The 57,671-nt window shown below is 57.8% G+C and carries 38 protein-coding genes, 18 pseudogenes, 1 riboswitch and 1 other annotated feature (2 of these 58 cut by a window edge); of the genes and pseudogenes, 23 read left to right on the top strand and 33 right to left on the bottom strand.

Annotation, left to right across the window (positions count from 1 at the left end; genetic code table 11):
• Positions 1–1,144: the 5' portion of an ornithine decarboxylase gene (locus AC6I8M_RS04585; protein ID WP_058948723.1), read on the bottom strand. 1,004 nt of this gene lie to the left of the window's left edge; 1,144 of the gene's 2,148 nt are visible here — the first part of the coding sequence; it begins with the start codon at positions 1,142–1,144; its stop codon lies beyond the left edge, outside the window.
• Between the two features lie 560 nt (positions 1,145–1,704).
• On the opposite strand from AC6I8M_RS04585, the gene acuI reads away from it, so the two are divergent.
• Positions 1,705–2,697 carry an acrylyl-CoA reductase (NADPH) gene (acuI, locus tag AC6I8M_RS04580; protein ID WP_010617011.1) on the top strand — a complete coding sequence of 331 codons (993 nt, stop codon included), beginning with the start codon at positions 1,705–1,707 and terminating at the stop codon, positions 2,695–2,697.
• Between the two features lie 17 nt (positions 2,698–2,714).
• Here the strand turns inward: acuI and AC6I8M_RS04575 are convergent.
• The 4 genes and pseudogenes from AC6I8M_RS04575 to AC6I8M_RS04560 form a co-directional block, all read right to left on the bottom strand.
• Positions 2,715–3,050 (bottom strand): annotated as a pseudogene (locus AC6I8M_RS04575) (ATP-binding cassette domain-containing protein); the annotation flags it as partial.
• Positions 3,051–3,207: 157 nt separating this feature from the next.
• Positions 3,208–3,974: pseudogene (locus AC6I8M_RS04570) on the bottom strand (heme/hemin ABC transporter substrate-binding protein).
• A pseudogene (locus AC6I8M_RS04565) lies at positions 3,957–4,410 on the bottom strand (ChuX/HutX family heme-like substrate-binding protein); the annotation flags it as partial. The pseudogenes AC6I8M_RS04565 and AC6I8M_RS04570, both read right to left, overlap by 18 nt.
• Before the next feature lie 50 nt (positions 4,411–4,460).
• Positions 4,461–6,827: a TonB-dependent receptor domain-containing protein gene (locus tag AC6I8M_RS04560; protein ID WP_010617006.1), complete on the bottom strand. Its 2,367-nt coding sequence runs from the start codon at positions 6,825–6,827 to the stop codon at positions 4,461–4,463.
• Positions 6,828–7,162: 335 nt separating this feature from the next.
• On the opposite strand from AC6I8M_RS04560, the gene AC6I8M_RS04555 reads away from it, so the two are divergent.
• Complete coding sequence (locus AC6I8M_RS04555) at positions 7,163–7,456, top strand: Rdx family protein (protein WP_010617005.1); 294 nt, start codon at positions 7,163–7,165, stop codon at positions 7,454–7,456.
• 11 nt (positions 7,457–7,467) lie between these two features.
• Here AC6I8M_RS04555 and AC6I8M_RS04550 read toward each other — a convergent pair whose 3' ends face one another.
• The 4 genes from AC6I8M_RS04550 to dnaK all read right to left on the bottom strand — a co-directional run bounded on the left by AC6I8M_RS04550 (position 7,468) and on the right by dnaK (position 12,318).
• The gene (locus tag AC6I8M_RS04550) at positions 7,468–8,007 is read right to left on the bottom strand and encodes a PadR family transcriptional regulator (RefSeq protein WP_498013682.1); all 540 of its coding nucleotides are present in this window, start codon (positions 8,005–8,007) and stop codon (positions 7,468–7,470) included.
• An 85-nt stretch (positions 8,008–8,092) separates the two neighbouring features.
• Positions 8,093–8,866, bottom strand: coding sequence for a siderophore-interacting protein (locus AC6I8M_RS04545; RefSeq protein ID WP_041387290.1), 774 nt, complete (start codon positions 8,864–8,866; stop codon positions 8,093–8,095).
• Positions 8,867–9,167: 301 nt separating this feature from the next.
• On the bottom strand, positions 9,168–10,304 hold the full coding sequence (dnaJ, locus tag AC6I8M_RS04540) for a molecular chaperone DnaJ (RefSeq protein WP_010617002.1): 1,137 nt from the start codon (positions 10,302–10,304) through the stop codon (positions 9,168–9,170).
• Between the two features lie 103 nt (positions 10,305–10,407).
• On the bottom strand, positions 10,408–12,318 hold the full coding sequence (gene dnaK / locus AC6I8M_RS04535) for a molecular chaperone DnaK (RefSeq protein WP_010617001.1): 1,911 nt from the start codon (positions 12,316–12,318) through the stop codon (positions 10,408–10,410).
• Positions 12,319–12,615: 297 nt separating this feature from the next.
• Between dnaK and satP the strand changes: the two genes are divergently transcribed.
• Positions 12,616–13,176 carry an acetate uptake transporter gene (gene satP, locus AC6I8M_RS04530; RefSeq protein ID WP_010617000.1) on the top strand — a complete coding sequence of 187 codons (561 nt, stop codon included), beginning with the start codon at positions 12,616–12,618 and terminating at the stop codon, positions 13,174–13,176.
• Between the two features lie 78 nt (positions 13,177–13,254).
• Here satP and AC6I8M_RS04525 read toward each other — a convergent pair whose 3' ends face one another.
• From AC6I8M_RS04525 to tal, 3 genes are all read right to left on the bottom strand, one after another.
• On the bottom strand, positions 13,255–14,487 hold the full coding sequence (locus tag AC6I8M_RS04525; protein ID WP_010616999.1) for an MFS transporter: 1,233 nt from the start codon (positions 14,485–14,487) through the stop codon (positions 13,255–13,257).
• A 113-nt stretch (positions 14,488–14,600) separates the two neighbouring features.
• Complete coding sequence (gene mog / locus AC6I8M_RS04520) at positions 14,601–15,188, bottom strand: molybdopterin adenylyltransferase (RefSeq protein ID WP_498013681.1); 588 nt, start codon at positions 15,186–15,188, stop codon at positions 14,601–14,603.
• Positions 15,189–15,312: 124 nt separating this feature from the next.
• Positions 15,313–16,266, bottom strand: coding sequence for a transaldolase (gene tal, locus AC6I8M_RS04515; RefSeq protein ID WP_010616997.1), 954 nt, complete (start codon positions 16,264–16,266; stop codon positions 15,313–15,315).
• Between the two features lie 212 nt (positions 16,267–16,478).
• Between tal and yaaA the strand changes: the two are divergent.
• Positions 16,479–17,253 (top strand): annotated as a pseudogene (gene yaaA / locus AC6I8M_RS04510) (peroxide stress protein YaaA).
• A gap of 115 nt (positions 17,254–17,368) precedes the next feature.
• Here the strand turns inward: yaaA and thrC are convergent.
• The 5 genes from thrC to AC6I8M_RS04485 form a co-directional block, all read right to left on the bottom strand.
• Positions 17,369–18,652 carry a threonine synthase gene (gene thrC, locus AC6I8M_RS04505; protein WP_010616996.1) on the bottom strand — a complete coding sequence of 428 codons (1,284 nt, stop codon included), beginning with the start codon at positions 18,650–18,652 and terminating at the stop codon, positions 17,369–17,371.
• 3 nt (positions 18,653–18,655) lie between these two features.
• Positions 18,656–19,585, bottom strand: a complete 930-nt coding sequence (gene thrB, locus AC6I8M_RS04500; protein WP_010616995.1) for a homoserine kinase — start codon at positions 19,583–19,585, stop codon at positions 18,656–18,658.
• A gap of 2 nt (positions 19,586–19,587) precedes the next feature.
• Complete coding sequence (gene thrA / locus AC6I8M_RS04495) at positions 19,588–22,050, bottom strand: bifunctional aspartate kinase/homoserine dehydrogenase I (protein WP_010616994.1); 2,463 nt, start codon at positions 22,048–22,050, stop codon at positions 19,588–19,590.
• 26 nt (positions 22,051–22,076) lie between these two features.
• Positions 22,077–22,197: a sequence feature (Thr leader region), on the bottom strand.
• On the bottom strand, positions 22,136–22,204 hold the full coding sequence (gene thrL, locus AC6I8M_RS04490) for a thr operon leader peptide (RefSeq protein WP_498013792.1): 69 nt from the start codon (positions 22,202–22,204) through the stop codon (positions 22,136–22,138). It overlaps the preceding feature by 62 nt.
• Positions 22,205–22,409: 205 nt before the next feature.
• Positions 22,410–23,096: a tRNA/rRNA methyltransferase gene (locus tag AC6I8M_RS04485; RefSeq protein ID WP_010616993.1), complete on the bottom strand. Its 687-nt coding sequence runs from the start codon at positions 23,094–23,096 to the stop codon at positions 22,410–22,412.
• Positions 23,097–23,705: 609 nt separating this feature from the next.
• Between AC6I8M_RS04485 and arcA the strand changes: the two genes are divergently transcribed.
• A complete protein-coding gene (gene arcA, locus AC6I8M_RS04480; RefSeq protein WP_010616992.1) occupies positions 23,706–24,422 on the top strand; it encodes a two-component system response regulator ArcA in 717 nt (238 codons plus the stop codon).
• Positions 24,423–24,472: 50 nt separating this feature from the next.
• On the opposite strand, the gene creA is transcribed toward arcA, so the two are convergent.
• Complete coding sequence (gene creA / locus AC6I8M_RS04475) at positions 24,473–24,946, bottom strand: protein CreA (RefSeq protein ID WP_022548913.1); 474 nt, start codon at positions 24,944–24,946, stop codon at positions 24,473–24,475.
• 193 nt (positions 24,947–25,139) lie between these two features.
• Here creA and robA point away from each other — a divergent pair, with 193 nt between their 5' ends.
• On the top strand, positions 25,140–26,015 hold the full coding sequence (robA, locus tag AC6I8M_RS04470; RefSeq protein WP_010616990.1) for an MDR efflux pump AcrAB transcriptional activator RobA: 876 nt from the start codon (positions 25,140–25,142) through the stop codon (positions 26,013–26,015).
• 24 nt (positions 26,016–26,039) lie between these two features.
• The gene (locus tag AC6I8M_RS04465; protein WP_051588494.1) at positions 26,040–26,309 is read left to right on the top strand and encodes an IS110 family transposase; all 270 of its coding nucleotides are present in this window, start codon (positions 26,040–26,042) and stop codon (positions 26,307–26,309) included.
• Between the two features lie 244 nt (positions 26,310–26,553).
• Here the strand turns inward: AC6I8M_RS04465 and AC6I8M_RS04460 are convergent, their stop codons facing one another.
• Entirely contained in the window at positions 26,554–27,402 is an 849-nt protein-coding gene (locus AC6I8M_RS04460; RefSeq protein ID WP_010615745.1) for a YqhA family protein, read from the bottom strand.
• Between the two features lie 436 nt (positions 27,403–27,838).
• On the opposite strand from AC6I8M_RS04460, the pseudogene AC6I8M_RS04455 reads away from it, so the two are divergent.
• Positions 27,839–28,753 (top strand): annotated as a pseudogene (locus AC6I8M_RS04455) (sugar ABC transporter substrate-binding protein).
• Positions 28,754–28,831: 78 nt separating this feature from the next.
• Here the strand turns inward: AC6I8M_RS04455 and AC6I8M_RS04450 are convergent.
• Positions 28,832–29,326: pseudogene (locus tag AC6I8M_RS04450) on the bottom strand (GNAT family N-acetyltransferase).
• Between the two features lie 63 nt (positions 29,327–29,389).
• On the opposite strand from AC6I8M_RS04450, the pseudogene AC6I8M_RS04445 reads away from it, so the two are divergent.
• Positions 29,390–31,213 (top strand): annotated as a pseudogene (locus AC6I8M_RS04445) (ABC transporter ATP-binding protein).
• Here AC6I8M_RS04445 and AC6I8M_RS04440 read toward each other — a convergent pair.
• A pseudogene (locus tag AC6I8M_RS04440) lies at positions 31,210–32,210 on the bottom strand (GNAT family N-acetyltransferase). The pseudogenes AC6I8M_RS04445 and AC6I8M_RS04440 sit on opposite strands and share 4 nt — an antisense overlap.
• 185 nt (positions 32,211–32,395) lie before the next feature.
• Between AC6I8M_RS04440 and AC6I8M_RS04435 the strand changes: the two are divergent.
• The 3 genes and pseudogenes from AC6I8M_RS04435 (at position 32,396) to AC6I8M_RS04425 (ending at position 34,953) form a co-directional block, all read left to right on the top strand.
• Positions 32,396–33,295: a LysR family transcriptional regulator gene (locus AC6I8M_RS04435; protein WP_058948721.1), complete on the top strand. Its 900-nt coding sequence runs from the start codon at positions 32,396–32,398 to the stop codon at positions 33,293–33,295.
• A gap of 98 nt (positions 33,296–33,393) precedes the next feature.
• A pseudogene (locus AC6I8M_RS04430) lies at positions 33,394–34,328 on the top strand (glutathione S-transferase family protein); the annotation flags it as partial.
• Positions 34,329–34,344: 16 nt separating this feature from the next.
• Positions 34,345–34,953, top strand: a complete 609-nt coding sequence (locus AC6I8M_RS04425) for a prolyl oligopeptidase family serine peptidase (RefSeq protein ID WP_058948720.1) — start codon at positions 34,345–34,347, stop codon at positions 34,951–34,953.
• On the opposite strand, the gene AC6I8M_RS04420 is transcribed toward AC6I8M_RS04425, so the two are convergent.
• Positions 34,950–35,747, bottom strand: coding sequence for a sugar phosphate isomerase/epimerase family protein (locus AC6I8M_RS04420; protein ID WP_022548924.1), 798 nt, complete (start codon positions 35,745–35,747; stop codon positions 34,950–34,952). The two genes, AC6I8M_RS04425 and AC6I8M_RS04420, sit on opposite strands and share 4 nt — an antisense overlap.
• A 106-nt stretch (positions 35,748–35,853) precedes the next feature.
• Complete coding sequence (gene crcB / locus AC6I8M_RS04415; RefSeq protein WP_010615740.1) at positions 35,854–36,171, bottom strand: fluoride efflux transporter CrcB; 318 nt, start codon at positions 36,169–36,171, stop codon at positions 35,854–35,856.
• Positions 36,172–36,262: 91 nt separating this feature from the next.
• Positions 36,263–36,337: riboswitch (Fluoride riboswitch) on the bottom strand.
• Between the two features lie 107 nt (positions 36,338–36,444).
• Here crcB and AC6I8M_RS04410 point away from each other — a divergent pair.
• The 3 genes and pseudogenes from AC6I8M_RS04410 to AC6I8M_RS04400 form a co-directional block, all read left to right on the top strand.
• A pseudogene (locus AC6I8M_RS04410) lies at positions 36,445–36,708 on the top strand (nucleoside hydrolase); the annotation flags it as partial.
• A complete protein-coding gene (locus AC6I8M_RS04405; RefSeq protein ID WP_195910860.1) occupies positions 36,698–37,219 on the top strand; it encodes a hypothetical protein in 522 nt (173 codons plus the stop codon). The pseudogene AC6I8M_RS04410 and the gene AC6I8M_RS04405, both read left to right, overlap by 11 nt.
• 48 nt (positions 37,220–37,267) lie before the next feature.
• The gene (locus AC6I8M_RS04400) at positions 37,268–38,053 is read left to right on the top strand and encodes a hypothetical protein (RefSeq protein ID WP_010615737.1); all 786 of its coding nucleotides are present in this window, start codon (positions 37,268–37,270) and stop codon (positions 38,051–38,053) included.
• 52 nt (positions 38,054–38,105) lie between these two features.
• On the opposite strand, the pseudogene treC reads toward AC6I8M_RS04400, so the two are convergent.
• The 5 genes and pseudogenes from treC to mntP all read right to left on the bottom strand — a co-directional run bounded on the left by treC (position 38,106) and on the right by mntP (position 43,261).
• A pseudogene (gene treC, locus AC6I8M_RS04395) lies at positions 38,106–39,769 on the bottom strand (alpha,alpha-phosphotrehalase).
• A 13-nt stretch (positions 39,770–39,782) separates the two neighbouring features.
• Positions 39,783–41,194 (bottom strand): annotated as a pseudogene (treB, locus tag AC6I8M_RS04390) (PTS trehalose transporter subunit IIBC).
• Positions 41,195–41,464: 270 nt separating this feature from the next.
• Positions 41,465–42,301: a fumarylacetoacetate hydrolase family protein gene (locus AC6I8M_RS04385; protein WP_498013680.1), complete on the bottom strand. Its 837-nt coding sequence runs from the start codon at positions 42,299–42,301 to the stop codon at positions 41,465–41,467.
• 190 nt (positions 42,302–42,491) lie between these two features.
• Complete coding sequence (azuC, locus tag AC6I8M_RS04380; protein ID WP_498013791.1) at positions 42,492–42,569, bottom strand: stress response protein AzuC; 78 nt, start codon at positions 42,567–42,569, stop codon at positions 42,492–42,494.
• A gap of 119 nt (positions 42,570–42,688) precedes the next feature.
• A complete protein-coding gene (gene mntP, locus AC6I8M_RS04375; protein ID WP_010615730.1) occupies positions 42,689–43,261 on the bottom strand; it encodes a manganese efflux pump MntP in 573 nt (190 codons plus the stop codon).
• Between the two features lie 285 nt (positions 43,262–43,546).
• Between mntP and AC6I8M_RS04370 the strand changes: the two genes are divergently transcribed.
• Together AC6I8M_RS04370 and mqo are read left to right on the top strand one after the other, a co-directional pair.
• Positions 43,547–43,792, top strand: a complete 246-nt coding sequence (locus AC6I8M_RS04370; RefSeq protein ID WP_010615729.1) for a DUF1158 domain-containing protein — start codon at positions 43,547–43,549, stop codon at positions 43,790–43,792.
• Positions 43,793–44,317: 525 nt separating this feature from the next.
• Positions 44,318–45,929 (top strand): annotated as a pseudogene (mqo, locus tag AC6I8M_RS04365) (malate dehydrogenase (quinone)).
• 272 nt (positions 45,930–46,201) lie between these two features.
• On the opposite strand, the gene AC6I8M_RS04360 reads toward mqo, so the two are convergent.
• A complete protein-coding gene (locus AC6I8M_RS04360; RefSeq protein ID WP_010615728.1) occupies positions 46,202–46,783 on the bottom strand; it encodes a LysE family translocator in 582 nt (193 codons plus the stop codon).
• Positions 46,784–46,919: 136 nt separating this feature from the next.
• Between AC6I8M_RS04360 and AC6I8M_RS04355 the strand changes: the two are divergent.
• Positions 46,920–48,410, top strand: a pseudogene (locus AC6I8M_RS04355) (aminotransferase-like domain-containing protein).
• On the opposite strand, the pseudogene AC6I8M_RS04350 reads toward AC6I8M_RS04355, so the two are convergent.
• A pseudogene (locus tag AC6I8M_RS04350) lies at positions 48,377–48,998 on the bottom strand (glutathione S-transferase family protein). The pseudogenes AC6I8M_RS04355 and AC6I8M_RS04350 sit on opposite strands and share 34 nt — an antisense overlap.
• A 114-nt stretch (positions 48,999–49,112) precedes the next feature.
• Here AC6I8M_RS04350 and AC6I8M_RS04345 point away from each other — a divergent pair.
• Positions 49,113–49,961 (top strand): PhzF family phenazine biosynthesis protein, encoded by an 849-nt coding sequence (locus AC6I8M_RS04345; RefSeq protein ID WP_010615727.1) that lies wholly within the window; start codon positions 49,113–49,115, stop codon positions 49,959–49,961.
• Positions 49,962–50,011: 50 nt separating this feature from the next.
• Here the strand turns inward: AC6I8M_RS04345 and AC6I8M_RS04340 are convergent.
• A pseudogene (locus AC6I8M_RS04340) lies at positions 50,012–50,770 on the bottom strand (SDR family NAD(P)-dependent oxidoreductase).
• Between the two features lie 133 nt (positions 50,771–50,903).
• Here AC6I8M_RS04340 and AC6I8M_RS04335 point away from each other — a divergent pair.
• From AC6I8M_RS04335 to AC6I8M_RS04325, 3 genes and pseudogenes are all read left to right on the top strand, one after another.
• A pseudogene (locus AC6I8M_RS04335) lies at positions 50,904–51,785 on the top strand (LysR family transcriptional regulator).
• Between the two features lie 50 nt (positions 51,786–51,835).
• A complete protein-coding gene (gene yhjD, locus AC6I8M_RS04330; protein WP_010615726.1) occupies positions 51,836–52,837 on the top strand; it encodes an inner membrane protein YhjD in 1,002 nt (333 codons plus the stop codon).
• 289 nt (positions 52,838–53,126) lie between these two features.
• A pseudogene (locus tag AC6I8M_RS04325) lies at positions 53,127–54,460 on the top strand (MFS transporter).
• A gap of 298 nt (positions 54,461–54,758) precedes the next feature.
• Here the strand turns inward: AC6I8M_RS04325 and ilvC are convergent.
• Positions 54,759–56,234 carry a ketol-acid reductoisomerase gene (ilvC, locus tag AC6I8M_RS04320; protein WP_010615725.1) on the bottom strand — a complete coding sequence of 492 codons (1,476 nt, stop codon included), beginning with the start codon at positions 56,232–56,234 and terminating at the stop codon, positions 54,759–54,761.
• 162 nt (positions 56,235–56,396) lie between these two features.
• On the opposite strand from ilvC, the gene ilvY reads away from it, so the two are divergent.
• A complete protein-coding gene (ilvY, locus tag AC6I8M_RS04315; protein WP_010615724.1) occupies positions 56,397–57,278 on the top strand; it encodes an HTH-type transcriptional activator IlvY in 882 nt (293 codons plus the stop codon).
• Between the two features lies 1 nt (position 57,279).
• On the opposite strand, the gene ilvA is transcribed toward ilvY, so the two are convergent.
• A protein-coding gene (gene ilvA, locus AC6I8M_RS04310; RefSeq protein WP_010615723.1) for a threonine ammonia-lyase, biosynthetic crosses the window boundary here: on the bottom strand, positions 57,280–57,671 show its final stretch. The gene runs 1,153 nt beyond the window's last position; only the last 392 of its 1,545 coding nucleotides appear in the window; its start codon lies beyond the right edge, outside the window — the gene reads right to left on this strand; the stop codon is at positions 57,280–57,282.

Here is a 57,671-nt window from a genome sequence, read left to right as displayed (position 1 = left end):
TCAGGCGCTTGTGTGGGCAGAAGCGTTTCTGGCCGCGAATATGGTTATCTTTCTTGTGAATCTGCGAAGTCTGCGAGAAGCCCGCCAGCTGCTTATGCACCGACTGGGTGACAAAAATCCCCGGATCGTTCTCGTTGAGCTCCAGCGTCAGCGGCGAGCAACCGGCCATCAGCGGAATAAACTGCTCATAACCCAGCCATGCCGAATCAAACAGGATGTAGTCACACAGATGCCCGATGCGATCCACCACCTGGCGCGCGTTGTATACCGTGCCATCGTAGGTGCCAAGCTGGATGATCGCCAGCCGGAACGGACGCGGCTGATCCGCGCGCTGCGGCGCGACCTGGCGCACCTGCTCGCGCAGATACGTCTCGTCGAAACAGTGCGCATCAATGCCGCCAATAAAGCCAAACGGATTACGCGCCGCTTCAAGATAAACCGGCGTGGCGCCCGCCTGGATCAGCGCACCGTGGTGGTTAGATTTATGGTTATTGCGGTCAAACAGCACCAAATCGCCGCGCGTCAGCAGCGCATTGGTCACCACTTTGTTAGCGCTGGAGGTGCCGTTCAGCACGAAGTAGGTTTTATCGGCGTTGAACACGCGCGCGGCATATTTCTGCGCATCCTTGGCCGAGCCTTCGTGGATCAGTAAATCGCCCAGCTTGACGTCCGCATTACACATATCGGAGCGAAAGACGTTCTCGCCGTAGAACTCATAAAACTGGCGTCCGGCCGGATGGCGGCGGAAAAACGCACCGCCCTGATGGCCCGGACAGGCAAAGGTGCTGTTCTGCATATCGACATAGCGCGTCAGGGTGTCGAAAAACGGCGGCAGCAGTTCCGCCTCGTATGCCTGCGCCGCCTGCTCCAGCGCCTGCCACTCTTCCGCTGCGCCGTTGATCTCTCCGGTCACGCCCGGCAGCGTCAGCACCGCGTCATCAAAGGCGTTCGCGACAAACACCGGCAGATTGAAGCCAGTCTGGCGCAGCAGCGTCAGCACGCCGCTGCGTGTGTCGGCCTGCGAGACCACTACCGCGGCCACGTCGGTGAAATCGGTATTATCCAGCGTCACCACGTCGCGCGCGGTATTGAGACTCAGGCTTGGCGCTACCGCTACGCTGGCAGCAATTTTCAATGGGTTCATAACACAAATCCCCGTAATGAAGGATGAGTGGGTGCCAGTGGCACAGCAATGAGGAAATTTCCCCGGCGAATAACGTCCGGCGGCCGCAACCGATAGACATCAGTAAAACCAGATCGCGTCTGTCTTTACTCATATCCAACAGCGAACGGGGAGTAGCCTCACCGCATGGTGAGCGGGAAATGCGAACAACAGATGACGGAGGCGCGCTTGTCATGAAGCGCACGGCGACAAGTGCAGATGTGCATTGTACCGGACATGGCGGCATCCTCAGCGATGAAGATGGGGAATAAATTCGGGCGACATGATGGCATCTTTTTTTATCGGGAACAACCAATCAGGGCGGAATTTTGATGCAGAACGCTAACGATATACCTCATTGATTTACATGAATAATAGTTAAAGCGCGTATTTTTAACTGCCTGAATAGTCGAAGGTTATGCAAAGTTATCCAGAATGTAACGCCGGTGCAATAGCGACCGCCTGCCGCGCCCATCTGCCTGGCACTCCCTGAGGCAGAAGCGTACTATGGAGCGCACTTCTCCCAACCAGCCGGAGGCTGCATGTTCAAGGCACTGGTCATTGAAAATGATGAACAGGGATACCGCACATCCCTGCAGGATCTGTCAGAACAACAATTGCCCGAGCAGGATGTTACCCTCGAAGTAAGCTACTCCACCCTCAACTACAAAGACGCGCTGGCCATCTGCAATAAAGAGCCGATTGTGCGCCAGTTTCCCATGGTGCCGGGCATCGATTTTGTTGGCCGGGTGATCCACAGCCGTCATCCGGAGTGGCAGCAGGACGATGTTGCGCTGCTCACCGGCTGGGGCGTGGGTGAAAAACACTGGGGCGGGCTGGCGCAGAAAGCCAGCGTCTCCGGCGACTGGCTGGTCAACGTCCCGGCGGCGCTCAGCCCACTGCAAACCATGGCGATTGGCACTGCCGGCTTTACCGCGATGCTGTGCGTACTGGCGCTGGAAAAACAGGGCATCACACCGCAGCACGGTCCGGTACTGGTTACCGGTGCCAGCGGCGGCGTGGGCAGCTTCAGCGTGTGCCTGCTGGCGCGTCTCGGCTATGAGGTCGTGGCATCCAGCGGCCGCGCCAGCGACAGCGCCTACCTGCTCGATACGCTCGGCGCCTCCGCTATTATCGACCGTAACGAACTGAGCGCGCCCGGCAAACCGCTGGCGAAAGAGCGCTGGGCCGCAGCGATCGATAGCGTCGGCAGCCACACGCTGGCCAATGTGTTAGCCGGGATCCAGCGCGACGGCGTGGTCGCCGCCTGCGGCATGGCACAGGGCCTCGATCTGCCCACCAGCGTCGCGCCGTTTATTCTGCGCGGCGTTACGCTGGCCGGCGTGGACAGCGTGATGTGCGCCAAACCGTTGCGTCAGCAGGCGTGGCAGCGTCTGGCGGAGCTGGTTGACGGCGCGCTGCTGGAGCAGATGACCAAAGTGATTCCACTGAGCGAGGCGCGCGCAGGCGCAGAACAGCTGCTGGCGGGCCAGGTGCGTGGGCGACTGATTGTCGATTGCCGTCAGGCACCATGACCCGGTGTAGGGTGCAGTTATGGCCGCAGCTGTATCTGCGGTCGCTCCTGCGCTGGCGGCGTAACGACCTGCAGGTCGGCCTGATACCAGCGCGTCAGGATCGGTTCGGTCATCACCGCGTGCGGTGCGCCCTGCGCCACCAGCTGGCCGTGGTGTAACAACAACACCCGATCCGACCACAGAGAGGCCAGATTCAAATCGTGCAGCACCGCGCAGACGCTGAAGCGGCCATTGCGCGTCAGCCGGTGCAGCAGGCGCAGAGTGGACTGCTGCCAGTAGAGATCGAGCGCGGAGGTGGGTTCATCCAGCAACAGCCAGCCGCGCGGGCCGTGGTCATGCCACAGCTGCGCCAGCAATACGCGCGGCAGGCGAATCGTGAGCCAGATTTGCCAGGCCAGATCGCTGAGCGGCGCCTGCCACAGCGTGCGCAGCGACAGCGGCATAGCGCCGAGGTTGGCCGCTAGCAGCATGCTGATACTCATTAACATCAGCCAGCGCATCATCAGGCGGTTAATCATGCTGCGCGGCTTCCGCCGCATGGCGCAGGCGCAAAATCGCGCCCGGCGTATCGAGGCCGAAACTCAGCAGCGCCATCTCATCAATCACCAGCAGCGCGTGAGCTTCAAGCCCAGCAGCGCCCACACCGCCTGTTCGCCTCCCAGCGTGCGCAGCCCCTCTTCTCCGACCACCACCAAATCCGGTGCTGCCGCCACAACGCCCTCCTGCGACAGCTGCTGATAGTGCGGCACCGCGCTTATGGCATTGACCAGGCCGGCAGCGCGAATTGCGCCGTCAGCGCCGGTCTGCGCGCCAGCCGCCTGGGTGCGTAAACCGCCGTGCGCCATGATAAACAGCACTTTCACCGGCAGCGGCTGCTGCGGTAGCTGCGCACGCTGTTTGTTTACCTTGTCGATCAACGCGCGGGCCGCCTGTTCACGCTGCAGCGCTTTGCCAATGGTGGCGATTTTGTCTGTGATGGCATAGAGGCGGTTATCACCACTGACCTCCACCACCGTTACCCCGGCGTCCGCCACCTGCTGCAACACCAGCGAGGGTTTAGCCAGCGCGCTGGCCAGTACCAGCGTCGGTTTCAGTGCCAGAATGCCTTCAGCGTTGAGCTGGCGCATATAGCCGATATCCGGCAGCCTGGTGGCCGCCGCCGGATGCTGGCTGGTGCTGTCGCGCGCCACCAGCTGCGCCTGCGCATCCAGCGCGTAGACGATCTGCGTCACGTCACCACCGATAGTAATGATGCGCTGCGCCGCCCACGCCGGCATGTCCGTTTGCGCGGTGGTGTAAATTTTCAGCACCGCATCGGCGTGACGATCGAAAATCTGTATGCTCTGCCGTTCGCCGTGCGCGGTCTGCTCGCGCAGGAAGAAAGCACTGTGCCACTGCGCGGGAAACAGACGCTGGTCGAGCTGCACGCGGATTAAGCACCAGCCCGCCATGTTCGCCGAGATGCAGGTTGCTGTAGGTTCCCACCTGTTCGTGCACCGCCCAGGCATTGCGCGTAATACTTTTGGTCTCACCCACTGCTGCCAGCGCCGTCAGCAGCGCCGGAAAATCGGCGCGCAGCGGCAGCGCGTCGTGGCCCACGCGCGCTTCGCACAGCTGTGCTTCACCCATGCCCATCAGCGCGGCTAAATCACGCGCGTACTTTTTTGTATGCTGGCCTTTCAGCGCCAGATAGTGTTGATAGCGTTGATGCATTGCGCTTGCTCGCGTGAAAATGCCCTGCGCCACCGCAGGGCGAAAAGTGATTAGAAGTCGACGTTCACGCCCAGTTGCCAGGTGCGTCCCGGCATCACGGCCAGATTGATGTCGTTGCGCTCCTGCGCGCTGGCGCTGGTCAGCGTGCGGCTGCTGAGGTAATCCCAGTATTTACGATCGGTAATGTTGTAGACACCGCCGCTCAGCTTGACGTTTTTCGTCAACTGCCAGTACGCGGTGGCATCGATCAGGCCGTAGCCCGGCACGCGCATGTATTCGCTGCTGGCGTCGCTGATGGCCGCCCCGCTGTTGCTGTAGCTCTCACGGTTGGTAGCGCTGGCCTGTTTGCCTTTGACGAAGGTGGCGGTGAGCGCCGCGCCGTAACCGCGCGCTTTGTCGTCCCACGCGACGCCGACAATCGCTTTCAGCGGCGCGACGCTGTCGAGATCGATATATTTGTCACCCAGATAGCGGGATTTCGCTTTACCCTCGCTGTAGCCGAGCGCGAACGTGCTGCTCAGGCCATCTACCGTCGAGAACCAGCTGCCGTAGTTGACGCGGGTGCTGATCTCCGCCCCATAAATGTAGGCTTTGTCGCGATTCTCAGCCTGATAGCTGGTGTAGATGTTGGCCGGAACATTGACGAACATCTCCGGGTTGGTGGCGCGACGATAGCGGGTGTAGGCAATAAAGTTTTTGTAGGTGTTGTAGAACACCGAGGTATTGAGGGTGATGCCGTCGGTCGGCTGTCCTTTCAGACCCCACTCAAAATTGTTGCTGGTCTCGGTTTTCAGATCGGCATTACCAATTAACGCGTACTGCGCGCTGCCGGCGTAGCTTGAACCAAGGTTCCACGAGCCGTACAGCTGGCTGGTAGTCAGGAACTCCACGCCACGCTTATATTGCAGCCAGGTGGTGAGCGCCGGATTGAGATCGTACTGGAAGGTCAGTGACGGCAGCACTTCGGTGTCTGAATTGGTCTTGCCGTACAGTTTTTCCACCTGCTCTTCGGTCAGCACCGTGCTGCCGTTGGTCAGATCGCCGAGGTTCTTCGGTTTGGTGCTTTGATGAATGACGCGCACGCCGGGAATAACCGCGAAATTGTGGCTATCGAGATCGAAATTGATTTTATCCTGCAGATAGCCGGCCACGGTCCAGGCGCGGCTGTCTGACTGCGGCTGGGTGATGGTGCCGAAGGTGCCCGGGTTCGGCTCCTGGCGGAACGGACGCTCGCTGTTCTCCAGACGCGCGTTGACGCCGGCGCTCAGTTCGTGGCGGCCGAGGGTTTTGCTGGCGCGCGTGTCAAACCCGTAGGTATCGACGTTGTAGTCAGAGTAGACGAAGCCGTACTGACTGGCGCTGGTCGGTAACCAAGTGGTGTCGTGCGCTTGGGTTTGCTGCCAGTAAACCCGCGTGGTCAGCGTATCGATCACCTCGTTGTACGGCGTCCACTCGTCGGCAAGGTTAATGCCCCAGCGGCGCGAATCGCTCTGCTGTTGGGCGGTGCCCCAAAGGGTATTGCCGCTGCTGCTGTCCCTAGTATCGTAGTGGGTGTGATTGGTTTTGTGGTAGTAGTCGAAGGTGGTGCTCAGCTTGTGCTGATCGTTTGGCTGCCAGATGCCCGACGTCATAAAGGCATCCGAGTGCCAGTTGGCCGGATAGGCGTCTTTTACGCCGCTGTTGTTGCGCGTCTGCTGGCCGTCGCGGCGGCTGTAGACAAACAGGCCGCGCAGTTCATCATCCCCTGCCGCCGCGGTGATGCCGTTGTGCCAACTGCGATCTTCCGAACTGTAGTTGCTCTGATAACCGAAATAGTGGGTTTTATCGCTGCTGAGATAGTCGTCCGGCGACTTGTTATGAAACGATATGTTACCGCCGATCGCGGTGTTAGGTTGCTCCATCGACGTAGCGCCCTTCTCAATTTCGACGCTGCTAAACATATACGGGTCGATGTAGTCGCGACCAATACCGAAGGTATTGTTACCGGCGCGACTGACGTACGGACGACCGGTGGCGTCCGGCAGCGGAATGCCATCAATATCCAGACCGACACGGTTACTTTCCAGACCGCGAATGTTGTAGCCGGTGTAGCCTGCACGGTCAAAGCCGCTTTTACCGGCTGACGAACCGCCCGCCGCGCCAGTGGCGCTGACCAGCGGCTCATAACGCATAATCGAACCGAAGTCATTGGCGCCGCGTTTTTGCAGATCGCTGGCGGTGAGCGTGGTTGTGCTGCCGGCCTGCTGCTTAGGCGCGGTAACGGTCATTACCGGTTCACTGCTGCTGTTGTTCTCTGCGGAACGCGCCAGCGTACTGCTGTCGCTGGCGGCATAGCTGCAGGCTGCGTGGATAGCAGAGGCAAGGACAGCGACGTTAAACAGACGCTGCCGGAAATTTCCCTGAAGGTGTAAAGACATGCGCGAAATACCTGGTTAATTGTTAGTATTCGCTCACTTGTTTGCTGCCAGAAAACCACGGCTTTATGCTAAAAACCGTGAAACAGCGCGTCACGCTGGCCAGATAATGTTATCGATCCCGGCACCTGTGGCACAGTGTCATGCGCGCTTCAGTGCACAGCTGCCGTGTGTAACTGGCAGCGGCGTCGAAGGGATGCCTGTGGGATTTATAGAGAGTAAAATGATGGCGAAAATAATTTAATACAATTGGTAATCAATATCATTTGCATTAAGATGTATCTCGTGAGCACAATTTGTTAACCTGTGATTAATCAAGCGCTAACAGGAGGGATATGATGGCAGATAAACCGGCAGTAACCATTCACTACTGTACCCAATGTAACTGGCTACTGCGTTCGGCGTGGATGGCGCAGGAGTTGCTGCATACCTTTGCCGGCGATTTCAGCGCGGTCACGCTCCAGCCCGGCAGCGGCGGCGTGTTCGAGATCAGCATTGATGGTCAGGTGACTTGGGAACGCAAACAGGAAGGCGGCTTTCCCGATGCGGCAGCACTGAAGCAGCGGGTGCGCGATGTTTGCTGGCCGGATCGCGAACTGGAGCACGTGGACAAGAAGAAACCGTTACGGTGAAGGGCGAGCGCTTAGCTGTTGGCGATCTTCTCTGCCGCGTCCTGCAACGCCGCCACGACACTCTCCACCGTGGCCGGTGAAATCTGCTCCTGCGATAGCCGGTGATTGAGCGTATAGCGAAGCGTATGGATCGCCTGCTCCACCTGCGGAATGCTGCGGTTGTTGACCAGAATCGCCAGCGAAGTGAGCCGCCCGATAATCACCGCCACGTTTTCGCCATTTTCCGCCAACAGCGCGCGGCCCGCATCGTTGAGCGCGTAGGCTTTGCGCGTGGCCTGGGCATCCACCACGCGAATAGCGTCCATCTCTTCCAGCAGCGTCAGGTTGGGATAAATAATGCCGGGGCTGGGGGAATATTCGCCTTTCGACAACTCTTCCACCGATTTGATCAGCTCATAACCGTGCGCCGCACCGCTGGCCAGAAAGTGCAGCATCAGCAGGCGAATATCACTGGCATCCAGCATCCTTTCGCGCCGCTTTCTGCGTGCGCCGGCACAGCTGGCGCGCTGTGCCGCATCGGCGTGCTCTGGAACATCCCGCTGCTGTTTCATCGCCTTCCCGGGGTCAGTTGAGGGAGGTTGATAGTAGTCTGGTGCCTGGTAAAATTCAACACAGGCGGCAGCGGGCGGGTGCCGGTTATTTCTGATGCCAGTAAGCGACGGCGCGCACCAGGTCGCTGTGCGCAGCACGTTGCTGAGTAAAGTAATCGCTCAGCTGTTTCACCACCGCGCCTTCGCCGGTCAGCCAGATGAAGTAGTCATCGGCAGGCAGCACAATCGGGTCAAGCAGCGGCATCAGCGCCTCAGTCTGCATCTTGCCACTGCCGAGCCAGCTCACCGTGACGTCCGGCAGGTCGCCAAGATACGCGCGTCCGATTGGCTCATCGACACAGGCCAGCAGATGAATCTGCTGTGCCTGCATTTCATCATAGCGGCGCTTAAACGCCGGCAGACCGGTCTCATCACAGACATAGACCTGACAGGCATAATCCACCGGCACGACGCACGAGCCGCGCGGGCCGCCCATCGCAATGCGATCGCCCGGCTGAGCGGCACTCGCCCAGCTGCTGGCGACGCCGCCGTCGTGGATGTAAAAATCCAGCGTCAGCGAATCGCTGCCGTTAAAGGCCAGCGGCGTATGGTCGCGCGCCGCCGGACGCACGCCGTCAGGCCAGACGATGCCTTCGTCGGTCATGTGTGGCAGCGCCAGCGCACCGGCAGGCGTATCCGGGAAAAATACTTTGATGTGGTCGTCAAAAGAGGGCGAGTGGAACCCCGCCAGATCGCTGCCGCTAAAGACGATGCGCCAGAAGGCATCGGCCATCCGCGTTTTGCTGGCGACGGTGATGTGACGGAAGCGTAATTCATTGCGCACGCGTTGTGGAGCGCGGTGGTGAGTCGGGTTTGGCAACGTTTCTCTCCCTGCAGCGACGGTCCCGCGCTACTGCGCTGCCGCACACCGCTGATGGTGCATGTTATCGAAAATCATTCTCATTAAACTCCTTGTAAGACACCTATAATATATTTTCGACGCAATGCCGAAAAATGCTATTGGCGAAAACGGAACCGGTTTTTGCAAGGTAAGGAAGCGTTTGTTGGCGGGGATTTTCACGGCTTCAGGTCGCCATAAATGGCGACCCTACAGCGTGGCAGAGCCGCGCATAAAAAAAGCGGAGAGTCGCTTCTCCGCTTGTTACTGTCTGCACACCCGATTAGCGGGTCAGATCATCAAAGAACTTCTTTACGCCGTCGAAGAAGCTTTTCGAACGCGGGCTGTTTTTCTCGCCGGTTGGTCCGCCGAAGCTCTCTTCCAGCTCGCGCAGCAGCGATTTTTGCTTGTCGTTGAGGCTGACCGGGGTTTCCACCACCACGCGACACAGCAGATCGCCCACTGCACCGCCGCGCACCGACTTCACGCCTTTGCCGCGCATGCGGAACAGCTTGCCGGTCTGGGTTTCTGCCGGCACTTTCAGCTTCACGCGACCGTCGAGCGTCGGCACTTCAATCTCGCCGCCCAGCGCTGCCATAGCAAAGTTGATCGGCACTTCGCAGTACAGGTTGTTATCTTCACGCTCAAAGATGGGGTGTTTCTTCACCGAAACCTGCACGTACAGATCGCCAGCCGGTGCGCCATGTTCGCCCGCTTCACCTTCTCCGCTGAGGCGGATACGGTCGCCGGTATCGACGCCCGCCGGGATTTTCACCGACAGCGTTTTCTGGCGCTCAACGCGGCCATGGCCGTGACAGGCGTTGCACGGATCTTTAATCACCGAGCCGCGACCGTGACAGGTCGGACAGGCTTGCTGCACGGTAAAGAAGCCCTGACGCATCTGTACCTGGCCCGCACCGTGACAGGTCGGACAGGTCTGCGGCTGGGTGCCCGCTTTGGCGCCGCTGCCGTGGCAGACATCACACTCTTCCAGCGTTGGAATGCGGATCTCTTTGGTCACGCCGCGTACCGCTTCTTCCAGCGTCAGTTCCATGTTGTAGCGTAAATCGGCGCCGCGTGAGGCGCGCTGACGGCGACTACCACCAAAGATATCGCCGAACACGTCGCCAAAGATATCATTGAAGTCGGCACCGCCGCCGCCAAAGCCGCCGCCGAAGCCGCCACCACCGCCCTGCTCAAACGCCGCATGACCGTACTGATCGTAAGCTGCACGCTTCTGCGCATCGGTGAGGATCTCGTAGGCTTCCTTGACCTCTTTGAATTTCGTCTCGGCCTCTTTATCGCCCGGATTACGGTCCGGGTGATACTTCATCGCTAGGCGCTTATAGGCCTTTTTGATTTCGCGCTCATCGGCGGATTTTGAGACGCCTAAGATCTCGTAAAAATCACTCTTAGCCATTTTTCTCTGCCCTTAACATGATCGCACGGGCGTGGAGAGATCTCCGACGCCCGTGCTGGTTTCAACGGCTGTCAGGCCAGCCGTCGCGCCCGGTCAGGGGCAATTATTTTTTATCTTTCACTTCTTCGAATTCAGCGTCGACAACGTCGTCATCTTTCTTCGCCGAAGCGTCGCCGGCATCCGCTGCGCCGGCCTGAGCCTGTTGCTGCGCCAGTTCCATCAGCTTGCTGGACACTTCCATCAGCGCCTGCATTTTGGCTTCGATTTCTGCTTTATCTTCGCCTTTCAGCGCGGTGTTCAGCTCGTTCAGGGCAGACTCGATTGGTGCTTTGTCTTCCGCTGACAGTTTGTCACCGGCTTCGTCCAGCTGCTTACGCGTGCTGTGCGCAATTTGGTCACCCTGGTTACGCGTCTGCACCAGCTCTTCGAATTTACGGTCTGACTCGGCGTTAGCTTCCGCGTCACGAACCATTTTTTCGATCTCTTCCTCGTTCAGGCCAGAGGAAGCTTTGATGGTGATCTTCTGCTCTTTACCGCTGTTTTTGTCCTTCGCAGACACGTGCAGAATACCGTCAGCATCGATGTCGAAGGTCACTTCGATCTGTGGCATACCGCGCGGCGCAGGCTGAATACCGTCGAGGTTGAACTGGCCCAGCGATTTGTTATCCGCCGAACGCTTACGCTCACCCTGCAGCACGTGAATGGTCACGGCAGACTGGTTGTCTTCAGCAGTCGAGAACACCTGGCTGTGCTTGGTTGGGATAGTGGTGTTCTTGCTGATCAGCGACGTCATCACGCCACCCATGGTTTTGATACCCAGCGACAGCGGGGTCACGTCCAGCAGCAGAACGTCTTTTACTTCACCGGCCAGCACACCGCCCTGTACCGCAGCACCCACAGCGACAGCTTCGTCCGGGTTCACGTCTTTACGTGGCTCTTTACCGAAGAACTCCGTCACTTTCGCCTGCACCATTGGCATACGCGTCTGACCACCAACTAGGATAACGTCGTTGATGTCAGAAACCGACAGACCAGCGTCGTTCAGCGCCACTTTCAGCGGCTCAATCGAACGGGTAACCAGATCTTCAACCAGTGATTCCAGCTTCGCGCGGGTCATTTTAATGTTCAGGTGCTTAGGACCGGTCGCATCCGCCGTGATGTACGGCAGGTTAACGTCGGTCTGCTGCGCAGAAGAGAGCTCGATTTTCGCTTTCTCTGCCGCTTCTTTCAGGCGCTGCATCGCCAGCGGATCGTTGTGCAGATCGATGCCCTGATCTTTCTTAAATTCGGCAACCAAGTAGTTGATCAGACGGCTGTCGAAGTCTTCACCACCCAGGTGGGTGTCACCGTTGGTCGCCAGTACTTCAAAGGTTTTCTCGCCGTCGACTTCGTCGATCTCAATGATGGAGATGTCGAACGTACCGCCACCCAGGTCATATACCGCGATGGTGCGGTTGCCCTGACCTTTATCCAAGCCGTAAGCCAGTGCCGCTGCGGTCGGTTCGTTGATGATACGTTTTACGTCCAGACCCGCGATACGGCCAGCGTCTTTGGTTGCCTGACGCTGCGCATCGTTGAAGTAGGCTGGTACGGTGATAACCGCTTCGGTTAACGGCTTACCGAGGAAATCTTCCGCGGTTTTCTTCATTTTTTTCAGCACTTCTGCAGAGATCTGCGGCGGTGCCATTTTCTGGCCTTTCACGCCCAACCAAGCGTCACCGTTGTCAGAACTGATGATTTTGTACGGCATGATTTTGATATCACGCTGCACTTCTTCGTCCTGGAAACGACGGCCGATCAGGCGCTTGATTGCAAACAGGGTGTTCTGCGGGTTGGTCACCGCCTGACGTTTAGCCGGTTGACCGACCAGAGTTTCTCCATCCCCGGTATATGCAATGATTGACGGTGTGGTGCGATCGCCTTCGGCGTTTTCAAGCACGCGTGCTTTGCCACCGTCCATAATCGCCACACATGAGTTAGTTGTACCTAGGTCAATACCAATAATCTTACCCATCTAAACGTCTCCCACTTAAATTCTTTGCCAAATTGGGTTGTGAAGCAGAGATGCGGTCACGCTGACCACTTTCAACTGCTGCGGCAGATTTTTTTGCTGCCTCACAATGCTTGATGACAACTAAATGGGGCCGCTTCGAAGCGCATCAAGGGTTAAAACTAAAAAAAATTTAGATTCTCTTACCGCGTGAGATCAAAGTGCGGCAAAAGCCACCTGATTATGATGCAGCGCCCCGCGCCCCACCGCTGTTGGCGCGGGCGTTAAACCAATAAACAATAACGCTGCTGCTGAGGAATTATGGGCAACACCACGCTGGCTAATCCCGCCCCACGGTGCCTGATGGGTTTTGGTATGACCACCATCCTGCTCAACTTACATAACACCGGTCGGTTTGAAATGGATGTGATTATCCTGGCGATGGACCTCTTTTATGGCGGCATCGCGCAAATTTTTGCCGGTCTGCTGGAGTACAGGAAAAGTAATACCTTCGGCCTGACCGCCTTTACCTCATACGGCAGTTTCTGGCTGACGCTGGTGGCGATTCTGCTGCTGCCGAAAATGGGACTTGCCGCTGCCGCCGATGGCCATTTCCTCGGCGCTTATCTGGCGCTGTGGGGCCTCTTCACGCTGTTTCTGTTCTTTAGCACGCTGCGGGCCGCGAAGATGCTGCAGTTTGTGTTTGCCAGCCTGACGCTGCTATTTGCGCTGCTGGCTATCGGTCATCTGCTGGATCACGCAGCGCTGCTGCGCATCGCCGGCTGGGTGGGCATCGTCTGTGGCGCCAGCGCCTTTTATCTGGCGATGGGCGAAGTGCTGAACGAGAAGTTTGAGCGCTGCGTATTGCCGATAGGCGAGTAATCAACTGCGCGCGGAGCCGTGCCGCTCCGCGCGCTGTCATTACGATGAATGTAGCGAGACATCCAGCTGCGCATTAGCCTAGCGGCTGTCATGCCATAACCATAGCGCCACCAGCATGCCGATCAGCGCCAGCACGTACCAGGCCGGCGCCATCGGCGTCAGGCCGCCAAAGATGGCGTACGACACGTTGTAAGAGAAGGAAATGCCGGTGAAGCGCACCGCAGCCGGAAACGCCCACACCATGACAAAAGGCACCACGCCGACCACGCCCACGCTCAGTCCCGCCAGGCTGTACCAGATGAACAGCATCTGCGGCGTGCCGCCAAGCTGCTGGAAAAAGCTCCAGCTGTACAGCGCCAGCAGCAGCGAACCGATCAGCAAGGTGCGCGCCGCACCGTAGCGATCGACAATCCAGCCCGCCAGCACGCAGCCGATCAGCAGCATCACGGTCGCGAAACTGTTGGCCTGCAGACTGAGCGCCACCGGCACGCCATGCTGTTTCTGCATCAGCGTCGGTGCCATCAGAATCACCACCACAATACAGGCTGATAATAGCCAGGTAAGCAGCATCGACACCGCAATGCCGCGCTTATGGCTGGCGAGAATGGTCTGTAACGGCAGCTTTTCCGCCAGCGCTTTGCGCTGCTGCATCTGGCGGAACACCGGTGTTTCATGCAGCCAGCGACGCAGATACATCGCCAGCAGGCCAAACAGGCCGCCGAGGAAGAAAGGAATGCGCCAGCCGTGATCGCGGATGGCCGCCGGCGAGAGCGAAGTATTCAGCACCGTCGCCACCAGCGAACCGAGCAGAATGCCGGCGGTTAAGCCTGCAGTCAGCGTGCCGCAGGCAAAGCCGATGCGCTTCTCCGGCACATGCTCAGCGACAAACACCCACGCGCCCGGCACCTCGCCGCCAATGGCTGCGTCCTGCAGCACGCGCATCAGCAGCATCAGTAACGGTGCGGTAATGCCAATGCTGGCGTAAGTAGGCAGTGCGCCCATCGCCAGCGTCGGCAGCGCCATCAGCAGAATACTCAGGCTGAACATCTTCTTGCGCCCGACTTTGTCGCCAAAATGCGCCATGATGATGCCGCCCAGCGGGCGCGCCAGATAACCGGCGGCGAAGATGGCAAACGTCTGCACCTGACGCAGCCATTCCGGGATGTCTGGCGGAAAGAACAGCTCGCCAATCACCGCAGCGAAGAAGACGAAGATGATAAAATCGTAGAATTCCAGCGCCCCGCCCAAGGCAGCCAGCGCCAGGGTTTTGTAGTCTTGGCGGTTGAGTCGACGCGTTGTCAGCGAATCCATAAGAGTGCGGTATCCAGAGGCCATGTCAGTATAGTTGTAAAGCTGCGGTTACTATACCGTCAATATTTTGCCACACCAGTCACTCTGCATTTTATGCCTGAAAACGGCAATTTTCAGACGTTTGTCTCACGCCGTGCGCTTTTCGGGCGAAAAGCTGCTACCACCTCCGGGTGAGTCTCGACGTAAGGCGCTTCCAGCAGCTGTAAACAATAGGGTACAGCCGCGAAGATACCTAGCACTTTCACCGTGCCGTCATCCGCTTTCAAACCTTCCAGCGTCTCCTTAATCGATTTTGGCTGTCCTGGCAGATTGAGGACCAGCGACTGCTTGCGGATCACGCCCACCTGGCGTGACAGAATCGCGGTCGGCACAAACTGCAGGCTAATCTGTCGCATCTGCTCGCCAAAGCCGGGCATCTCGCGATCGGCTACCGCTAAGGTCGCATCCGGCGTGACGTCGCGCCGGGCCGGACCGGTACCGCCGGTGGTCAGCACTAGGTGACAAAAACGTTCGTCCACCAGCTCGCAGATCGCCTGCTCAATCATCGGCTGTTCATCCGGAACCAGGCGGGTTTCAATCTCAAACGGTGTCGCCAGCGCAGCGCCAAGCCAGCTTTCCAGCGCCGGAATGCCCTGATCCTGATAGATGCCGTTAGCGGCCCGATCGGACACGGAAATTAAGCCAATACGTAAAGTATCCATAGAGTTATCGCTGTGTTGACCGCGGGGCGGTGAGAAAAAGGGGAATGGCAGAAAGGATAATACAAAGCATCAGCGAGGGAAACGCGAAAACCGTGGCGACCGGCAGCCGCCACGGCACATCACCTTACAGCAGTTCGGCGATAATCTTCTCAAGTTTGCCTTGGTCGATGGCAAAGTTGCAGATACCTTCGGCCAGTTTGGTCACTGCCATTGGATCTTGGTTGTGCTGCCACAGGAATTCCGCTTCGGTCATTTTAGCCGGACGCGCTTTCACTTCGCCGCTGTAGCTCAGTTTACGCTCTACGCTGCCTTCGCTCTCGGCCAGCTCTTTCAGCAGGCCTGGAGAGATAGTCAGGCGGTCGCAACCGGCCAGCTCAATGATTTCGCCGACGTTACGGAAGCTGGCGCCCATCACCACGGTTTCATAGCCGTGCTGCTTGTAGTAGTTGTAGATTTCAGACACGGATACCACGCCTGGATCTTCATGCGCTGCGTACTCTTTCTTTTCGGTGTTCTGCTTGTACCAGTCGAGGATACGGCCAACAAATGGCGAAATCAGGAACACGCCCGCTTCGGCACAGGCACGCGCCTGGGCGAAGGAGAACAGCAGCGTCAGGTTACAGTTGATGCCTTCTTTCTCCAGCTGCTCCGCCGCGCGGATGCCCTGCCAGGTTGAGGCCAGTTTGATCAGGATATGATCGTTGCTGATGCCCGCATCGTTGTACAGTTTGATCAGGCTGCGTGCTTTCGCGATGCTCGCTTCGGTGTCGTAAGAGAGACGCGCGTCAACTTCAGTAGAGATACGTCCCGGGATCAGTTTGAGAATTTCCAGACCAATGTTGACGGCCAGCTTGTCAGAAACCAGCGCCAGCTGCTCTTCTTTGTTGCTGCTCTGCTGACGTGCCCAGCTAATGGCTTCGTCAATCAGTTTGCGGTATTCAGGGATTTGCGCAGCGTTGAGGATCAAAGAAGGGTTAGTGGTGGCATCCTGCGGTTGGTAGAGTTTCATTGCCGCGATATCACCGGTGTCGGCGACCACAGTAGTCAGCTGACGCAAGGAAGTAAGTTTGTCCGTCATGGTTCTCTTTTCTCTTAAGTTGACTGTCAGGGTGTAAAAGGCTGTTGAGATAATATCACGCAGGCTAAGCAGCGCAACATCGCCGCGTACCCTTTACGATAGCGCTAACAAATGGGAGCGATTTGCCGATCCGTGCAGCTTTTTTGCTACACTCGTCGCGACATTTTTCCCATCCATCCCCTGAAAACAGCGGGTCAACGAGGACAGACACAATGCTGATGGTTATCTCGCCAGCCAAGACAATGGATTATGAAAGCCCGCTGGCAACGTCACGGTTTACCCAACCGGCGCTGTTAGAAAAATCACAGCAGCTGATTGACGTCGCGCGCGATCTTTCCCCGGCGCAAATCGCTTCGCTGATGGGCATCAGCGACAAACTGGCGCACCTCAACGCCGACCGTTTCAGCCAGTGGCAGCCGCCCTTCTCACCCGATAACGCGCGGCAGGCGATTCTGGTCTTTTAAAGGTGATGTCTATACCGGTTTGCAGGCAAAGACCTTCAGCGAGGCCGACTTTGATTTTGCCCAAAAACACCTGCGCATGCTTTCGGGCCTGTATGGCCTGCTGCGCCCGCTGGATTTGATGCAGCCGTACCGTTTAGAGATGGGCATCAAACTGGCGAATCCGGCCGGCAAAGATCTCTACAGTTTCTGGGGCGACCTGCTGACGCAAAAGCTCAACGACGCGCTGGCGGAACAGGGCGATGACGTGCTGATTAACCTCGCCTCCGATGAGTATTTCAAAGCCATCAAGCCGAAGCAGCTGAATGCCGAACTGGTTAAACCGGTATTCCTCGATGAGAAAAACGGTAAGTTCAAGGTGATCAGTTTCTACGCCAAGAAGGCGCGCGGCCTGATGAGCCGTTACGTGATTGAGAAGCGCCTGACGAAACCGACGCAGCTGAAGAAGTTTGATGTTGACGGTTATTTCTTTGATGCGGCGGAGAGTAAGGATAACGAGCTGGTGTTTAAGCGCCGCGAGCAATAATTCACCGCGCCCCCCATCAAGCGCCCACGCAATACGCCGCGCAAAAATTAAGGTCGCCATGAATGGCGACTCTACAACATCATGTAAGGTGCGCATTTATGCGCACCTAGCTGATTTACTTCATTAAAAATGCCCGCAGCGCGGCGAAATCCGCCTTTATGGCATACGACAGCAGCGGCAAATCGGCGCGCGCGGCCAGCGCTTCCGGCAGCGGCAGCGGCTGGCCGAGAATCTCTTCCACGCTCTCCTTAAACTTCGCCGGATGCGCGGTGCCGAGGAACAGGCCAAACGCCCCTTCCTGCAGCTGATCGCGCAGCAGACGATAGGCAATCGCCGCGTGCGGTTCTGACAGGTAACCCAGCTCTGCCAGCTCGCGCATGGTGGCTTTGGTGGTCTCATCCGACACCGCGCCGTAGGCCAGATCGGTCAGGCGCCAGGTTTTGCGCCGGAACAGCTCTTCCACGCGCGGCCAGTTGTTAGGCTGGCTGACATCCATCGCGTTCGACAGCGTTGCCACGGTCGCGTTCGGCTGCCACTGACCGTCGGCAAGGAAGCGCGGCACGGTATCGTTAGCGTTGGTCGCGGCGATAAAGCGCTTGATCGGCAGACCGAGCGATTTCGCCAGCAGGCCGGCCGTGAGATCGCCAAAGTTACCGCTTGGCACCGACACCACCAGCTGATTACGTTTCTCCTGCGGCAGCTGCGCTACCGCCTCAAAGTAGTAGCAAATCTGTGCCAGCAGACGGCTGATATTGATGGAGTTAGCCGAGTTCAGGCCGATGGCTTTCTTCAGCTCTTCGTCATCAAACGCCTGCTTAACCAGCGCCTGACAGGCATCGAAGTCGCCGTCGATAGCGATGGTTTCGATGTTGCCGCCCAGCGTACAGAACAGCTTCTCCTGCAGCGGACTGATTTTGCCCTGCGGATAAAGGATTACCACGCGCACGTTTTCCATGCCGTAGAACGCGTGCGCCACCGCTGCGCCGGTATCGCCGGAGGTCGCGGTCAGAATGGTGATCTGCTCATCCGCGCCAGACACGTACGACAGCATCTGCGCCATAAAACGCCCGCCGAAATCTTTAAACGCCAGCGTCGGACCGTGGAACAGTTCGAGGCAGGCCACATCGTCGCTCACCTGGCTCACCGGTGCCGGGAAGGCAAAGGCGTTCTTCACGCGCTCGGTCAGCTGGTGCGCGGCAATTTCATCGCCGATGTAAGCAGAGAGAATCTTGCGGCTACGGCTGACGAAATCCATCTCCAGCATCGCATCAATGTCGGTCAGCTCGAATTCCGGCAGTTCCAGCGGGAAAAACAGCCCCTGCTGCGAGCCGAGGCCCTGTTTCACGGCCTGCGCGAAGCTAACCTGCTCGTTATGATCCTTAAGGTTGTAGAGTTTCATGCGTTATCCCAGTTTACGTGCGCCAGCCGTATCAAGACGGCAGATATGGACGAAGCCTTCCTCGTTCTGCAGATAGTGCTGGCTCAGCCAGTCCGCCATCCGCTGTGCCGTTGCCATCTCGTTGCAAACGGCGAAAAGTGTCGGGCCAGAGCCCGAAATACCGCAGGCCAGCGCGCCAATGTCGCTGGCAGCCTGCCGCGCCTCAGCAAAGCCCGGCAGCAGTTTGGTGCGATACGGCTCGGCGATCACATCCTGCATCAGTTTAGCCGCCAGCAGCGGCTGACGGGTGTGGCAGGCGTGAATAAAGCCGGCCAGCAGACGACCATGTTTGATGACATCCTGCTTGCGATACTGCGCTGGCAGGATGGCGCGTGCTTCCGCCGTGGAGACTTTGATGCCCGGATAAGCCATTACCCACAGCCATTCATCAAAGCACAGCACGTCCTGGCTGATAATCCCGTTCTCTTCAATCATCAGCTGTACGCCGCCCAGGAAGCACGGTGCGACGTTGTCATAGTGCACGCTGCCGGAGATGCGCCCTTCCAGCTCGCCCATCAGCGCCAGCAGCTCCGTGTCGTTAAGAGGCTGGCCGCAGAACTCATTCATTGCCATCAGGCCGGCCACCACCGAGCAGGCGCTGGAACCGAGGCCCGAGCCAATCGGCATGTTTTTCTCCAGCGTCATCGCCACCGGGACGTATTTACCAATCGCCTGGCAGAAACGCTGCCAGCACTGGTAAACGATGTTGTCCTGCGGATCGGCGGGCAGTTTGCTGACAAAGCGCCCTTTATTCTGCAGGCTAAACTGGTCAGCCGCTTCGACCGACACGCAGTCGCCCAGCAGCGTGCCATCCACCGGCGAAACCGCCGCGCCCAGCACATCAAAGCCGACGCTGACGTTACCTATCGAGGCCGGTGCATAAATTTTTACCATCATTAAACTCCCAACTTCCACGTCAGCGTGCGCAGCAAATCGGCAAACACACCCGCCGCGGTAACATCATTCCCCGCGCCATATCCGCGCAGAACCAGCGGAATCGGCTGATAATAGCGGCTGTAAAACGCCAGTGCGTTCTCGCCGTTCTTCACTTTGTACAGCGGATCGTTGCAGTCCACCGCATCGATTTTAACTTTGCAGGCGCCGCCCTCTTCAATCGCGCCGACGAAGCGTAACACTTTACCCTCATCACGCGCTTTGGCAACGCGCGCGGCAAAGGCGTTGTCCAGCTCCGGCAGCCTCGCCATAAACTGATCGACATCGGCGATGTCCGTCAGGCTGGCGGGCAGCAGTGGTTCGATATCGATGTCGCTCAGTTCCAGCTGATGACCAGCCTCACGCGCCAGAATCAGCAGCTTGCGCGCCACGTCAGTACCGGACAGATCGTCGCGCGGATCCGGCTCGGTAAAGCCCAGCTTGCGCGCCATGCGGGTGGCTTCGGACAGCGTCACGCCCTCATCCAGCTTGCCAAAGATAAACGACAGCGAGCCCGACAGGATGCCGGAGAATTTGATCAGCTCATCGCCGGCGTTAAGCAGATTCTGCAGGTTTTCAATCACCGGCAGACCGGCACCGACGTTGGTGTCGTAAAGGAACTTACGGCGCGATTTCGCCGCCGCCGCACGCATCTGCTGGTAGTAATTCCATGACGAGGTGTTGGCCTTTTTATTCGGCGTGACCACGTGGAAACCTTCGGCGAGGAAGTCTGCGTACTGATCGGCCACCGCCTGGCTGGAGGTACAGTCGACGATCACCGGGTTGAGCAGATGGTACTCTTTCACCAGACGAATCAGCCGACCAAGGTTAAACGGCTCTTTGGCTTCCGCCAGCGCCGCTTTCCAGTTGCTGAGGTCGATGCCGTGCACGTTGGTCAGCAGCGCATGCGAGTTGGCGATGCCGCACACGCGCAGATCGATATGCTTGCCCTTCAGCCACGCCTGCTGACGGTGCAGCTGCTCAAGCAGCGCGCCGCCGACGCCGCCGACGCCCACCACAAACACTTCGATCACCTGATCGGTGGCGAACAGCATCTGATGCACCACGCGCACGCCGGTGGTGACGTCATCGTTGCTGACCACGACGGAGATGGAACGCTCAGACGAGCCCTGAGCAATCGCCACGATATTGATGTTGGCGCGTGCCAGCGCCGAGAAAAACTTGGCGGAGATGCCGCGCAGCGTGCGCATGCCGTCGCCCACCACCGAAATCACCGCCAGCTGCTCCAGCACGTCGAGCGGATCGAGCAGGCCATCTTTCAGTTCGAGGTAGAATTCCTCTTCCAGCACGCGACGCGCGCGCGCCTGCTCGCTCTGCGGCACGCAGAAGCTGATGCTGTATTCGGAGGAGGATTGGGTAATCAGCACCACGGAAATGCCGGTGCGCGACATCGCGGCAAACACGCGCGCCGCCATGCCCACCATCCCTTTCATGCCCGGACCGGAGACGTTAAACATCGCCATGTTATTCAGGTTGGTGATGCCTTTTACCGGGTTCTCATCCACTTCGCCTTCGCCGCCAATCAGGGTGCCTGGCGCCTGAGGATTGGCGGTGTTTTTGATCAGGCACGGAATCTGGAACTGAGCAATCGGCGCGATGGTGCGCGGGTGCAGCACTTTGGCGCCAAAGTAGGAGAGCTCCATCGCCTCCTGATATGACATCGACTTCAGCAGACGCGCATCCGGCACCTGACGCGGATCGCAGGTGTAAACGCCATCGACATCGGTCCAGATTTCACAGCAGTCCGCGCGCAGACACGCCGCCAGCACGGCCGCCGAGTAGTCGGAGCCGTTACGCCCTAGCACCACCAGCTCGCCCTTCTCGTTGCCGGCGGTGAAGCCCGCCATCAGGATCATATGATCGGTCGGGATCTGGCTGGCCGCGATACGCCGGGTGGATTCGGCGATATCCACGGTCGATTCAAGATAGTGGCCCACCGCCAGCAGTTTTTCGACCGGATCGATCACCGTCACTTTGTGGCCGCGCGCCTGCAGCAGCGCTTCCATGATGGCAATCGACAGCTTCTCACCGCGACAGATAATGGCGGCGTTCACTGCATCCGGGCACTGACCCAGCAGGCTGATGCCGTGCAGCACCTGTTTCAGCTGCGCAAACTCCAGCTCAACGCGGGTTTTCAGGCCATTGTAATCGAAACCTGGCTGAGCGTCGGCCAGCCCCTGCAGCAGTTCGGCAAAAATGCGTTCGGCATCGCTGATATTCGGCAGCGCATCCTGGCCGCTGATGGTTTTCTCAATCATCGCTACCAGATGATTGGTGATTTTCGCTGGCGCAGAGAGCACGGTGGCAACCTGTCCCTGTTGCGCATTGCTTTCCAGAATATCTGTCACGCGGAGAAAACGTTCCGCATTGGCTACCGAGGTTCCGCCGAATTTCAGCACTCGCATGATTGAAGCTCTCCTGAATTTTTGCCGAAAAAAAAGCCCGCACTGTTGAGGTGCGGGCTTCTTTCTTTTGTTTTTCCTGTATGCGTCAGCCCGCACCGTTACCTGTGGTAATGGCGTTGGTAATAATGGTGGTGTTCAGGCTGTGGTTACGCATTGAGATTTTTTGTGTCTGTCTTTGTCTTGTCCGTCTGCCTTCCAGAAGTAAAGCAAAGCGCACGTTAAGTCAACGAATTTGTGTTTGCACCCGAATGGTGCTGCTGCGCAGTGCTGTGCCGCAGACGCCGAAACGGATTGCGATCGTTCAGACAGCGTCACAGACGCCCGATCACTCACTGTCCGGCGCCGGTTTTCCCGAGCAATTATCTATAAGTTTTTTTTTCTACGTCGTGCAGCAAACGGTGCAGCATGGCGCTGTCGCGCTGCTCCAGCAGACCGATGCGCTGATCGATCCAGTCCGCCAGCTTGGCATCATTGCTGACTTCCAGCGTCACCAGTAGCTGATGAAAACGCTGGCGCAGCGCCTGCAGCTGCTGCGCGTTAGCCGCCTCAACCGGCGCGGCCGCTACCTGGTGCAGCGCCGACAGCTGATAGCAGTACACCATCACCGCTTGGCCGAGATTCAGTGAAGGATAGTCTTGCGCCATCGGAATGCCGGTCAGCAGATCGACCTGTTCCAGTTCCTCATTGGTCAGCCCGCTGTCTTCACGGCCAAACACCAGCGCGATACGGTTTAGCCACTGACGCTTCTCCTGCAGGATGGTCTCGGCCTGCGCCGGCGTGGCGTAATAGCGAAACTTCGCCCGGCTGCGGGCGGTAGTGGCCACGGAAAAATCGACATCCGCCAGCGCGGCGCTCAGCGTGTCATAGGTTTTCACGTGGTCGAGAATCTCACCGGCGCCGTGTGCCACACGCCGCGCGGCCGGATCCTGCCAGGCGTCACTGGCGACAATACGCAACTCGCTAAATCCCATGGTTTTCATGGCGCGGGCGGCCGCGCCGATATTCTCCGGGCGAGCAGGTGAGACAAGGATCAGGGGGAAATGCATGATTTTTCCATCGAACAGTTAATAACCCGACCTATGTTGGCATGCAGACGACAAAATACCAACCGCACGGGCCTGAGAAAATAAGATGTTAAGGATGTTAAAACAGGGCAAAAATGCCGGGCAGGCGTAATTATGCGTAATAAGCAAAATTTATGCGCTAAACCCATATTAAAACATTATTTTTCATGCAATTGAAAAGTTATTACCTGCAGGTTTTATTTTTGCGCTGATGCAGCTAAAATGCAGCGAAAATGCTGCTTTTTGTGAGCTAAGCTGGCATTCCAGTAGAAGTTTTTCATAAAAGTGTTAACGTGCTACACTTGCATTTGATATAAGTCAACGAAGCGTTGTTTTTATGCTTATCGGTTGTTGTTGGTGCTGTTAGGTTGCTGTTAATACGGTTAGGATAAGCGCCAGTCCGATACCCACGGGGCACGCAAATATTCATCCTGACTGGCTGAGCTAACACTGAAGTTGACGTAGATGGATGGTGTATTCCGAAGATCATTTCGTACACCGGTTGCGAACGGCCCACTGTTCAGTGGAACTGTTATGGCAGCCGCCGTACGCCCTGTTTTCGATTTGTTGGCAAATTTTAGGTAGCGAAACATGCAGACCCCGCACATTCTTATCGTTGAAGACGAACTGGTCACGCGTAACACCCTCAAAAGTATTTTTGAGGCCGAAGGTTACGTGGTCTATGAAGCCACCGACGGCGCCGAGATGCATCAGGTTTTGACCGATAACGACGTCAATCTGGTGATTATGGATATCAACCTGCCGGGCAAAAACGGTTTACTGCTGGCGCGTGAACTGCGCGAACAGGCTAACGTCGCCCTGATGTTCCTCACCGGCCGTGATAACGAAGTGGATAAAATCCTCGGTCTGGAGATCGGTGCCGACGACTACATCACCAAGCCGTTTAATCCGCGTGAGCTGACGATTCGTGCGCGCAACCTGCTGTCGCGTACCATGAATCTGGCGATGCCGAGCGAAGAGCGCCGTCAGGTCGAGAGCTATCGCTTCAACGGCTGGGAACTGAATATTAACAGCCGCTCGCTGATCAGCCCGAACGGCGATCAGTACAAGCTGCCGCGCAGTGAGTTCCGCGCCATGCTGTACTTCTGTGAAAACCCAGGCAAAATCCAGACGCGTGCTGACCTGCTGAAGAAGATGACCGGTCGCGAGCTGAAGCCGCATGACCGCACGGTGGATGTCACTATTCGCCGCATCCGCAAACACTTTGAGTCGACGCCGGATACGCCGGAAATCATCGCCACTATCCACGGCGAAGGCTACCGCTTCTGCGGCGAGCTGCAGGATTAAGCGTCCGTCGCGAAACAAAAAAACGCCCGTCAGGGCGTTTTTTTATCGGCTCAGTGCCACGGCATAATCGGCACCGCGCTCAGCGCATTTTTCGGTGAGCCATCGACCACTTTATCCGAATAGCTCAGGTACACCAGCGCATGACGTTTCTGGTCAAAGAAGCGCACCACCTGCAGCTTTTTAAACACCAGCGAAGTGCGTTTGCGGAACACCACTTCACCCTGCGCCTTGCCCTGCGCGATTTTATCGCTAAGCTCTATCGGTCCCACCTGCTGACAGGAGATGGCCGCATCGGAAGTATCTTCCGCCAGACCCAGTCCGCCCTTAATACCGCCGGTTTTTGCCCGACTGATATAACAGGTTACATTTTTAACGTCGGGGTCGTCGAAGGCTTCCACCACGATCTTATGATCGGGGCCAAACATCTTGAATACGGTGTCAACGGAGCCGATCTCCTCGGCCAGCACGCTCTGACTCAACATAAATGTTGCCAGCGTGACTATAAGATTGCGAGCTATTGTCATTGAGTTACCATTGCAAACGGAATAGATGTGAATGTAATGTACTGTTAATCGAACCGAGAACCAAACCTAACGGGTTTCAACCCGCATTGATGTAGCACAGTTAACTGTGCAACCCCCCCCCCGCCGTTGTGCAATTCGTGCTACTATTCGGTGACTTCATCGTTGCGCCACCAGAGAGTTATGAGGATGTTTTATGGACCAAGTCGGTATCATTCGCGATTTGCTTGTCTGGCTGGAAAGCCATCTGGATCAACCCCTTTCGCTCGATAACGTTGCGCTAAAAGCAGGCTATTCCAAGTGGCACCTGCAGCGAATGTTCAAGGAAGTTACTGGCCACGCCATCGGCGCGTATATCCGTGCCCGCCGGCTGTCCAAGGCCGCCGTCGCGCTGCGTCTCACCAGCCGGCCGATCCTCGACATTGCGCTGCAGTATCGCTTCGATTCGCAGCAAACCTTTACCCGCGCGTTTAAAAAGCAGTTCAATCAGACACCTGCGTGGTATCGCCGCTCGTCGGAGTGGAATTCGTACGGCATTCGCCCGCCGATTCGCCTCGACGACTACCCGATGCCGCAAGCGCAGTTTGTCACGCTGCCGGAAACGGTGCTGGTGGGGCAAACGCAAAGCTATACCTGTACGCTGGAGCAGATCTCCAGCTACCGCGACGAGATGCGCATCCATTTCTGGAAGCAGTTCCTGCTGGAGACCGATACCGTGCCGCCGGTACTGTACGGTCTGCATCAGGTACGCGCCAGCCATGAGAAGGATGATGAGCAGGAGATTCAGTACACCACGGCGGTGCCGGCCGACCAGCAGGCGCTGAGCATGCAGTCAAACCAGAGCGTGATTCTGGAAGCCGGGGATTATGTGCAGTTCAGCTATCAGGGACCGCGCACCGCGCTGCAGGAGTTTATTCTGCTGCTGTACGGCACCGGTATGCCGACCCTCGGCCTAGTGCGCCGTCAGGGCCAGGATATTGAGCGCTTCTATACACACGGTGGCAAGAAGCGCAGCGAGCCGCCAATGGAAATTCGCTGCGAATATCTGATTCCGATTCGTCCACAGCAGTAACAGGCGTTGCCGAGGGTGGCGTATATGGGGGACATGTCGAGGTTCAGCAGCAGCAAGGCTCTTGTGGCGTGGGTGGGGCTGAATCCGATGCGGCAGGAGTCCGGTGAGTGGAAGGGCAAAAGCAGGATATCGAAGATGGGCAACAGCGCGATGCGCAAGGCCCTGTACATGCCAGCGATAGTGGCGATGAAGTGGAATCCGGCGGTAAGTTTGCTGAAGAAGCTGCTGCAGCTGGCTTATGGTGTGCTGAAGTCGGGTCGTCCGTTCGATGCCGAAATATGTCTTGCCAGGTAACCGGCAAGACGGTATCTACGGGGTACTGCGGGTTTTTTACAGGGTGCAACTGGCCAGGTCGCCATGAATGGCGACCCTACGGTGCCATTCGGGTTTTTTGTAGGGTGCGCATCATGCGCACCTGGTTCAATTGGTCAGCTCGTGCGTAAAGGTCACGATTTCTTTTCAACCTTCGACATATTATCCAGCCAGCCCATCACAAAGGCAGACAGCACGAAGGTCAGGTAGATGATCACGTACCACATCAGCTTTTCATTGGCGACGTTACGCGCGTCCATAAAATACGCAGCAGGTGAATCGATGAGATCGCCACAATCGAAGCTGCCACTTTGTTTTTCAGCGAGCCGGAATCCATCTTGCCGAGCCAGCTCAGCTTATCTTTGCTTTCATCGATATCCAGCTTAGAGACAAAGTTCTCATAGCCGGACAGCATCACCATGACCAGCAGGCCACCAACCAGCGTCATATCCACCAACGCGCCGCCCTGTTCAATGTAATGCAACTCGCTGGCGGAAACGTGCGGATGCTGACGCGGGCTGCGCATATAGCCCGCCCAGACAAACACCGCCAGCACGCCGATGCCGCCGAGCACAAAGAATGGCCATTCCCAGCCATAACGCGACACCAGCCAGCCGGAGAGCGGTGAGAATATCGCTACGGCAAAGTATTGTGCCAAGGCAAACAGCGACGATGCGCGTCCGCGCTCTGCGCCCGGGAACCACATGATGACTGCGCGGGCGTTGGCGGGAAAGCTCGGCGCCTCAATCAGGCCCAGCGCGAAGCGCAGCGCAAACATCAGCGTTAGCGCCATGGTCATGCCACTGGAAAACTCACCGAGAAATCCCATCAGCAGGGTCGAAATCGACCACAGCGCCAGCGTCACGCCGTAGACCTTTTTGGTGCCGAAGCGATCGAGAATCAATCCGCGGGGGATCTGGCCGATGACATACGCCCAGCTGAAGGCCGAGTTTGATCGCCGAGCCGGAGATCGACAGGAGCGATCGGCATAGGCGACCACTGACAGGAACAGAATCAGGCAAAGGATCCAGATACGCACATGGCTGTTCTGGCTGCGGTTTTTGCGTTGCAACATAGGCTGAATTCCTTGATGGAGGAGCATCCTGCCCCGAAGCGATGATGTTCAGGAATACCGCGCAGATTTCCCTGTTTAGCAACTATAGGAAGCCAATGTTGCTCTGGTCATTGTGCGAATGAAGGAATCCGCGCGGCGAAACGGCGCGGGTTTTGGTCGCTGACACAAAGCCGGGGGCGGTAGCGCACAAAATCTTCAATCCGTGCTGGCTTTCGCGGCAGAATGTGCGCCAGCGCTGAGAAAAGAGTTTGCGCGATCACTATGAGCAGGCAAAGCATCCATGCGCGTCGGGCAAATTGTGCGCTGCACAGCAAATTACTACGCAGCAGATTGCCAGCTCTGCTGCCGGCTCGTAGGCTGAAAATGATTTCATTGATCTATTTTTAACACCAATGAAAAAATTTATTCTAATAAACAGCTTACTCTGGAGTCTGCGATGAACACCCTCAAGGCGATACTGTTACTTGGCCTGCTGACCAGTTCCGCTTCCGCGCTGGCGGAGAAGATCGGCGTGTCGATGGCCTATTTTGCCCAGAACTTCCTTACCATTATTCGTCATGCCATTGATAAATAAGCCAAAGCGCGCGGGATGGATGCCCAGTTTGAAGATGCGCGCGGCGACGTCGGCCGCCAGACCGATCAGGTGCAGAGTTTTATCAGCGCTGGCGTGGATGCCATCATCGTTGATCCGGTGGATTCCGCCAGCACACCGCAGCTGACCAGACTGGCGCAGCAGGCGAAAATTCCGCTGGTGTACGTCAACCGCACGCCAGGCGATAAAACCCTGCCGCCCGGCGTAGTGTTTGTCGGTTCGGACGAACGCGAATCCGGCACGCTGCAAATGGAGGCGCTGGTCAAACTGGCGAATTATAAAGGTAACGTGGCGATCATGAGCGGTAACCTGACCGATGCTGGCGCGCTGCAGCGCACCAAAGATGTCGAGCAGGTGGTAGCGAAATACCCGGGCATGAAAGTGGTACAGAAGCAGCCAGCAAACTATGCGCGCAACGAAGGCATGGATCTGATGCTCAACTGGATTGGTAACGGTGAAGCGATCGATATCGTCGCGGCCAATAACGATGAGATGGCGATTGGCGCGGCAATGGCGCTGGCAAAGAGCAATAAAAAGATTCTGGTAGGCGGCATCGACGCCACGCCGGACGGCCTGAAGGCTCTGGCGCAGGATAAGATGCAGGTGACGGTGTTTCAGGACGCTATCGGCCAGGGCAAAACCTCGGTAGACGTGGCGCAGAAGCTGATTAAAGGCGAGAAAGTGGCTTCACACGTGTGGATCCCGTTCGAGCTGGTGACCAAAGAGAATATGCAAAAATACGTCGAGCGCAGTCAGTAGCAGGCAGACACTCCCGGGTCGCCTGTGAAATTGTAGGGTCGCCATTTATGGCGACCTGGTTCCAGGGCGACGAAACCATCACTCGCGCAATATCGCCATGACGATAATGTCGTGGTACTCGCCCTCGCGCAGGCAGGCTTTGCGCTTCAGGCCTTCCTGCTCAAAGCCCAAGCGCTGATACAGACGCAGCGCGCGCTGGTTGTCGTGAAACACCTCCAGCTCAACGCGGATTACGCCCAGCCAGTTAAAGGCATAGTCGATACCGGTGCGGATCAGCCGCTCACCGATGCCGCGACCGCTAAACGCCGGATCGACGCCAATACCAAAGCTGATGCTGTGGCGCGTACGCGGCAGCTGTTCGGTAAACAGCGTCAGCTCGCCCACCATCTGTCCGTCGATTTCCGCCACAAAGCCGATATAGCCTTCGCTGTCCATGCGCTCGAATTTTTTCTGCTAGGTGGCGACGCTGGGAAACGGCAGTTGCGTGGTCCAGCGATACACCTCGGGATGACTGTATAAACGTTGATAGGCGGCGGCATCGCCCGGCTCACGTCCGCGAATCTGCAAATCCATGTCGATAATCCCTGTTCAGTTGCACTAAGCTGTTAACTCTCACCGATCGGAAAGAGTGGCCTTATGTTGTATCGTCGTTTTGAACGTTTTATCAATATTTTTCAGGATGCCCCCACCGATTCCCCACCCGCCAGCGTGTGGCCGTTTTACCTCTATTATCTGCGTCAGGTGTGGCCAAGTTTTGTCGCGCTGCTGATTGTCGGGCTGGCGCAGGCGCTGATCGAAGTGGCGCTGTTTAGATATCTCAGCCGTATTATCGATCTGGTCAATCACACCACGCCCGCTACGCTGTTCAGCGATAACTGGCCGATTCTGCTGTGGATGGCAGCGGTCGCGCTGGTGCTGCGGCCGGTGGTGATCGCGCGGCACGATATGCTGGTGCATCAAAGCATTAACCCCAGCATGATTCGCTGGCAGCATCACAACTATGTGCTGCGGCAGAGCCTCAATTTCTTCCAGAATGATTTTGCCGGCCGTATCGCCCAGCGCATCATGCAAACCGGTAACTCGCTGCGTGACTCGGCGGTCCAGCTGGTGGATGCAATCTGGCACGTGGTGATTTACGCCGTGACCTCACTGGTGCTGTTCGCGGAAGCCGACTGGCGCCTGATGATTCCGCTTATCATCTGGATTGTGGCGTACAGCCTGTCGCTGCGCTTCTTTGTGCCGCGCGTCAAGCAGCGCTCGGTGGTATCATCCGAGGCGCGCTCGAAGCTGATGGGCACAATCGTCGACGGTTACACCAACATCGCTACCCTGAAACTGTTTGCCCATAACGATCTGGAAAAACGCTACGCGCGCGACGCCATTCAGGAATAGACCGACAAAACCCAGCATGCCAGCCGCATGGTGACCAGCATGGATATCACGCTGTCGACGCTCAATGGCCTGCTGATTGTCAGCACCTCCGGCCTCGCGCTGTGGCTGTGGAGCCAGTCGCTGATCAGCATGGGCGCCATCACGCTGGCCACCCGGCTGGTGATTCGCTAGGTGAACATGTCCGGCTGGATCATGTGGGTGGTGAACGGCATCTTCGAAAACATCGGCATGGTGCAGGATGGCCTGAACACCATTGCGCAACCGCTCAGCGTGCAGGATGCGCCGCAGGCGAAAAAGCTGCAGGTGACGCGCGGCCAGATCCGCTTTGAGGATGTGCGTTTTGACTACGGCGGCGGCCGCCAGGTGATTAACCGCCTGAATCTCAACATCAAGCCTAGCGAGAAAATCGGTCTGATTGGCCCGTCCGGCGCTGGTAAATCGACCCTCGTGAACCTGCTGCTGCGGCTGTATGACATCAACGGCGGGCGCATTCTGATTGACGATCAGGACATCGCGCAGGTCACGCAGGCGAGCCTGCGCAGTCAGATTGGGATGATCACCCAAGATACATCGCTGCTGCACCGCTCGATTCGCGAAAACCTGCTGTACGGTCGCCCGGATGCCAGCGAAGCCGAACTGCAGGCGGCGATTGTGCGCGCCCGCGCCGACGAGTTTATCCCACTGCTCTCTGATCCGCAGGGCCGTACCGGGCTGGATGCGCACGTCGGCGAGCGCGGCGTCAAACTCTCTGGCGGCCAGCGCCAGCGTATTGCCATCGCCCACGTGCTGCTGAAAGATGCGCCGGTTCTGATCATGGATGAAGCCACGTCGGCGCTCGACTCGGAAGTGGAAGCGGCGATTCAGGAGAGCCTGGAGACGCTGATGCAGGGCAAAACGGTGATCGCCATCGCCCATCGCCTGTCGACCATTGCAAAAATGGACCGGCTGGTGGTGCTGGAGAACGGCGACATTGTTGAGATGGGTAACCATCGCGAACTGCTGGCGCACGGCGGGCTGTACGCGCGCCTGTGGCAGCATCAGACCGGCGGATTTGTCGGCGTCGATTAATCGCCGCGCCGGTAAGGCAGGGCGTCGCGCGCTTCCTGTGCCCACGCACGCACGCCTGCCCGCTCCTCCTGCAGAAAATCCCCGACGTCACGCAGCCCCGGATGGCACAGATAGTGCAAGGAGTTAGTTGCGGTTCAAAGCCGCGCACCAGCCTGTGCTCGCCCTGCGCACCGGCATCAAAGCGCTGCAGCCCTTCGGCCATGGCGGCGGGCTGCTGCTGTAGCGTGGCGATCACCACGCGAATCGCCTGCGGCATCCGCTCCGCCAGCAGGCTGAAGAAGGAGCGCGTCAGATAAGGACGCTGGCCGCGCACCGCGTAGGTGTTGGCGTAGCAGGTATACACAAAATCCCACTGATCTTCACGCAGCTCATCGCCGCGATACCAGTTAAACGCAAAGCCGCTGCTGGCCACCTGTTCGCGCTCTTTGCGCAGCTGCTTGCGTTTGCGCGACATCAGCGAGTCGAGAAAGTCGTGAAAATCGCGGTAGCCGCGATTGTGCCAGTGATACTGCACGCCGAGGCGCGCCAGCCAGTCCGGCTGGGTTGCCAGCAGCGCGTTGGCGTGCGGCGTGGTGAAGTTGATATGCGCCCCGCTTAAGCCGTGCTGCAACGCATCGGGCAGCGCTTCCAGCATCGGGATAATGGCCGTCTCGTCACCCAGCAGACGCGCGCCGGTCACCGGACTGAACGGAATGGCCCCCAGCCATTTGGGGTAATAGGCGATATCGGCACGCTGGCAGGCATCGGCCCACGCTTGATCGAACACATATTCGCCCCACGAATTGCGTTTACGGTAGCCCGGCAGCGCCGCCCGCAGCCTGCCGTCTTCGCGCCACAGCAGATGATCCGGCTGCCAGCCGTTTCCCGCACGCACGCTGCCACTCTCTTCCAGCGCTAGCAGGAAGGCGTGACGCAAAAAAGGTTGATTGTCAGGTAACAGCGCATCCCATTCGGCAGCGGTGATCTCCGCCAGCGATGACAGGTGAAGCAAAGGCATTGGTGGCTCCCGGCCAGCTTAAGGCGAATGCCTAGTTCAGCAGGTTTTGCCGCCGTGCGAAAGGTGCGGCGCACTGAATGTAAAGCGGGTCGTTGCGCCATCCTGCGCACATTGATGTCGCGGCCCGTGCCACGATTTTTCACTTCGCCTGTGTATACTCACCCTTTTCCCTTGCAGGAAATGCCATGGATCGTCTTGATTGTGATCGCATGTTTGTCGCCGTACTCGAAGTCGGCAGCTTTGCCGGTGCCGCCGCCCGGCTGGGCACCAGCAGCGGCCAGGCGTCAAAGCTGGTGTCGCGTCTGGAGCAGCAGCTTGGCGTGCAGCTGTTCAAGCGCAGTACGCGGGCGCTGTCGCCCACCGAGATCGGCCGCGCCTATTATGAGCGGGTGAAAACCCTGCTGGAGGCATTCGACGCGCTGGATGCCACGGTGCAGGAAAATGCCCGCTCGCCCACCGGCCGCCTGAAGATCAGCGCACCCGGCACCTTCGGCACTGCGGTGCTGGCCAGCGTGCTGGTGGCGTTCGCGCGTCACTATCCGCTGATTGAGCTGGACGTCAACTTCTCCGACCGCGCCGTGAATATCGTCGATGAAGGCTTCGATATGGCGATCAGCATCGGCAAGCTGGACGACAGCAGCCTGATTGCGCGCCGTCTGGGCGAGGTGCCGATTCGCCTCGCCGCCGCGCCCGGCTATCTGCTGCAGCACGGCACGCCGCAGCACTGGCGCGATCTGGCGACGCATCAATGCATCAGCGATACCAACTTTCGCGATCCCTGGCACTGGCCGTTCGTCACGCCGTTCGGCGACAGCGTCAGCATGCCGATTCGCGGCCGCCTGTGCTTCTCCAATACCGAAGCCTGCCTGCAGGCGGCGCTGGCCGGCCTCGGCATTGCGCGTCTGCCCGGTTTTATCGCTGCACCGGCGCTGCAGCGAGGCGAAATCGTCACGCTGCTGGAGGACTTTGCGCCGCCAGCCATGGGTCTGTTTGCCCTGTATCCGCCCGCGCGCCACCTGGCGCAGAAGACCCACCTGCTGATCGACTTTCTTGCCGAGCACTTTCGCCTGCATCCGCCCGGCTGATTCCTTCCATTCTGGAAACAATCAAAGCCGTTTTGCCCGGATTATCAGCATAACGGCAGCACGGTAAGCTGCTGACATCACTTCAGAGGAGCATAGCGATGCTGGTAAACGGTAAGTGGAGCGCAGAGTGGCATCCGGTTCAGGCCACCGATAAACAGGGCGGCTTTGTTCGTCAGACTTCCAGCTTTCGTCACTGGCTCAGCGCCGATGGCAGCAGCGAATTTGCCGCCGAGCCGGATCGCTATCATCTGTACGTCGCGCTGATCTGCCCGTGGGACTCGCGCACGCTCATCGCGCGCAGCCTGAAAGGGCTGGAGCAGATTGTCTGCGTGTCGGTGGTTGAGCCGCAGCTTGGCGCGCAGGGCTGGCGCTTCGGCGATTATCCCGGTGCCGATCGCGACCAGCTGAATAACACCGAGTATCTCCACCAGCTTTATACCCGCGCCGATGCGGATTTTACCGGCGCGCGACCGTGCCGGTGCTGTGGGATAAAAAAACCCAGACCATTGTTAACAATGAGTCGGCGGATATTCTGCGCATGTTCAACAGCGGTTTTGGCGATTTGGCAGACAACCGGCTCGATCTCTACCCTGAGGATCTGCGACCGGAGATCGACGCGCTGAACGCAACGATCTATCCGCGTCTCAATAACGGCGTTTATCGCACCGGTTTCGCCACCACCTAGGTGAGCTATCAGCAGGCGTTTAATGAGGTGTTTGAGCAGCTGGATGAGCTGGAGCAACGGCTGAAAGATGGTCGCACTTTTCTGCTGGGTGAACGACTGACCGAAGCCGATATCCGCCTGTTCGTGACCCTGATACGCTTTGACGTCGCCTATCACGGCCTGTTCAAATGCAACCTGCGCCGCCTGCGCGATTACCCGCTGCTCGATCGTTATCTGAAGAGTGTGCTGGCGGTCTCCGGCGTGCGGCAAACGGTGAACATCGACCACATCAAACAGGGCGATTATTCGATTAAAGCGCTGAATCCCAACGGCATCGTGCCAGCGGGACCGGATATGGCGGACTACGGTTTTAAAGAGCAGGGCAATGGCAAAAGCGTTAGTGGTGTTTTTACATGGCGTCGGGAGCAATGGCGCGGATTTGGCGGTGCTGGGGCAACACTGGTCAGCGCTGCTGCCCGACGTGGCATTTGTTGCCGCGCCCGATGCGCCCTTTCCCTTTGAGCACGCCATGGGCTATCAGTGGTTCAGCCTGACCGGCATCACGCCGGAAAACCGTCCGGCACGGGTACGGGCTGCGCGCGACGCCTTTGACGCGACGCTGCAGCAGCTGATGGCGCAGCACGCTATGGCCGACGCGTGGCAAAAGGTGATTCTGGTGGGATTCTCGCAGGGCTCGATCATGGCGCTGGATGCGCTGGCCTCCGGACGCTATCCGCTGGCTGGTGTGGTGGCCTTCTCCGGTCGCCCGGCATTTGACGAGGCGCTCACGCCGCCGCCGCATGCCTCCGCGCTGCTGATTCACGGCAAAGCCGATGAGGTCATTCCGTCCAGCGAAACCGTCTCCGCCGCGCAGCGCCTGCAGAGCGCGGGCGTCGCGGTCACGGCACAGTATGAACCTGCCACCGGTCACACCATTTCCAGCCACGGCGCGATGCAGGCAGCGGCCTACATCGCCCAGTGCCTGCAGGATTAAGGCCAGTAGCGCTGCAGCGCCTGCCATGCCTGACGCGCGGCCGCTTCCGGCGGCTGTGCTTTGAGGCGATCGTTAAACACTTCGATGCCCACCGGACCGCGATAGCCTGCACTTTTCAGCTTATCGACAAAGCGTTCCACTTCAATGATGCCGTCGCCGGGCAGTAAGCGCTGATGGCGCGCATAGTCGCTCAGCGCCTGCTTTTCCTGCGGTGGCATCTGCGCCATATCGCACAGCTGCACTTCATAAATGCGGTCGGCCGGAATGCCGTCGAGCTGAGAGGCATCGCCACCGCGTGCGCAGATGTGGAACAGATCGACCACCAGCCCTATATTGGGCTGATCCAGCCGCTGCAAACGCTGCCACGCCAGCGGCAGCGTATTGTCGACGCTGCACCACGCCATCGGTTCATACATGATGCGCATGTTATAGCGCGCAGCTTCCGAGGCCAGCCAGCGCAGATCCTCATCAATGCGCTCCGCAACGCAGTCTTCGCGCGTGGTCGCCGGCGCCTGAATGGTATCGCAGCCCAGTGACTGCGCGACGCGAATGAATTCGCGCAGTTCGGCGCGCTTTTGCAGCCGCTCGCTGTCCGGCGCGCCGGTAAAGTCACGCAGCACCTGCAGATTGGTAAAGCCCAAGTTTAGCTGCGCGGCCAGCGCCGCCGTGTGCTCAGTAACCTCTTCCCGCCACATTTCAACCTGATCGAACCCGGTGGCACGCGCCGCCTGCAGCTTATGCGCCGATTCACCGTTTAACAGCACTAGGTTAAGGAATTTCGGGTTTGCAGACATCAACAGCTCCTTAATCGTCCGGATAAAGCGGTGACAGAGGCTGTGCGCCACCCGCACAGCATCCTGATCAGTATCCCCCTCTTAAGGGTGATTTCAAGCGTGTCGTTTAGCCCAGCAGGTTCACCACGGCGAAACCGGCAAAGGTCATCAGCAATGAACCGATGACATGCACCATCACGCTCGACATTGCCCACAGGTATTTTCCTGATTGTAGCAACACCACGATCTCTGCCGAGAAGGTCGAAAACGTCGTCAGCCCGCCGCACAGGCCGGTGACGATCAGCAGTTTCCATACGGGATCGATCTGCGGATTGCGCACAAACCACGCCATCGCCGCGCCAATAATAAAGCCACCGACCAGATTAACGATCAGCGTGCAACCGATGGCACCACCGATCATGACCGCGAACAGCGACTTCAGCATAGTCTGGAGCTCCTGAATTGAGATACGCGCAGGGCCGCGGCAGGACAGAAACTACACCTGACACACCGCCGTCTCCCGCGCAGGGATAAGCAAGTTGTCAGGCGTCATCAGCCGTCTGTGACCTGAGGGCGGTTGGGTAAGGTGGCACGCCATCACCTCAGAGGCACGATAATACGCTGGCACGCAGGAGGTGACAATATTCACCTGCCGTTAGCGTATCGTCGGGAACGATTATGTTTTACCGTGGCAGACATCATCAGCAAGGAGATTCCGATACGTACCCTGATTTTTGATACTGATATCGGCGTGGATGACGCCTTTGCGCTGGCGTATGCGGCGCGCACGCAGCGGCTGCTGGGCATCACCACGGTGTTTGGCAATGTCGCGGTTGGCCAGGCGGTAAAAAATGCCCGGCTGTTCTGTGCAAAAATGAACATCAGCGCGCTGGTGTATCGCGGCTGTGCGCGTCCGCTGGCGCTGGCCCCTTCCGCACCGGCCACTCTGCACGGCGCAGACGGTCTCGGCGATGCCCAGTCTGGGTCAGCAGTATCAGATGCGCGCGCTGGCCGAGCAGTGGCTGGATGGCGATTACCTTGAACATCCCACCATGTATTTCCACCATCGCAGCGCACCGACGGAGAAGTGGAAAGCGATCATTACCGATCTCGACCAACAGACGCCGGAAGTGGCGATTGGCCTTGGCGGCAGCTCCAAATGTGCCGGCGCGGAGCTGATTAACCTGACCGACTACGCCGATTATCAGCGCGCACTGGATAACGGTGAACTACCGATCGCCTCGGTGCGCGGCATGTCGCCGGATCAGCAGGCCATCAACGGCTGCAAGATGGCGCTGTCAACGCTGATTCCGCTCGACGATGTGCTGTTTCAGCAGAAGTTTGGCGTCAGCCTGTTTGCCCAGCCGACCATCGCCCGTGCGTTGCGTGAGTTGCAGCAGCGCGAGTTAGTACACAGCGATAGCCGCTACGTCACGCTCACCCCTGCCGGCCGCGTGCTGGTAGAAGCCATCATCAATACCCAGTTCGACTAAACCGCCCTTACCTCTTAACGGCACGCGACGGCGTGCCTGGAGCCTGTTATGTCCCAGTCTGTTTATAGCTTTTTTTATATCGCCATCGACACCGAAGCGGGCGTCACCGCAGAACAGTTTGAAACCTTCGTGCGCGAAAAAGGCGTGCATCTGCCCTGCTATCCCGGCTGGCGCTGGACGCTGTTTCGCGATCTGCGCGGCGAGCGCGTCGATCAATACCTGATGCTGTTTGAAATGAAAGATGCGGCACAGCGCGCGCGCTTTATGCAGGATGACGGTGAACTTACCGCCGAGGCAGAGCACTTCTGGCATCTGCATCCCGACGCGGACGCGCTGCTCAGCGAGTGGCGACAGCTGGCGACCTTCGCGCGGCGCCCGACGATTTTCACCCATTTAAATCTGCTGGCAGAGAATCCTCACAGTACGCTGCAGGGTGGCCCGCGCTTTGATGCCCGCAGCGGTACCGCGCGCATTCTCGGTACGCACGATCTGGCGCTGCGACCGGGCGTGCAGCCGCAGGAATTTGAGCAATTCATCGCGCAGAATGCCGCGCGCATCGTTGATTATCCCGGCTGGAAGTTTCATCTGCTGAAAGGCCACAGCGGCAACCGGCTGGACGGCTATGTGGTGATGATGGAGATTGAGAGTGAAGCGGCGCTAAATGTGTTTTATCCGCAGTCTGATATCGCCACCGCCAGCGCGGCTGACTTTGCGCGCGCGCACCGGGATACCAAACAGATGTATGAAGAGTGGAAGCAGCTGGCGTCCTTTTCCGGTTCGCCGCAGCTGTATACCGATTATCTCGCCGTGGCGGAATGTGGCACGCTGAAGTGAGTGCTGGCGGCGCGCTCTGCTCATTGCTGAAACGCGCCGCCGGTTTTCTCCGTTACGACTGGTAGTAATACACCGCTTCAAAAGGCCGCAGGTGCGTCAATGCCCCAGGCGGCGATGCTTCACTATAATTACTCATCAGCACCTGCCAGTTGCCCTCCACCTCCGGCAGCAGCAGCGGCTGCGCGCTGTGACTCAGGTTCGCCACCACCAGCAGGCTTTCACGCGGCGAATCGCGACGATAACACCAGATCTGTGACGCTTCCGGTGCCAGATCCTGATAATCGTCCTCGGTGAAGATAGCGTAACGTTTACGCAGCCGAATCAGCGTTTGGTAGCCATAGAACACCGAGTTGCTGTCGAGCAGCGCGTTAGCCGCGTTGATCAGCGTATAGTTATCCGCGACGCCTATCCACAGCTCACCTCGCGTGAAGCCGGCATTGGCGCTGCTGTCCCACAGCATCGGCGAGCGGCTGTTATCCCGCGGTTTGCTGGCCAGAATCGCCAGGATTGCCGCCTCCGGCTTGCCCTGCGCCAGCCACGCTGCGTGGATGTTATGGCTCTCGATGTCCTGATACTGCTTAATGCGGGTAAATGGGGGCTGGTCATCCCCAGCTCTTCGCCCTGATAGATATAGGGCGTGCCCTGCATGCCGTGCAGCAGCATCGCAAAGCATTTTGCCGAGGCGATGCGCAGCGCACCTTCATCACCAAAGCGCGTGACGATACGCGGCTGATCGTGGTTACACCAGAACAGCGCATTCCACGCCACGTCGTGCATCCCGCTCTGCCACTCCGCAAAAATCGCCTTGAGCTGAACGAAGTCCGGTGCCGCCAGCGTCCATTTGTCGCCCTAGGGATAATCCACCTTGAGATGGTGGAAGTTAAAGGTCATCGACAGCTCGTTTTGCGCCAGCGAAGCATAGCGCTGGCAGTTGGCCAGCGTGGTCGAGGACATTTCCCCCACCGTCATCAGTCCGCGCGGCGTGAACACATCGCGGTTGAACTCCTGCAGGTAGTCATGGATGCGCGGGCCATCGGTGTAGAACCGCCGCCCGTCATGGCCGGGCAGATCGTCGCTAAAATCCTAGTGCTTCGACACCAGGTTGATCACATCAAGCCGCAATCCATCGACGCCTCGATCCGCCCAGAAGTGGCACACCTGCTTTAACGCCTCGCGCACCGCCGGGTTTTCCCAGTTGAGATCGGCCTGCTCCGGCGCGTACAGGTGCAGATAGTATTGCTGACGCCGTTCATTCCACGCCCAGGCGCTGCCGCCAAACTTAGACCGCCAGTTGTTGGGTGGCGTGCCGGGCACCCCGTCGCGCCAGATATAGAAATCGACATACGGCTGCTCACCGGCTTCGGCACGCTTAAACCAGGCGTGCTCGGTCGAGGTGTGGTTGAACACCATATCCAGCACCATGCGCATACCGCGCCGGTGCACCTCCGCCAGCAGGTGGTCAAAGTCGGCCATGGTGCCGTAGGCGGGATCGATGGCGGTGTAATCCGCCACGTCGTAACCGTTATCGATCTGCGGTGACACATAAATCGGCGTCAGCCACAGCGCATCGACGCCAAGCTGCTGCAGATAATCCAGCCGCTGGATCACGCCGTTGAGATCGCCGGTGCCGCGCGCCCCGCTGTCCTGAAAACTTTTGGGATAGATTTGGTAGATCACCGCCTGGCGCCACCAGGGATATCCAGCGTGCCTGTTCATGTTGCACCTCGGCCTAGCTGATGATGGCGGTTGCCGCTTTACGTTTGGTGATGATGATGGTCAGCAGCAGCGGAACCAGAATCGCCACCAGAATCGCCAAGGAGTAAACCGTCCAGTACTGTGGCTGAATCGAGAGAATACCCGGCAAGCCGCCCACGCCGATGCCATTGGCCATCACGCCGTTGAGGCCGCAAAGCAGCGCCGCCAGCGCAGAGCCAATCATGGCGCACAGCATGGGGTAGCGGTACTTGAGGTTGACGCCGTACATCGCCGGCTCCGTTACGCCGAGCCACGCCGAAATGGCGGCCGGCACGGTGAGGTCGCGTTCAGCACGATCTTTACTGGCGATAATGATGCCAACCACCGCTGCACCCTGTGCAATATTGGACAGCGCAATCAGCGGCCACACCGGCCTGCCGCCCATGCTCTGAATCATCTGCAAATCGACAGCCAGCGTGGTCTGATGCACGCCGGTGATCACCATCGGCGCATACAGGAAGCCAAACAGCGCGGCACCAATCGGCGCAAAGCTGCCGGTCATCAGATGACGCACCGCAAAAGCGATGCCTTCGCCGATCAGACGGCCAAACGGGCCAATCAGGCTATGGGCGAGGAAGACCGACAGCAGCAGTGCACACACCGGCACCACCACCAGCGTCAGATAGGCGGGCACGATACGTTTTAGCGCCAGTTCGATTTTCGCCAGCGCCAGCCCGGCCAGCAGCGCCGGGATCACCTGCGCCTGATAGCCGACCCGATCAATGCTGAACCAGCCGAAGTTCCACACTTCCGGCACTTGGCTGCCAATCAGATACGCATTCATCAGCTGCGGTGAAACCAGCGTAATGCCCAGCACAATACCCAGGATTGGCGTACCGCCCAGCTTGCGCACCACCGACCAGCAAATACCCACCGGCAAATAGAAGAAGATCGCTTCGCCAATCAGCCAGAGAAAATCGTACAGCCCTTTCACACCGGGATAGAGCTGCACCAGGGTTTTATCATCCGCCACGGCAATATCGCCGAGCACGTTACGGAAACCAAGAATTAAACCGCCGCTAATTAACGTCGGTAATAACGGGAAAATATCTCAGCAAAATGGGATAATAATGCCTTGTGCCATTTCATCTGGCTGCGCGCCGCGGATTTAATCTGCTCCTTAGAGGTCTCACTAATATTTAGTACTTCAACTAACGCTTTATAATAAGCGTCAACTTCGGTTCCAATAATTACCTGAAACTGTCCGGCAGCATTAAAGCATCCTTTAACGCCGGGCGTGGCGCGGATAGCCGCCGGATCGGCCTTGTCGACATCCTGCAGCACAAAGCGCAGGCGGGTAATACAGTGCGAAAGTGACAGAATATTTTCCCGACCGCCCACGCGGTCAATGAGATCGTTAATGATCTCGCGACTGATGGTTTTAATTATCATCCCTTATTTCCATGCCGGAATCGGCAGTGGACGATAATACGCCGCTGCTTTTAATTTTAACTATAGCAAAGCGAGGGAATTAGTTGGCGATCACAAAAATATTTACGCAATACATCGCAGGAAAATTAACTTAACAATAATTATTTAACCTGATAACTAAATCTGCGCTATTTAAATATAAATTCGGGACATTTCGTATTGTTGAATATTTATTTAAACGGTAGCGCGGTGGCTGTGCGGATTTCGCCACCGCGCAACAATGCGTCAGACGATGCGGTGGCGCAGACCGCCAATCTTCTCAATTTCCACTTCGATCTCGTCGCCAGGGAACATAAACAGCGGTGGCGTACGCTTTTTCCCCACGCCGCCCGGTGAGCCGGTGATGATGACATCGCCCGGTGACAGCGGACTAAACGCCGAGATGTATTCAATGATCTTCGCCACCGGATGCACCATGCTGACCGTGGTATCGTTCTGCACTTCGCGCTGATTCAGCCAAGTTTTGATCGCCAGCTGCTGCGGGTCCGGGATGTCGTCAGCGGTGGTCATCCACGGGCCAAAACCGCCCGTTTGCTGCCAGTTTTTGCCCACGGTAAACCAGGTGAACTGCATGTCGCGCACCGTGGCATCCATAAAGCAGCTGTAGCCCGCCACATGCTGTAGCGCATCGGCGGCTTTTACCTGATAAGCCGCCTTGCCGATGATCACCGCCAGCTCGCCTTCGTAATCAAATTCAGCCGTGGTCGCCGGTTTCAGCAGGGGCTGCTCGTGCGCAGCCAGCGAATCGGCAAAGCGGACAAACAGCGTCGGCGCGTCGAGCGTGGCGGCAAACTCCTGGGGCTTGTCGGCATAGTTCATGCGAACGCAGAAGACTTTGCCTGGGTTTTCCATCACCGGCAGGAAGCGAATCGCGCTGAAGGCATAGTCCACCGGCTCGCTCAGGTACACCTGCAGGTTACTCAGGCCACCGCGCTGCAGCAGGGTTTTCAAATCCGGACAGCTGTCGCCCAGCCGCGCACCGAGATCGATCACGCCGGCGGGTTGCACGATGCCATAACTTTTTCTTGCATGGTCAATAAGAGAAAAACTGCACAGCTGCATGATGGCCTCAATGTTATAGAGAATTTGCGCGCAGGTTATCAAAAGCCAGACGGAAAAGCGGTATGACCTGAGGGTAAAGTAATTAATGTTTGTGAGTTTTGGTGACAGAAGTACGCAGAGGGGAACGGCGCCGGGTGATAACCACAGGTCGATCCCTGACCGCGATTATCGAGGGTTTCTGGCGGAGCGCTTAGTTTAAGGCGCCCGGAGGTACGTGTTTAAAGCTCTCAACATAAGAGCGAAACACGGAGCGGAAAAAACGTTTCATGGTGCACCTGATACAAAAATTGTTGAAGAATTACGCGAAAATTATAACGCCCGCGCATTTTTCACGCAATTATTTTTGAACCAGATAACAAAAACGCGCCCACCCCATCGTGCAAGGCGTTAACGGAACAGCCCTAAGTGCTCAATCAGGATGGTGCAGCCAATGCTGATCAGTACCACCCCGCCCAGCACTTCCGCCCATTTGCCCATTACCGGACCGATAAAGCGGCCGACCAGCACACCGGTGGTCGCCATGATGGTGGTGGCCGCACCGATGGTGAGCGCGGTGAGCACAATGTTAACCTGCAGGAACGCGAGGCCAACCCCCACCGCCAGCGCATCAAGGCTGGTCGCTACCGCCGTCAGCGCCAGTACCATAAAGCCGTGGCGCTGCGGCGCTTCGCACGGCTCATCGGCCGTCTGACGGAAGCCTTCCATGATCATCCGCCCGCCAAGAATGCCCAGCAGACCAAATGCCACCCAGTGATCCCATGCCATAATGTAGTGGCTGGCGGCCAGCCTGATGGCCCAGCCCACCAGCGGCGTCAGCATTTCAATGACGCCAAAAATCAGCCCTGTGCGTAATGCTTCTTTGAAACCCGGACGATACAGCGATGCGCCTTTGCCCAGTGCTGCAGCGAAAGCGTCCATCGACATACCAAAGGCCAGAATCAGGGTTGCGATAAATGTCATGGTTTTCAGTCAATGCGGTGAAATAAGACGATTAAGCCTGCACTTTGTCCGCATATCGGGTTCAGTAATGAAAAAGTGCGCGCAGTCTAGCACGCTAACCCGCTAAAAAAAAGACAACAAAATCATGGGTTTAAGTATAGTAAAGGCTATAACTCTTAACTACCGCTATTTCTGCAGCTAAGCGGATGGAATAGAAGAAATTTCTTAGCGCGCGCCGCTGCGGGGATTGCACCGCGCCGCGGTTTTATGCGCTAATGCCCGCGCTAACTGATTTGAAATGATGCGATGAAAAACCCGTTTGAAACGCTGATCATCCCGGGCGGCATTCTGCTACTGGGCTTTCTTTCGGCGCTACTGCTGCCCGCCCCTTCGTTTGGCGTGGCGCTGGCAAAACAGCTGCAGCAGGCTCTGCATCTGCAGGATGTGAATCAGCTGTACACCATGGTGTTCTGCGTCTGGTTTTTGCTGCTGGGTACCGTTGAGTTTTTCATTATTCGCTTCGTCTGGCGCCGCTGGTTCCAGCTGCGCTGAGCGGTGCGCGTGATGCATTTTTCTTCTGACGAGCGCGTGACACGATGCCCAAATTAAAAGTCACACAAACGTAACATTATTTTTACACGATCTGGCGAAACATCAGGCAACATAAAATCCGCATAAAAAATCAATTTCGTTAAAACCTATTTTTTCAATGCGTTAATTTGTGATCTAGCTCACCGTGTGAAATCAACCCTCTCCATTTTCCTCACACTGCCGCAACAACTACGTTACTATAACTGCCTGATTAGGCGATAAAAATCCCTTATGACAGCGTCGTCGGGCTGATTAATTCTCATGCTGAATCATTTCTGCATTTAAAAAATAAACAAATGTTTAATTCCGATACGAGAATGTTATATTCGAATGCATATGCATAACGTGCAGTTAACCGTTATCACACCTATGGCTTAAACCTGAGTCTTAACCTTTGAGAAATAGCGCAACGCGCTTGCAAAAAGCGTGGCTGTTTCGCCTGCGGACCTGTTGAGCTTCAGGGCAACAGAGAGGAGATGTCGCCTCATGAGCAACACTGCGGTAAATCTGGCGCTAGCCGCCGCTGGCATGGAAAGCACACACCTTCAGGAACGAAAAGACGTAGATGTCCTGCTGATCGGCGCAGGCGTGATGAGTGCTACCTTAGGTACGTGGCTGCAGGATCTGGAGCCAGACTGGTCGACTGAGATGGTCGAGCGGCTGGATGATGTCGCGGTCGAATCCTCTAACGGCTGGAACAATGCCGGCACCGGCCACGCGGCGCTGGCCGAGCTGAACTATACGCCCGAAAGAGCGGATGGCAGCATCGACATTGCCAAAGCGGTGGCGATTAACGAATCCTTCCAGATTTCCCGCCAGTTCTGAGCGTATCACGAGCAGAAAGGCAACCTGAATAATCAACAAAGCTTTATTCACAGCACGCCGCACATGAGTTTTGTCTGGGGCGAGGCCAACGTGGCTTTCCTGCGCAAGCGCTTCCCGGCGCTGCAGAAAAGCACCCTGTTCCGCGGCATGAACTATTCCGAAGATCGTGACCAGATCGCTGAGTGGATTCCGCTGGTGATGAACGGGCGCGACCGCAAGCAGAAAGTGGCGGCCACCTAGACCGACATGGGCACCGACGTTAACTTCGGTGAGGTAACGCGCCAGCTGATTGCCGCGCTGGAGAAGAAAGAGAATTTCCGCCTGCGTCTGCGTCAGGAAGTGCGCGATATCAAGCGCCTGAGCGATGGTCGCTGGCAGGTAAGCCTGCACAACCTCGCCAGCGGTGAGCCGCGGGTGCTGACTGCGCGCCAGCTGTTTATCGGTGCCGGCGGTGCGGCGCTGCCGCTGCTGCAAAAAACCGGCATCCCGGAAGTAAAAGGCTACGCCGGTTTCCCGGTGGGCGGCTCGTTCCTCGTCACGGAAAATCCGGACGTGGTGGCGCAGCACATGGCGAAGGTGTAGGGCAAAGCCAGCGTGGGCGAACCGCCGATGTCGGTACCGCATGTTGATACCCGCGTGCTGGATGGCAAGCAGGTGCTGCTGTTTGGCCCGTTTGCGACCTTCTCCACCAAATTCCTCAAGCAGGGCTCACTGCTGGATATGTTCAGCGCGATGAACAGCAGTAACCTGCTGCCGATGATGCAGGTTGGGCTGAAAAGCTTCGATCTGGTGAAATATCTGGTCGATCAGGTGTTGCAGAGCGATGATGATCGTATGGAAGCGCTGCGCACTTATGTGCCGCAGGCAAAACAGGAAGACTGGAAGCTGGTCACGGCCGGTCAGCGCGTACAGATCATCAAAAATGATGAGAAAGAGGGCGGCGTGCTGCGTCTCGGTACCGAAGTGGTCACCTCGGCCGACGGCTCGATCTCTGCGCTGCTGGGCGCGTCACCGGGCGCCTCCACCGCAGCACCGATTATGCTGGAGCTGATGGCGAACAGTGTTCCCGGAGCAGATGCGCTCGCCCGAGTGGCAAACCAAAATCCGCGCGGTAATCCCGTCGTGGGGCCGCAAGCTGAACGGCGACGTGGCGCTGACCGAGAAGGTGCTGGCCGAAACCAGTCGCGTGCTACAGCTGGATTACGCACCGGTCATCACGCCGGAAGCCGCGAACGACGAAGGCCGTGAAACCGCCCATGTGGTGGGCAAGTAAGCGGCGACGCCTGCCCTTCCAACCGGAAAAAACAGACCTGCCTGAGGCCGCAACAGCGGCCTCTTTTTTTTGATTACGGTGTCGCCTTTAGGATGACGCAATCCCTGACAGTTAAGCCTGGGATTTATTCACCAGAAAGCGCACGTTTGTTAGCGGCACAGTACATTGCGCGATAAATCGCGCCGCTACATAAGGGTGCGTCTTACGGCTTCGTTAACTGACCAGCCCCCCATATGGTGCCCATGCTTACCGTGCCATCAAACGCCGTTGAATCACCTCAATAGCAGCGCGTCATACAGCATCCAGCCGGTCGTCGCCACCAGTGACAGCGCCATTAGCGTGTTGAACGCCTGACGTTTCCACGCAATCTGCAGGTGATGGCGCAGCCGGTCGCCCAGCGCTGCCCAGATTAAAATGCACGGCAGGTTGAGCGCGGCAAAGCCGAGCAGCACCGCCAGCACACCGTTGCTGTTGGCGTACATCAGCGCCACGTTGGTGACCATCAGCCAGGCTTTGGGATTCACCGCCTGGAAACACACGCCGCCCAGTAAGGTCATCGGACACTCGCGCAGCTGCGGCGCACCGGCGCGGAAGATTTTCCACGACAGCCACAGCAGATAGCTGCATCCCACCACCGTCAGCGGCAACCGCACAGACGCCATCCAGTGCAACAGCATCTCCAGCGCCACGCTCGCCAGCAGCATCTGTAACGCACAGCAGAGCAGGATGCCAAACAGCATCGGCAGCGTGCGCCGGAAGCCAAAATTGACGCCAGACATGGCCAGTAACAGATTGTTAGGACCCGGTGTAATCGACATCACCGTAACGTAGCTAAAGAAGGATGGATCGAGCATGGTGCGTTTCCCTGAGAATCAACGAAGCACCATGCTAATGCGCAAATTACGATGGCAACAGAGACACAAAATCACTATTGTGATGAATACAGTTAAGGCAATTTTAAATTGTACCTAATCGCGCGCGGAGGCTTTTGTGTCCCTTCCTCTCTCATCCGGCCAGACGCTGTACCAGCAGCTGGCGGACAGTTTTGCCGAATCTATCCATCAGGGCACGCTGAAGCCGGGTAAGCGCCTGCCGGCCATCCGGCGCGTGGCGCAGTCGCACTAGGTCAGCATCAATACCGTGCTAAGTGCCTGGCATATCCTTGAAGATCGCGACCTGATAGAAGCCCGTCCGCAGTCGGGCTACTACGTGCGTGGTGTGCTGCCCGCGGTGACGCGACCACTCAGGCCGATGAGCGCCAGCGTTAATGACCACAGCACGCAAAAACTGGAACTGATCGAGCAGGTATTCGCCGCGCAGAATCACCCGGACTACACCAATATTTCGCTGGCCTGCCCGCAGTATAGTGAGCTGTTTCCGGCGGCGAAACTGGGACGCATTACCGCCTCCCTTATTCGCCGCGATAACGACATCATTGGTCGTTATGCGCTTCCGCCGGGTAGTGAGCACTTACGGGAGGAGATTGCGCGCCGTAGCCTGCACACCGGCCTGAATCTCACTGTCGCGGACATCACCCTGACCCACGGCTGCATGGAAGCGCTGCAGCTGGCGCTGCGTGCGGTGACGAAGCCGGGCGACTGCGTCGGGCTTGAATCGCCGACCTACTTCTTTTTGTTCCCGCTGCTGGCCTCACTCGGGCTGAAGGCGCTGGAAATCCCCACCGATCCGCAAAACGGCCTGTCGCTGGACGCGCTGGAGATGTTGCTGCAGGAGCAGCGCATTCAGGCGCTGATCGCCATGCCGGGCGCGCAGAATCCGCTGGGCTACGTAATGCCGCTGGAAAATAAAAAGCGTCTCGCGAAGTTAGTGAACACTTACCACATTCCGCTGCTGGAAGATGGGCTGTATGACGAATTGCAGTTTGACAGGCCACTGTCGCCGCCGGTTAAAGCCTTTGACCGCGACGGCTGGGTGATTTACTGCACCAGCTTCACCAAAACCGTCGCGCCCGATTTTCGCGTGGGCTGGACGGCTGCCGGCCGCTTCCACCCGGCGATTGCGCGGCTGAAAGCGGTATCGTCGATCACCGAATCAAAACTGCTGAGCGAAACGCTGGCCGAATTCCCCGCCAGCGGCGGTTATAATCACCATCTGCGTTCGCTGCGGCGTCGCTATGCCGCCAATCTGGATGCGGCGCGCGGCATCATTGCCCGTAACTTCCCGCAGGGCACGCGCGCTACCCTGCCGCGCGGCGGCTTTGTGTTTTGGGTCGAGCTGCCGGGCAAGGTTGACACGGTGGAGATGTTCCATCGCCTGTTGCAGGAGCAGATTTGCGTTACGCCGGGCGCGCTCTATTCGCTGAGCGATCGCTATCGCCATGCGCTGCGTCTCTCCTGCTGCTATCCGTTTGATGAGCGTTACACCTGGGCACTGAAACGCACCGGCGCGCTGGCCTGTGAAATCACCAGTTTCGCGCCGGGTCAGGATCAGGGCTTACCGTTGCGGCCCCAAGTGGTGTAGCCCTCGCGTTCGGTCAGGCGCTCGTAGTACGTTTGCACGGCAGGAAAGTCCGGGTGGTCGAGCGGAGTTTCAAACCAGCGGTTTACCGCCAGGCCAACCGGAATATCGGCCAGGGTAAAGTTACGGCCCGCAACGTAGCGCCCGGTTTTTTCCAGCTGCTGATTGAGAATACCCATGGTGTGGCTCCAGCCTTTGATGGCGGCAGCCAGCAGGCGCGGATCCTGATGGGCTGGCGAATTCCGCACCAGCGACATAAAAGCATAGCGCCATGAGGTGTTGAGCTCGGTGGCCTGCCAGTCCATCCACTGATCGACCGGCGCGCGCGCGGGGATTATCCGGGTAGAGCCATTCACCGTCGTTGCTGTTGGCGAGGTAGCGCAGAATCGCGTTGGATTCCCACATCACGAAGTCATCTTCGATGATCACCGGCACCATGGCGTTGGGATTGAGCGCCATAAACTGGGGTGAGTGCAACGACTGCGGGTCTTCGCCCCACGGCTCGTGCTCCCAGACAATATCCAGCTCTGAACAGAGCCACAGCACTTTACGTACGTTGATTAACGAGTTACGGCCCAGAATTTTTAACATAGCGGACTCCGCTGGCAGAATTGTTAATCTATTCATAGTCCTGTTAGACGCCTTAAGCAATCAGCAGGATGTAAATCCGGATTTCAGACAACCTCAATGAGGAAAGGAGCGAACATGCAGGTGGCGTTTAAACAAGTGGATGTGTTCTCCACAGGCGCGTTCAGCGGCAATCCGCTGGCGGTGATCATGGATGCCGAGGGCCTGAGCGACGCACAGCTGGCGGCTATCGCGCGCTGGACCAATCTGTCGGAAACCACCTTCGTGCTGCCACCACAGGATGCCAGAGCCGACTATCGTGTGCGCATCTTCACGCCCGGAGGCGAACTGCCGTTTGCCGGACACCCCACGCTTGGCACCGCGCATGCCTTGCTGGAAGCCGGCTGGCCCCTGAAAACAGCGGGTAAGATTGTGCAGGAGTGCGGCGTGGGCCTGGTTGAGGTGCAGATTGGCGCTGACGGTACGCTGGCCTTTGCCGCGCCGGAAGCCAGCCTGACGCCGTTCAGCGATGCGCTGATGAGCAGCGCGCTGCACTGTGACGCGTTCGATCTCAGCCAGACGCCAGCCGTGGCGGATATGGGGATTCGCTGGCTGTTGATTCCGATGAGCAGCGCGCAGGCGGTGCTGGAGGTGGTCACCCAGGCTGACGATTTACTGCGGCTGCAGCAGCATGCTGGCGTGAACGGCATCGCACTGTTTGGCCCGCTGCCGCAGGACGCAGATGCGCAGTACGAGGTGCGCGCGCTGCTGGTCGAGAACGGTAGCTTGGTCGAAGATCCGGTAACCGGCAGCGCCAACGCCTGTCTGGCACGCTATCTGGCGGCGCAGGACCAGCGGCAGGATTACTGCGCGCGTCAGGGCAGCGCCATCCAGCGTGCCGGTCGCATTGTGGTGCGTTTTGCCGGTGAGACAATCTGGATCGGCGGGCAAACTCTCACCCTGATTGATGGAACGATTGAGGTGTAAAACGGGCGCTGCTCCGTTCGTTAACACGATTCGGTCGCAGCGCGATGTTTTTACAGTGCCTGACCGCCGGAGGCCTCGATACGCTGGGCGGTAATCCAGCCGGTCTCCTCGCTCAGGATCGCGCTGATGGCATCACCTATGTCATCCGGCAGACCAACGCGGCCCAGCGCGGTCACTGAAGCGATATGCGCGTTCAGATCTTTCGTGTCGCGCACGCGACCGCCGCCAAAGTCGGTTTCAATCGCCCCCGGTGCCAGTATGTTGACGCGAATGCGGCGCTCGCCCAGCTCCTTCGCCTGATAGCGCGTCAGCACTTCCATCGCCCCTTTCATGGCGGCGTAAGTGCCTGAACCCGGCAGCGTCATGCGCGTCAGACCGCTGGAAATGTTCAGGATGCGTCCACCATCGGCGATCAGCGGCAGCAGTTTCTGCGTAAGGAAATACGGCCCTTTAAAATGCACATTCACCAGCGCATCAAACTCCTCTTCACTGGTTTCGGCCAGCAGCTTGTAATGACCGTGTCCAGCGTTGTTCACTAAATAATCAAAGCTATCGCGCTGCCAGGTCTAGTTCAGCGTTGCTTTGACCCGCGCCGCAAAGTCATCGAACTGCTTACTGTCGCCCACATCCAGCTGCAGCGCTACCGCACGCGCGCCCAGCGCCTCAATCTCCTTCACTACCGCCTGCGCTTCTTCAGCATGACCGCGCCAGGTAAACAGAATATCGACGCCTTTCGCGGCCAGTTTTAGCGCGCCATTCTTGCCCAGACCGCGGTTACCGCCGGTAATCAATGCAATTTTATGAGACATGTTTCGCTCCAGTTGGAAAATTGAACACGGATTAAGGATATTCGCGAATAATTGAGCTATAAACGCAAGGGAATACACAACACTGTTTCACTAACAACAACAATCGGTGAACAACACGGATAAAATTCACGCTATGCAGGTGTTTGTGCGGGTGGCAGAAATGGGCAGTTTTACCCGCGCGGCTGAGAGTCTGGGTTTACCCAAGGGCAGCGTTTCCCGCCAGCTGCAGGCGCTGGAAAATCAGATGGGCACACGCCTGCTGCATCGCACCACGCGCCGTGTGCATCTCACCCAGGATGGGCTGGTGTATTACGATCGCTGCCTGGATTTGCTGTCGATGCTTGATGATATGGACAGCCTATTCCAGCACGATCCTGCCACGCTGAGCGGCAAGCTGCGCGTCGATATGTCGGTGGCGATGGCGACCGGTTTTATCCTGCCGCGCCTGCCGGAGTTTTTGCAGCACTATCCAGGCGTGGAGATTGAGCTGAGCAGCAGCGATCGCCAAGTTGATGTGATTCGCGAGAGCTTTGACTGCGTGTTGCGCGTTGGCGAACTGAAAGATTCCGGCCTGATTGCGCGAAAAATTGGCTCGCACGCCTTGATCAACTGCGCCAGCCCTGGCTACCTTTCCCGCTTCGGCATGCCGGTGCGGCTGGACGATCTCGGCCAGCACGCCATGGTGCACTATACCCAACAGCTGGGGTAGCCCTCGCCGGGCTTTGAGTACTTTGATGGCAAACAGTGCCACTACGTGCAGACCGGCGGCGTGGTGACGGTAAACAGCACCGAGACCTATCGCGCCGCCTGTATCGCCGGGCTGGGCATTATTCAGGTACCGGCCATTGGCGTGCAGCCGCTGCTGGAATCCGGCCAGCTGGTCGAAGTGCTGCACCACTTCCCGGCCAAACCGATGCCGATTTCCCTGCTCTATCCTCACCGTCGCAACGTGGCGCGCCGCGTGCGGGTGTTTATGGAGTGGCTGAGTCAGGTGCTGCAGGAATACGTGACCTGAACGGGCAGGCTATAATTTTATTTTCGCTGTGAACAGGATGCAGAAGGTCTATGACGGACAAAACCACAAAAGCCTCAGAGGCAGAAGCTAAGCCGCTGATTGATATCAAAACCGGGAACAAAACGGTGGATGGCTCGATCAGGCGCGTCTCACGCTTTGCCGCCTGGTTTCAGGCGATCCCAGCGGTGGCGCACTTTTTGCGCGCGCTGGAGCGCTTTAACGATCGCCTCGGCAGCCAGTTTGGTGCGGCGATCACCTATTTTTCATTTCTTTCGCTGATACCGATTTTGATGGTCTCTTTTGCGGCGGTCGGCTTTGTGCTGGCGTCCAATCAGGACCTGCTTTCTGAGTTGATCAACAAAATCGTTAACAGCATCAGCGACCCGACGCTGGCCACCACGCTGAAAAATACCTTGAATACCGCGATTCAGCAGCGCGCGACCGTGGGCCTGACCGGTTTGCTGCTGGCGCTCTACTCCGGCATTAACTGGATGGGTAACCTGCGCGAAGCGGTGCGCGCCCAGTCGCGCGACGTATGGGAGCGCACACCCGATGACCAGGAGAAGTGGTGGAAGAAGTATCTGCGCGACTTGGTTTCGCTGCTGGGTCTGATGCTGGCGCTGGTGATTACGTTGTCGCTGACCTCGATTGCTGGCGCAGCGCAGGCGGCGATCGTGAATGCGCTGGGGCTGGGCGATATCGAGTGGCTGCGGCCGGCGATGACCATCATCGCGCTGTCGCTCTCCATCTTCGCCAATTATTTGCTGTTTCTGTGGATTTTCTGGATCCTGCCGCGCCACAAGCCACGCAAAAAAGCGCTGCTGCGCGGAACGCTGCTGGCGGCGATTGGTTTTGAGGTAATCAAGTTTGTCATGACGCTGACGCTGCCGAAGCTGGCAACGTCGCCCTCCGGTGCCGCCTTTGGATCGGTACTGGGGCTGATGGCCTTCTTCTACTTTTTCGCGCGTCTGACGCTATTCTGCGCCGCGTGGATCGCCACCGCAAAATACAAGGATGATCCCGAGATGTCGCAGCCGCATCACTCTGCGTAACGCGATAATTCAGTTACATTTGCCGCAACAGCAAAAAATGTTTCCTGCTGGCTACTAAAGCAGCAAAAACCAGCAGGAAACGCTAAAGGGTCACTTTTATTTGGCCCTTTTGCAGAGAATCACGCCAGAAAAGCCGCGCTTCCCCTTCCCATCCGGCGCCGATTGCTATAACTCAGAAATTATCCTCTTTTTCGCCACCAAAGCCCAGTGTAACGCGGTTTTTCGTCATTGAATGCGGCAAAACAGGTGCGTAAGATTCTTTGTTTACATTTACAATTAAGAAACAGTTATGCAAGCCTCCATCTCCGAAACACTCGATCCACAACACGACGGCACACCGGTTAACTCAAGCGGTAAAGTGGTAGTTGCCTCGCTGGTCGGCACTGCGATCGAATTCTTCGATTTCTATATCTATGCCACCGCCGCGGTAATCGTTTTTCCGCATATCTTCTTCCCGCAGGGTGACGCTACGGTTGCCACGCTGCAGTCGCTGGTGACCTTCGCTATCGCTTTCGTTGCGCGCCCTATTGGCTCCGCGCTGTTTGGTCACTTTGGCGACCGCGTGGGCCGTAAAGCGACGCTGGTTGCCTCGCTGCTGACCATGGGCGTCTCTACCGTACTGATCGGCCTGCTGCCGGGTTATCAGACCATTGGTTTGGCGGCACCGCTGCTGCTGGCGCTGGCGCGTTTTGGTCAGGGCCTGAGATTGGGCGGCGAATGGGGCGGCGCAGCGCTGCTGGCCACCGAGAACGCCCCGGCGAAGAAACGTGCGCTGTACGGCTCGTTCCCGCAGCTGGGCGCACCGATTGGCTTCTTCTTTGCCAACGGCACGTTCCTGCTGCTCTCGTGGCTGCTGACCGATGAGCAGTTCATGAACTGGGGCTGGCGCGTGCCGTTTGTGCTCTCTGCGGTGCTGGTGATTATCGGTCTGTATGTGCGCGTGTCGCTGCATGAGAGCCCGGTATTTGCCAAAGTGCAGAAAGAGAAGAAGCAGGTGCGGATACCCATCGGTACGCTGCTGAGCAAGCATATGACCGCGACCATTCTCGGCACGTTTATCATGCTTGCGACCTATACGCTGTTTTACATCATGACGGTGTATTCGATGAGCTACGGCACCGCGCCGGCGCCGGTCGGCCTCGGTTATTCGCGCACAGCTTCCTGTGGATGCTGATGGTGGCGGTCATCGGTTTTGGCGTGATGGTGCCGATTGCCGGCCTGCTGGCGGACCGTTTTGGCCGTCGCAGGACGATGATCACCATTACGCTGATGATTATCGCCTTTGCGCTGATGTTCCCGCTGCTGCTCGGCTCCAGCTCGCAGATTCTGATGATGGGCTTCCTGCTGCTCGGCCTGAGTATTATGGGTCTGACATTCGGCCCGATGGGCGCGCTGCTGCCAGAACTGTTCCCGACCGAAGTACGCTATACGGGTGCGTCGTTCTCTTACAACCTGTCGTCGATTCTTGGCGCCTCGGTGGCGCCTTATATTGCGACCTGGCTGAATGCGAACTACGGCTTGCAGGCGGTGGGCTTCTATCTGGCCTCCATGGCGGTGCTGACGCTGATCGCGCTGATTGCCTGTAAAGAGACGCACCACCAGACGCTGTATGAAGCGGTGTGATTGATTGCGTGTTGACAGAACCCGGCTCAGGCCGGGTTTTTTATTGGCGGTGTGGGGATGGTGTGGTGTGTCCCTCACCCTAACCCTCTCCCGTTTACGGGAGAGGGTTAGGGTGAGGGGAACCGTCTGGTGCAGGATGATGTTGCTGCACGTACCAACCAACACCGCGCGGGCGCTCCCTCTCCCGTTTACGGGAGAGGGCCGGGGTGAGGGAAACGCTTCTGCATCCAGACATAAGACATAAAAAAACCCCGGCAAGCCGGGGTTTGATTGGGCTGAAAACTGTGTCTCGCGTGCCTTAGCCCGCGACGGCGATGCGTTTCATGTCGGTCATATAGCCACGCAGTTTGCGGCCAACGGCTTCGATTGGATGCTGGCGGATCGCTTCGTTCACGTCGCGCAGCTGCGCGTTATCCACCTGCGTGCCTTCCACCGCTTTGCCTAGGTCGCCAGGCTGCAGCGTGGTCATGAACTCTTTCAGCAGCGGAACGGCCGCGAAGGAGAACAGGTAGTTACCGTATTCTGCGGTATCGGAAATTACCACGTTCATTTCATACAGACGCTTACGGGCGATGGTGTTGGCAATCAGCGGCAGCTCATGCAGGGATTCATAGTAAGCTGACTCTTCGATGATGCCCGCGTCAACCATGGTTTCGAATGCCAGCTCAACGCCCGCTTTCACCATCGCGACCATTACCACGCCTTTGTCGTAGTACTCCTGCTCGTCGATTTTGCCTTCGAACTGCGGGGCGTTTTCGAACGCGGTTTTACCGGTCTCTTCACGCCAGGTCAGTAGCTTTTTGTCGTCGTTCGCCCAGTCAGCCATCATACCGGAAGAGAATTCACCCGATATGATGTCATCCATGTGCTTCTGGAACAGCGGTTCCATAATGGTTTTCAGCTGCTCAGACAGCGCATAAGCACGGATTTTTGCCGGATTAGACAGACGATCCATCATCAGCGTGATGCCGCCGAACTTCAGCGATTCGGTGATGGTTTCCCAGCCGAACTGAATCAGTTTCTCGGTATACGCCGCGTCGTGACCTTCGGCCACCAGCTTGTCGAAGCACAGCAGTGAACCGGCCTGCAGCATACCGCACAGAATGGTCTGCTCGCCCATCAGGTCTGATTTTACTTCTGCCACGAAGGACGATTCCAGCACGCCTGCACGGTCGCCGCCGGTGGCTGCAGCCCAGGCTTTGGCAATCGCCATGCCTTCACCTTTTGGATCGTTTTCCGGGTGAACAGCGATCAGCGTTGGAACGCCGAAGCCACGCTTGTACTCTTCACGCACTTCGGTACCCGGGCACTTCGGTGCCACCATCACCACGGTGATGTCTTTACGGATGGTCTCGCCCACTTCGACGATGTTGAAACCGTGGGAGTAACCCAGCGCGGCACCGTCTTTCATCAGCGGCTGAACGGCCTGCACTACGGCAGAGTGCTGCTTGTCCGGCGTCAGGTTAACCACCAGATCCGCCTGCGGGATCAGCTCTTCGTAAGTACCCACTTTAAAACCGTTTTCGGTGGCTTTACGGAACGACGCACGCTTCTCAGCGATGGCTTCAGCGCGCAGTGCGTAAGACACATCGAGGCCAGAGTCACGCATGTTCAGACCCTGGTTCAGGCCCTGCGCGCCGCAGCCGACGATGACCACTTTCTTACCTTTCAGGAAGCTAGCGCCATCCGCGAATTCATCGCGCGACATGAAGCGACATTTGCCTAACTGCGCTAACTGATTGCGCAGATTCAATGTGTTGAAGTAGTTAGCCATGGGTACTCCGCTCAGATGTTGTGTTTGCTTTTGTTCAGTAACGGCGCCGGATTTAGCGCCGCGAATGACCCCATCATATGACAGGAAATACGTTGCTTAAATTGATATATTAACAACGTCACATTGCAGAATTTGCAACATCACGCTGAGGGCAAAACGCGCATGGATTTACGAGACCTGAAACTGTTTCTTCACCTAGCGGAAAGCTGCCACTTTGGCCGCACCGCGCGCGCCATGCACGTCAGCCCGTCGACGTTATCACGCCAGATTCAGCGGCTGGAAGAGGATGTCGGACACGCGCTGTTCCTGCGCGACAACCGCACCGTGACACTGACCGAAGCCGGTGAGCGGCTGCGTCAGTTTGCCCAGCAAACCCTGTTGCAATATCAGCAGCTGCGCCATGTCATGGACCTGAACGGCCCGTCGCTGAGCGGAGAGCTGCGCCTGTTCTGCTCGGTAACCGCCGCCTACAGCCATCTTCCGCCGATTCTGGACCGCTTTCGCGCGGAGCATCCGCAGGTGGAGATCAAACTCACCACCGGCGACGCCGCCGATGCCATTGAAATGGTGCAGTCCGGCGAAGCGGATCTGGCCATCGCCGGCCGGCCGGAGTCGCTGCCCGCCAGCATCGATTTTACACCGCTGGGTTTGATCCCGCTGGCTCTGATCGCCCCGGCGCTGCCCTGCCCGGTGCGCAGCCAGGCGACGCAGGAACAGCCGGACTGGTCACAGATTCCCTTTATCCTGCCGGATCAGGGGCCGGCGCGGCGCGACATTGATATATGGTTTCGCCGCCACCGCATTGCCAACCCGCAGATTTACGCCACGGTGTCAGGCCATGAGGCGATTGTGTCGATGGTGGCGCTCGGCTGCGGCATCGCGCTGCTGCCGGATGTGGTGCTGGAAAACAGTCCGGAACCGGTGCGCAATCGCGTGCTCACGCTGGAGAATGTCGAGTCGGTGGCGCCGCTGGAGCTCGGCGTATGCGTACAAAAAAAACGGCTCGGGGAGCCGCTGATTAATGCTTTCTGGCACCTGCTGTAGTTTAGCCGGCGAGAAAGAAGCGAAACGCCGGATTGCTGGCCTCGTCGTGCCACTCATAGCCAAGCGCGTTGAGGTGAGTGTCGAAATCCGGCTCTTTGTCGTTGATCTCGAACGCCGCCAGCACGCGACCAAAATCGGTGCCGTGGCTGCGATAGTGGAACAGCGAAATATTCCAGTGCGCGCCCAGCGTCTGCAGGAACTTCAGCAGCGCGCCCGGCGCTTCCGGGAATTCGAAGCTGAACAACCGTTCGCGCAGCGGTTTTGACGGGCGTCCGCCCACCATGTAGCGCACGTGCAGCTTCGCCATCTCATCGTCCGACAAATCCACCACCTGATAACCGCCTTCAGCCAGCTGGCTGATGATCTCGCTGCGCTCCTCAAGACCGCGCGTTA

Source organism: Type-A symbiont of Plautia stali, from assembly GCF_059731155.1.
Note: the sequence above shows the minus strand (reverse complement) of the source record. Positions and strands in the feature narration are given on the sequence as shown.

Bases quoted from the DNA above. Each gene is read 5' to 3' on its own strand.
- thrC (WP_010616996.1), bottom strand. From the start codon at position 18,652: ATGAAACTCTACAACCTTAAGGATCATAACGAGCAGGTTAGCTTCGCG.
- AC6I8M_RS04465 (WP_051588494.1), top strand. From the start codon at position 26,040: ATGGGGGACATGTCGAGGTTCAGCAGCAGCAAGGCTCTTGTGGCGTGG.
- AC6I8M_RS04385 (WP_498013680.1), bottom strand. From the start codon at position 42,301: ATGCAGCTGTGCAGTTTTTCTCTTATTGACCATGCAAGAAAAAGTTAT.
- dnaJ (WP_010617002.1), bottom strand. From the start codon at position 10,304: ATGGCTAAGAGTGATTTTTACGAGATCTTAGGCGTCTCAAAATCCGCC.
- creA (WP_022548913.1), bottom strand. From the start codon at position 24,946: ATGACAATAGCTCGCAATCTTATAGTCACGCTGGCAACATTTATGTTG.
- AC6I8M_RS04345 (WP_010615727.1), top strand. From the start codon at position 49,113: ATGCAGGTGGCGTTTAAACAAGTGGATGTGTTCTCCACAGGCGCGTTC.
- AC6I8M_RS04360 (WP_010615728.1), bottom strand. From the start codon at position 46,783: ATGCTCGATCCATCCTTCTTTAGCTACGTTACGGTGATGTCGATTACA.
- acuI (WP_010617011.1), top strand. From the start codon at position 1,705: ATGTTCAAGGCACTGGTCATTGAAAATGATGAACAGGGATACCGCACA.
- arcA (WP_010616992.1), top strand. From the start codon at position 23,706: ATGCAGACCCCGCACATTCTTATCGTTGAAGACGAACTGGTCACGCGT.
- robA (WP_010616990.1), top strand. From the start codon at position 25,140: ATGGACCAAGTCGGTATCATTCGCGATTTGCTTGTCTGGCTGGAAAGC.
- ilvY (WP_010615724.1), top strand. From the start codon at position 56,397: ATGGATTTACGAGACCTGAAACTGTTTCTTCACCTAGCGGAAAGCTGC.
- AC6I8M_RS04405 (WP_195910860.1), top strand. From the start codon at position 36,698: ATGCCCAGTCTGGGTCAGCAGTATCAGATGCGCGCGCTGGCCGAGCAG.
- AC6I8M_RS04460 (WP_010615745.1), bottom strand. From the start codon at position 27,402: ATGTTGCAACGCAAAAACCGCAGCCAGAACAGCCATGTGCGTATCTGG.
- thrB (WP_010616995.1), bottom strand. From the start codon at position 19,585: ATGGTAAAAATTTATGCACCGGCCTCGATAGGTAACGTCAGCGTCGGC.
- yhjD (WP_010615726.1), top strand. From the start codon at position 51,836: ATGACGGACAAAACCACAAAAGCCTCAGAGGCAGAAGCTAAGCCGCTG.
- AC6I8M_RS04525 (WP_010616999.1), bottom strand. From the start codon at position 14,487: ATGGATTCGCTGACAACGCGTCGACTCAACCGCCAAGACTACAAAACC.
- AC6I8M_RS04420 (WP_022548924.1), bottom strand. From the start codon at position 35,747: ATGTCTGCAAACCCGAAATTCCTTAACCTAGTGCTGTTAAACGGTGAA.
- crcB (WP_010615740.1), bottom strand. From the start codon at position 36,171: ATGCTGAAGTCGCTGTTCGCGGTCATGATCGGTGGTGCCATCGGTTGC.
- AC6I8M_RS04400 (WP_010615737.1), top strand. From the start codon at position 37,268: ATGTCCCAGTCTGTTTATAGCTTTTTTTATATCGCCATCGACACCGAA.
- mntP (WP_010615730.1), bottom strand. From the start codon at position 43,261: ATGACATTTATCGCAACCCTGATTCTGGCCTTTGGTATGTCGATGGAC.
- thrA (WP_010616994.1), bottom strand. From the start codon at position 22,050: ATGCGAGTGCTGAAATTCGGCGGAACCTCGGTAGCCAATGCGGAACGT.
- dnaK (WP_010617001.1), bottom strand. From the start codon at position 12,318: ATGGGTAAGATTATTGGTATTGACCTAGGTACAACTAACTCATGTGTG.
- AC6I8M_RS04425 (WP_058948720.1), top strand. From the start codon at position 34,345: ATGGCAAAAGCGTTAGTGGTGTTTTTACATGGCGTCGGGAGCAATGGC.
- tal (WP_010616997.1), bottom strand. From the start codon at position 16,266: ATGACGGACAAACTTACTTCCTTGCGTCAGCTGACTACTGTGGTCGCC.
- AC6I8M_RS04560 (WP_010617006.1), bottom strand. From the start codon at position 6,827: ATGTCTTTACACCTTCAGGGAAATTTCCGGCAGCGTCTGTTTAACGTC.
- AC6I8M_RS04485 (WP_010616993.1), bottom strand. From the start codon at position 23,096: ATGCATTTCCCCCTGATCCTTGTCTCACCTGCTCGCCCGGAGAATATC.
- AC6I8M_RS04435 (WP_058948721.1), top strand. From the start codon at position 32,396: ATGGATCGTCTTGATTGTGATCGCATGTTTGTCGCCGTACTCGAAGTC.
- AC6I8M_RS04370 (WP_010615729.1), top strand. From the start codon at position 43,547: ATGAAAAACCCGTTTGAAACGCTGATCATCCCGGGCGGCATTCTGCTA.
- AC6I8M_RS04555 (WP_010617005.1), top strand. From the start codon at position 7,163: ATGGCAGATAAACCGGCAGTAACCATTCACTACTGTACCCAATGTAAC.
- AC6I8M_RS04550 (WP_498013682.1), bottom strand. From the start codon at position 8,007: ATGAAACAGCAGCGGGATGTTCCAGAGCACGCCGATGCGGCACAGCGC.
- mog (WP_498013681.1), bottom strand. From the start codon at position 15,188: ATGGATACTTTACGTATTGGCTTAATTTCCGTGTCCGATCGGGCCGCT.
- azuC (WP_498013791.1), bottom strand. From the start codon at position 42,569: ATGAAACGTTTTTTCCGCTCCGTGTTTCGCTCTTATGTTGAGAGCTTT.
- ilvC (WP_010615725.1), bottom strand. From the start codon at position 56,234: ATGGCTAACTACTTCAACACATTGAATCTGCGCAATCAGTTAGCGCAG.
- satP (WP_010617000.1), top strand. From the start codon at position 12,616: ATGGGCAACACCACGCTGGCTAATCCCGCCCCACGGTGCCTGATGGGT.